The organism is Pseudomonas sp. B16120 (assembly GCF_044218845.1).
Taxonomy (GTDB): domain Bacteria; phylum Pseudomonadota; class Gammaproteobacteria; order Pseudomonadales; family Pseudomonadaceae; genus Aquipseudomonas; species Aquipseudomonas paracarnis.
Genome location: NZ_CP162588.1, coordinates 565856 through 623526 on the forward strand (window position 1 = coordinate 565856; position 57671 = coordinate 623526).

Annotated in this window: 45 protein-coding genes and 3 pseudogenes (2 of these 48 running past the window's edge); 17 read left to right on the forward strand and 31 right to left on the reverse strand. The window is 62.0% G+C overall.

Annotated elements, in window-relative coordinates:
* The 7 genes and pseudogenes from AB4P90_RS02975 to hemE all read left to right on the forward strand — a co-directional run.
* Nucleotides 1-867 (forward strand): annotated as a pseudogene (locus AB4P90_RS02975) (type IV pilus secretin PilQ) (its annotated part extends 390 nt beyond the left edge of the window); the annotation flags it as partial.
* Nucleotides 868-871: 4 nt separating this feature from the next.
* On the forward strand, nucleotides 872-1390 hold the full coding sequence (aroK, locus tag AB4P90_RS02980) for a shikimate kinase AroK (RefSeq protein WP_003187914.1): 519 nt from the start codon (nucleotides 872-874) through the stop codon (nucleotides 1388-1390).
* Between the two features lie 126 nt (nucleotides 1391-1516).
* Entirely contained in the window at nucleotides 1517-2617 is a 1101-nt protein-coding gene (gene aroB / locus AB4P90_RS02985; RefSeq protein ID WP_014716582.1) for a 3-dehydroquinate synthase, read from the forward strand.
* Between the two features lie 9 nt (nucleotides 2618-2626).
* Nucleotides 2627-4201 (forward strand): SPOR domain-containing protein, encoded by a 1575-nt coding sequence (locus AB4P90_RS02990; RefSeq protein ID WP_395605647.1) that lies wholly within the window; start codon nucleotides 2627-2629, stop codon nucleotides 4199-4201.
* Nucleotides 4202-4553: 352 nt separating this feature from the next.
* Entirely contained in the window at nucleotides 4554-8999 is a 4446-nt protein-coding gene (gene gltB / locus AB4P90_RS02995; RefSeq protein ID WP_020302366.1) for a glutamate synthase large subunit, read from the forward strand.
* Between the two features lie 32 nt (nucleotides 9000-9031).
* Complete coding sequence (locus AB4P90_RS03000; RefSeq protein WP_003187920.1) at nucleotides 9032-10450, forward strand: FAD-dependent oxidoreductase; 1419 nt, start codon at nucleotides 9032-9034, stop codon at nucleotides 10448-10450.
* 223 nt (nucleotides 10451-10673) lie between these two features.
* The gene (gene hemE, locus AB4P90_RS03005; protein WP_019818334.1) at nucleotides 10674-11741 is read left to right on the forward strand and encodes a uroporphyrinogen decarboxylase; all 1068 of its coding nucleotides are present in this window, start codon (nucleotides 10674-10676) and stop codon (nucleotides 11739-11741) included.
* Nucleotides 11742-11896: 155 nt separating this feature from the next.
* Here hemE and AB4P90_RS03010 read toward each other — a convergent pair whose 3' ends face one another.
* Nucleotides 11897-13111, reverse strand: a complete 1215-nt coding sequence (locus AB4P90_RS03010) for an MFS transporter (RefSeq protein ID WP_395606082.1) — start codon at nucleotides 13109-13111, stop codon at nucleotides 11897-11899.
* A gap of 184 nt (nucleotides 13112-13295) precedes the next feature.
* On the opposite strand from AB4P90_RS03010, the gene AB4P90_RS03015 reads away from it, so the two are divergent.
* Nucleotides 13296-14189: a LysR family transcriptional regulator gene (locus AB4P90_RS03015; protein ID WP_014716587.1), complete on the forward strand. Its 894-nt coding sequence runs from the start codon at nucleotides 13296-13298 to the stop codon at nucleotides 14187-14189.
* A 101-nt stretch (nucleotides 14190-14290) separates the two neighbouring features.
* On the opposite strand, the gene AB4P90_RS03020 is transcribed toward AB4P90_RS03015, so the two are convergent.
* From AB4P90_RS03020 to AB4P90_RS03115, 20 genes are all read right to left on the reverse strand, one after another.
* Nucleotides 14291-14710, reverse strand: coding sequence for a hypothetical protein (locus tag AB4P90_RS03020; RefSeq protein WP_020301670.1), 420 nt, complete (start codon nucleotides 14708-14710; stop codon nucleotides 14291-14293).
* Between the two features lie 26 nt (nucleotides 14711-14736).
* Nucleotides 14737-15963: a beta-ketoacyl-ACP synthase gene (locus tag AB4P90_RS03025; RefSeq protein ID WP_014716588.1), complete on the reverse strand. Its 1227-nt coding sequence runs from the start codon at nucleotides 15961-15963 to the stop codon at nucleotides 14737-14739.
* Nucleotides 15963-16691, reverse strand: coding sequence for a 3-oxoacyl-ACP reductase FabG (gene fabG / locus AB4P90_RS03030; RefSeq protein WP_014716589.1), 729 nt, complete (start codon nucleotides 16689-16691; stop codon nucleotides 15963-15965). The genes AB4P90_RS03025 and fabG overlap by 1 nt, the downstream gene beginning before the upstream one ends.
* Nucleotides 16688-17149, reverse strand: a complete 462-nt coding sequence (locus tag AB4P90_RS03035) for a hotdog family protein (RefSeq protein ID WP_395605648.1) — start codon at nucleotides 17147-17149, stop codon at nucleotides 16688-16690. Before AB4P90_RS03035 ends, fabG begins: the two co-directional genes overlap by 4 nt.
* Nucleotides 17146-18312, reverse strand: a complete 1167-nt coding sequence (locus tag AB4P90_RS03040; RefSeq protein WP_395605649.1) for a beta-ketoacyl-[acyl-carrier-protein] synthase family protein — start codon at nucleotides 18310-18312, stop codon at nucleotides 17146-17148. The genes AB4P90_RS03035 and AB4P90_RS03040 overlap by 4 nt, the downstream gene beginning before the upstream one ends.
* Complete coding sequence (locus AB4P90_RS03045) at nucleotides 18309-18791, reverse strand: hypothetical protein (RefSeq protein WP_395605650.1); 483 nt, start codon at nucleotides 18789-18791, stop codon at nucleotides 18309-18311. The genes AB4P90_RS03040 and AB4P90_RS03045 overlap by 4 nt, the downstream gene beginning before the upstream one ends.
* Entirely contained in the window at nucleotides 18788-19537 is a 750-nt protein-coding gene (locus tag AB4P90_RS03050) for a class I SAM-dependent methyltransferase (RefSeq protein ID WP_014716593.1), read from the reverse strand. The genes AB4P90_RS03045 and AB4P90_RS03050 overlap by 4 nt, the downstream gene beginning before the upstream one ends.
* Nucleotides 19534-20781, reverse strand: coding sequence for an NAD(P)/FAD-dependent oxidoreductase (locus AB4P90_RS03055; protein ID WP_014716594.1), 1248 nt, complete (start codon nucleotides 20779-20781; stop codon nucleotides 19534-19536). Before AB4P90_RS03055 ends, AB4P90_RS03050 begins: the two co-directional genes overlap by 4 nt.
* 33 nt (nucleotides 20782-20814) lie before the next feature.
* Nucleotides 20815-23145, reverse strand: a complete 2331-nt coding sequence (locus tag AB4P90_RS03060; RefSeq protein ID WP_323556398.1) for an MMPL family transporter — start codon at nucleotides 23143-23145, stop codon at nucleotides 20815-20817.
* Nucleotides 23117-23800 (reverse strand): outer membrane lipoprotein carrier protein LolA, encoded by a 684-nt coding sequence (locus tag AB4P90_RS03065; protein ID WP_395605651.1) that lies wholly within the window; start codon nucleotides 23798-23800, stop codon nucleotides 23117-23119. Before AB4P90_RS03065 ends, AB4P90_RS03060 begins: the two co-directional genes overlap by 29 nt.
* The gene (locus AB4P90_RS03070) at nucleotides 23797-24222 is read right to left on the reverse strand and encodes an acyl-CoA thioesterase (RefSeq protein WP_395605652.1); all 426 of its coding nucleotides are present in this window, start codon (nucleotides 24220-24222) and stop codon (nucleotides 23797-23799) included. The genes AB4P90_RS03065 and AB4P90_RS03070 overlap by 4 nt, the downstream gene beginning before the upstream one ends.
* Nucleotides 24215-25756 (reverse strand): histidine ammonia-lyase, encoded by a 1542-nt coding sequence (hutH, locus tag AB4P90_RS03075; RefSeq protein WP_060767924.1) that lies wholly within the window; start codon nucleotides 25754-25756, stop codon nucleotides 24215-24217. Before hutH ends, AB4P90_RS03070 begins: the two co-directional genes overlap by 8 nt.
* Nucleotides 25740-26675 (reverse strand): glycosyl transferase, encoded by a 936-nt coding sequence (locus AB4P90_RS03080; protein ID WP_014716599.1) that lies wholly within the window; start codon nucleotides 26673-26675, stop codon nucleotides 25740-25742. Before AB4P90_RS03080 ends, hutH begins: the two co-directional genes overlap by 17 nt.
* On the reverse strand, nucleotides 26672-27406 hold the full coding sequence (locus AB4P90_RS03085) for a glycosyltransferase family 2 protein (RefSeq protein ID WP_019818323.1): 735 nt from the start codon (nucleotides 27404-27406) through the stop codon (nucleotides 26672-26674). Before AB4P90_RS03085 ends, AB4P90_RS03080 begins: the two co-directional genes overlap by 4 nt.
* Before the next feature lie 149 nt (nucleotides 27407-27555).
* Nucleotides 27556-29226, reverse strand: coding sequence for an AMP-binding protein (locus tag AB4P90_RS03090; RefSeq protein ID WP_395605653.1), 1671 nt, complete (start codon nucleotides 29224-29226; stop codon nucleotides 27556-27558).
* Nucleotides 29223-29768 (reverse strand): membrane protein, encoded by a 546-nt coding sequence (locus AB4P90_RS03095; RefSeq protein WP_014716602.1) that lies wholly within the window; start codon nucleotides 29766-29768, stop codon nucleotides 29223-29225. Before AB4P90_RS03095 ends, AB4P90_RS03090 begins: the two co-directional genes overlap by 4 nt.
* Nucleotides 29765-30019 (reverse strand): acyl carrier protein, encoded by a 255-nt coding sequence (locus tag AB4P90_RS03100; protein ID WP_003187949.1) that lies wholly within the window; start codon nucleotides 30017-30019, stop codon nucleotides 29765-29767. Before AB4P90_RS03100 ends, AB4P90_RS03095 begins: the two co-directional genes overlap by 4 nt.
* Nucleotides 30020-30028: 9 nt before the next feature.
* Complete coding sequence (locus AB4P90_RS03105; protein ID WP_034125597.1) at nucleotides 30029-30298, reverse strand: phosphopantetheine-binding protein; 270 nt, start codon at nucleotides 30296-30298, stop codon at nucleotides 30029-30031.
* The gene (locus AB4P90_RS03110) at nucleotides 30276-31088 is read right to left on the reverse strand and encodes a 1-acyl-sn-glycerol-3-phosphate acyltransferase (RefSeq protein ID WP_020301661.1); all 813 of its coding nucleotides are present in this window, start codon (nucleotides 31086-31088) and stop codon (nucleotides 30276-30278) included. Before AB4P90_RS03110 ends, AB4P90_RS03105 begins: the two co-directional genes overlap by 23 nt.
* Nucleotides 31064-31783, reverse strand: coding sequence for a beta-ketoacyl synthase chain length factor (locus AB4P90_RS03115; protein WP_014716605.1), 720 nt, complete (start codon nucleotides 31781-31783; stop codon nucleotides 31064-31066). Before AB4P90_RS03115 ends, AB4P90_RS03110 begins: the two co-directional genes overlap by 25 nt.
* A gap of 316 nt (nucleotides 31784-32099) precedes the next feature.
* Here AB4P90_RS03115 and AB4P90_RS03120 point away from each other — a divergent pair, with 316 nt between their 5' ends.
* Together AB4P90_RS03120 and AB4P90_RS03125 are read left to right on the forward strand one after the other, a co-directional pair.
* Nucleotides 32100-32870, forward strand: a complete 771-nt coding sequence (locus AB4P90_RS03120; protein ID WP_020301660.1) for a ParA family protein — start codon at nucleotides 32100-32102, stop codon at nucleotides 32868-32870.
* 485 nt (nucleotides 32871-33355) lie between these two features.
* Nucleotides 33356-33573, forward strand: a pseudogene (locus tag AB4P90_RS03125) (DUF6124 family protein).
* A gap of 131 nt (nucleotides 33574-33704) precedes the next feature.
* Here AB4P90_RS03125 and trxC read toward each other — a convergent pair.
* Nucleotides 33705-34139 (reverse strand): thioredoxin TrxC, encoded by a 435-nt coding sequence (gene trxC / locus AB4P90_RS03130; protein WP_102666017.1) that lies wholly within the window; start codon nucleotides 34137-34139, stop codon nucleotides 33705-33707.
* Nucleotides 34140-34220: 81 nt separating this feature from the next.
* On the opposite strand from trxC, the gene AB4P90_RS03135 reads away from it, so the two are divergent.
* Entirely contained in the window at nucleotides 34221-34445 is a 225-nt protein-coding gene (locus AB4P90_RS03135; protein ID WP_032904074.1) for a hypothetical protein, read from the forward strand.
* 41 nt (nucleotides 34446-34486) lie between these two features.
* Here AB4P90_RS03135 and selO read toward each other — a convergent pair whose 3' ends face one another.
* The 5 genes and pseudogenes from selO to AB4P90_RS03160 all read right to left on the reverse strand — a co-directional run.
* The gene (gene selO / locus AB4P90_RS03140; protein ID WP_020301658.1) at nucleotides 34487-35950 is read right to left on the reverse strand and encodes a protein adenylyltransferase SelO; all 1464 of its coding nucleotides are present in this window, start codon (nucleotides 35948-35950) and stop codon (nucleotides 34487-34489) included.
* A 48-nt stretch (nucleotides 35951-35998) separates the two neighbouring features.
* The gene (gene mscK, locus AB4P90_RS03145; protein ID WP_014716611.1) at nucleotides 35999-39382 is read right to left on the reverse strand and encodes a mechanosensitive channel MscK; all 3384 of its coding nucleotides are present in this window, start codon (nucleotides 39380-39382) and stop codon (nucleotides 35999-36001) included.
* A gap of 49 nt (nucleotides 39383-39431) precedes the next feature.
* Nucleotides 39432-41174 carry a potassium/proton antiporter gene (locus AB4P90_RS03150; RefSeq protein WP_014716612.1) on the reverse strand — a complete coding sequence of 581 codons (1743 nt, stop codon included), beginning with the start codon at nucleotides 41172-41174 and terminating at the stop codon, nucleotides 39432-39434.
* 241 nt (nucleotides 41175-41415) lie between these two features.
* Nucleotides 41416-42288, reverse strand: coding sequence for a methyl-accepting chemotaxis protein (locus AB4P90_RS03155; RefSeq protein ID WP_370694794.1), 873 nt, complete (start codon nucleotides 42286-42288; stop codon nucleotides 41416-41418).
* Nucleotides 42289-42318: 30 nt separating this feature from the next.
* Nucleotides 42319-43041: pseudogene (locus AB4P90_RS03160) on the reverse strand (MCP four helix bundle domain-containing protein); the annotation flags it as partial.
* 277 nt (nucleotides 43042-43318) lie between these two features.
* Between AB4P90_RS03160 and AB4P90_RS03165 the strand changes: the two are divergent.
* Together AB4P90_RS03165 and AB4P90_RS03170 are read left to right on the forward strand one after the other, a co-directional pair.
* On the forward strand, nucleotides 43319-43549 hold the full coding sequence (locus tag AB4P90_RS03165) for a hypothetical protein (protein ID WP_003187970.1): 231 nt from the start codon (nucleotides 43319-43321) through the stop codon (nucleotides 43547-43549).
* Nucleotides 43546-43839 carry a cell division protein ZapA gene (locus AB4P90_RS03170; RefSeq protein WP_003187971.1) on the forward strand — a complete coding sequence of 98 codons (294 nt, stop codon included), beginning with the start codon at nucleotides 43546-43548 and terminating at the stop codon, nucleotides 43837-43839. Before AB4P90_RS03165 ends, AB4P90_RS03170 begins: the two co-directional genes overlap by 4 nt.
* 3 nt (nucleotides 43840-43842) lie before the next feature.
* Here the strand turns inward: AB4P90_RS03170 and AB4P90_RS03175 are convergent, their stop codons facing one another.
* A complete protein-coding gene (locus AB4P90_RS03175; RefSeq protein WP_038448593.1) occupies nucleotides 43843-45645 on the reverse strand; it encodes an acyl-CoA dehydrogenase in 1803 nt (600 codons plus the stop codon).
* Between the two features lie 241 nt (nucleotides 45646-45886).
* Nucleotides 45887-49840 carry a trifunctional transcriptional regulator/proline dehydrogenase/L-glutamate gamma-semialdehyde dehydrogenase gene (gene putA / locus AB4P90_RS03180; RefSeq protein WP_395605654.1) on the reverse strand — a complete coding sequence of 1318 codons (3954 nt, stop codon included), beginning with the start codon at nucleotides 49838-49840 and terminating at the stop codon, nucleotides 45887-45889.
* Between the two features lie 461 nt (nucleotides 49841-50301).
* Here putA and putP point away from each other — a divergent pair, with 461 nt between their 5' ends.
* The 4 genes from putP to AB4P90_RS03200 all read left to right on the forward strand — a co-directional run bounded on the left by putP (nucleotide 50302) and on the right by AB4P90_RS03200 (nucleotide 55683).
* Nucleotides 50302-51786, forward strand: coding sequence for a sodium/proline symporter PutP (putP, locus tag AB4P90_RS03185; protein ID WP_014716616.1), 1485 nt, complete (start codon nucleotides 50302-50304; stop codon nucleotides 51784-51786).
* 216 nt (nucleotides 51787-52002) lie between these two features.
* Entirely contained in the window at nucleotides 52003-54024 is a 2022-nt protein-coding gene (gene tssI / locus AB4P90_RS03190) for a type VI secretion system tip protein TssI/VgrG (protein WP_395605655.1), read from the forward strand.
* Nucleotides 54024-54749: a DUF4123 domain-containing protein gene (locus tag AB4P90_RS03195; protein WP_395605656.1), complete on the forward strand. Its 726-nt coding sequence runs from the start codon at nucleotides 54024-54026 to the stop codon at nucleotides 54747-54749. The genes tssI and AB4P90_RS03195 overlap by 1 nt, the downstream gene beginning before the upstream one ends.
* Before the next feature lie 97 nt (nucleotides 54750-54846).
* Entirely contained in the window at nucleotides 54847-55683 is an 837-nt protein-coding gene (locus tag AB4P90_RS03200) for a 23S rRNA (adenine(2030)-N(6))-methyltransferase RlmJ (RefSeq protein ID WP_014716619.1), read from the forward strand.
* Between the two features lie 137 nt (nucleotides 55684-55820).
* Here AB4P90_RS03200 and msrA read toward each other — a convergent pair whose 3' ends face one another.
* Together msrA and AB4P90_RS03210 are read right to left on the reverse strand one after the other, a co-directional pair.
* Entirely contained in the window at nucleotides 55821-56468 is a 648-nt protein-coding gene (gene msrA / locus AB4P90_RS03205) for a peptide-methionine (S)-S-oxide reductase MsrA (RefSeq protein ID WP_014716620.1), read from the reverse strand.
* Nucleotides 56469-56540: 72 nt separating this feature from the next.
* On the reverse strand, nucleotides 56541-57671 hold the final stretch of the coding sequence (locus AB4P90_RS03210) for a bifunctional diguanylate cyclase/phosphodiesterase (protein ID WP_020301653.1). It continues 1563 nt past the right edge of the window; only the last 1131 of its 2694 coding nucleotides appear in the window; the start codon falls outside the window, past its right edge; the stop codon is at nucleotides 56541-56543.

The following is a 57671-nucleotide window of genomic DNA, read 5'->3' on the forward strand; positions in this document are numbered from 1 at the left end:
GAGCGCGGTTCGGTGGCGGTGGATGACCGCACCAACAACATCATCGCCTACCAGACTGGCGAGCGGCTCCAAGAGCTGCGGCGCATCGTGGCGCAGCTGGATATCCCGGTACGCCAGGTCATGATCGAGGCGCGAATTGTGGAGGCCAATGTCGACTACGACAAAAGCCTGGGTGTGCGCTGGGGTGGGCGGCTCACCCGCGGCAACGGCGGCGTTGGCGGTATTGCCAAGCCGCCGGCGGAGGGTGCCGAGCCGCCGCAAAACCCACCCAGTTCACCCTTTGTCGACTTGGGGTCGCTGGCCGGAACCTCGGGCCTGGGAATCGCCTATATCACCGACAACCTGTTGCTGGACCTTGAGCTGACCGCCATGGAAAAAACCGGCAACGGTGAGATCGTCTCGCAGCCCAAGGTCGTCACCTCCGACAAAGAGACTGCACGCATCCTCAAGGGCACCGAGATTCCTTACCAGGAATCCACCTCCCAGGGCGCCACCTCGGTGTCGTTCAAAGAGGCTTCGCTGTCGCTTGAAGTCACGCCGCAAATCACCCCCGACGACCATGTGATCATGGCGGTCAAGGTCACCAAGGATGAGCCTGACTACCTGAATCGCCTCAATGACGTGCCGCCGATCAAGAAAAACGAGGTCAACGCCAAGGTTCTGGTCAGGGATGGCGAGACCATCGTCATTGGCGGGGTTTTCTCCAACACCCAGAGCAAAGTGGTAGATAAAGTGCCATTTTTGGGCGATGTGCCGTATCTTGGCCGCCTTTTCCGGCGCGATGTGCTGGCGGAGAAAAAATCCGAGCTGCTGGTATTCCTGACTCCGCGTATCATGAATAACCAGGCGATTGCTGTGAGTCGTTGATTCTGTGCGAAATTTGATTCTTGTAGGGCCGATGGGGGCTGGAAAAAGCACCATCGGCCGTTTGCTGGCCAAAGAGCTGCGCCTGCCGTTCAAAGATTCCGACAAGGAAATTGAATTGCGCACGGGTGCCAATATCCCATGGATCTTCGATAAAGAAGGCGAGCTGGGCTTTCGTGACCGCGAGCAGGCGATGATTGCCGAGCTGTGCGGCTGCGATGGCGTGGTATTGGCGACCGGCGGTGGCGCTGTCATGCGCGATGAAAACCGTCGGGCGCTGCATGCCGGTGGTCGAGTGGTGTATTTGCACGCGTCGGTCGAGCAGCAGGTGGGCCGTACCGCCCGTGATCGCAATCGCCCGTTGTTGCGCACTGCCGACCCGGCCAAAACCCTGCGTGACCTGCTGGCGCTGCGCGATCCGCTGTACCGGGAAATCGCCGATCTAGTGGTGGAAACCGATGAGCGGCCACCTCGGATGGTCGTGCTCGACATCCTCGAGCGCTTGCAACGGTTGCCACCCCGTTAAAGCCTGGCCCGAAATGCGCTATTCTCGGCGGCGCGCCTTCACCCTGTAAGGTATGGCGTAGAGCCACTAGGCGGTGTCGAGATATCGACAGTGCCGGTCGTCAATACATCTTCAACGCGGGGACACATGCAGACACTTAAGGTCGATCTAGGCGAGCGCAGCTACCCGATCCACATTGGCGCAGGTCTGTTGGACCAGCCCGAACTGCTTGCGCCGCATATTGCCGGCCGACAGGTGGCGATCATCTCCAACGAAACGGTCGCGCCGCTGTATCTTGAGCGTTTGAGCCGCAGCCTGGCGGCGTACTCGGTGATCTCCGTGGTGTTGCCTGACGGCGAGGCCCACAAAAACTGGGAAACCCTGCAACTGATCTTTGATGGCCTGCTGACCGCACGCCATGACCGTCGAACCACTGTGGTCGCCCTGGGCGGCGGTGTGATTGGCGACATGGCCGGTTTTGCCGCGGCCTGCTACCAGCGCGGCGTGGATTTTATCCAGGTGCCGACCACCTTGCTGTCCCAGGTCGATTCGTCGGTGGGCGGCAAGACCGGTATCAACCACCCGCTGGGCAAGAACATGGTCGGCGCGTTCTATCAGCCCCAAGCTGTGCTGATCGACACTGCTACCCTCAACACCCTGCCACCGCGTGAGCTGTCGGCCGGCCTGGCGGAAGTCATCAAGTACGGGCTGATCTGCGATGAGCCGTTCCTGACCTGGCTGGAAGAGCACATGGACGCCTTGCGCGGCCTCGACCAGGTGGCGCTTACCGAGGCGATTTCCCGCTCATGCGCGGCCAAGGCGCTGGTAGTCAATGCCGACGAGCGCGAGTCCGGTGTGCGGGCCACACTGAACCTGGGCCACACCTTCGGCCATGCGATCGAAACGCACATGGGCTATGGTGTGTGGTTGCATGGGGAAGCCGTAGCGGCTGGCACGGTGATGGCATTGGACATGTCGCAGCGCCTGGGCTGGATCAGCGCCCAAGAGCGTGATCGCGGTATCCGCCTGTTCCAGCGCGCCGGTTTGCCGGTTATTCCGCCCACGGATATGACCGAGGCGGATTTCCTTGAACATATGGCGATAGACAAGAAAGTGATCGACGGTCGACTTCGACTGGTACTGCTGCGCCACATCGGCGAAGCCGTGGTGACCGACGATTATCCAAAAGAGATTCTACAGGCCACGCTGGGAGCGGATTACCGCGCCCTGGCCCAGCTCAAAGGTTAATAAGACCCGATGACTAGTTTGCATGCCGACGAGGCGTTCCTCGGCCATTACCACTTGAGCCACGACCCCTTTGCTCCACGGGTGCCGGGTTTCAAATTCTTCCCCGCCCAGCGCAAGCCGGTACTGGGGCAGTTGCATCACCTCGCGCGCTACAGCCAGTTGCTGCTGGTGGTCACCGGCCCTCTGGGCAGCGGCAAGACCTTGCTGCGCCAGGCGCTGGTGGCCAGCACCAACAAGCAATCGGTGCAGAGCGTGGTGGTATCGGCCCGCGGTGCCGGTGATGCGGCCGGCGTATTGCGCCAGGTAGCGCAGACGTTGGACGTCTCCAATGCCGAGCCGAACGCGATTCTCAAGCAAGTGGTGCAGTTGGGCCTGACCGGCCAGGAAGTCTACCTGCTGGTAGATGACGCCGAGCAGCTCGACGAATCCGCCCTCGAAGCGCTGCTGGCGCTCGCGGCGGGCACGCCGGAAGGTCGCCCGCATGTGTTCCTGTTCGGTGAGTCGTCGCTGATCGCCGATCTGGAGCAGATCAGTGGTGAGCAGGAGCTGTTCCACGTCATCGAGTTGCAGCCGTACGAAGAGGAAGAAACCCGCGAATACCTGGCACAACGCCTTGAAGGCGCCGGGGCGGGTATCGAACTTTTCACCGCTGCGCAGATCTCTGATATTCACGAAAGCTCCGATGGCTGGCCTGGAAACATCAACCAGGTTGCCCGCGATGCGATGATCGAAGCCATGATTGCCAGCCGCTCTGCGGTCAAGCGTCCAAAGATGGGGTTCACTATGCCTAAGAAGCACGTATTGGCTATTTCCGCCGTTGTCGTGGTCGCTGTAGCCGCCGCCTGGTTGATCCCGGGTCGCAACAAGGCACCGACAACCACCGGCGCGCCAACTGAGCAGGCGCAGTTGCCATTGGGCAAGCCCACGCCGAACGTCGAATTTGCCAACTCCGGCCAACCGACCAACCTGCCGATGGTCGGCCAACCGGTGATGCGCGGCCCGCTGGCAGAAGAAGCCGGTGGCATCTCCGAAGGCGACGACGGGGTGCCGGTGGAAGGCTCCAGCGCCACGCCGCCGACTGTGACCACCACCGCGCCACCTGCGGGCGTACCGGCTGGCACGCCAGCCACTCCGGTAGCGCCAGTCACACCGGTAGCGCCAGCGGCCAAGCCAACGCCTGCGCCGACCGTTGCCACCGCCAAGCCGGCACCGGTAGCAAAACCAGCGCCGGCTCCAGCGCCAGCCGCCAAGCCTGCTGAAAAACCAGCCGCCACCGTGGCCAAGGCCGGTGCCGCCGGCAGCAGCTGGTACAGCAGCCAGCCTACCGGCAACTTTGTGGTACAGATCCTCGGCACCAGCTCCGAAGCTAACGCCCAGGCGTTCGTCAAAGAGCAGGGCGGCCAGTACCGTTATTTCAAGAAAGTGCTCAACGGCAAGCCTCTCTACGTGATCACCTACGGCAGCTTCCCAAGCCGCGCCGCAGCCGATTCTGCTATCAAAGCCTTGCCAGCGAAGGTTCAGGCTGGTAAACCTTGGCCTCGCACTGTTGCCAGCGTTCAACAAGAACTGGCAGCAACTCGCTGAAGATCCGGCGGCCTTACCCAGGCCGCCCTCCCGGCACCTCAAAAAAATCCGCAAGTGCGTGCAGTCTTCCGAGACCGCGCGCTTTGTGGTGTCTGCGTCACAGTGGCTTTTGAGTCGTAGCGGTCAGAATTAAAAAAGTTTTGACTAGCACAGCATATCGCTTTAAACCTTTCATAAATGCGACATAGATTTGCGACATTTCGTCGCTAAATTTGTGAGCGTCTGTGTCGGTGTGTACAATGACCTCCCTTTTGCCCCCGCTAAGCCGGCGTACGTACGGCGTGGAAGGTAACCGGTTGAATTGAAAAGAAATTTGCCTCGATATAAGAGGCAGCCTGGTGAGAAAGTGTCTATGAAAGCAGGTCTGTACCAACCCGATGAATTCAAGGATAACTGCGGTTTCGGCCTGATAGCCCACATGCAGGGCGAACCCAGTCATACCCTTTTGCAAACGGCCATCGAGGCCCTGACCTGCATGACCCACCGCGGTGGGATCAACGCCGACGGCAAGACCGGTGACGGCTGTGGCTTGCTGATTCAAAAGCCCGACCAGTTCCTGCGTGCTGTCGCCAAAGAGCAATTTGCGGTCGAACTGCCCAAGCAGTACGCCGTGGGCATGGTGTTTTTCAACCAGGACCCGGTAAAAGCCGAGGCCGCTCGCGAGAACATGAACCGCGAGATCGTTGCCGCCGGCCTGAAGATCGTCGGCTGGCGCAAAGTGCCCATCGACACCAGCGTACTCGGCCGTCTGGCCCTGGAGCGCCTGCCGCAGATCGAACAAGTGTTCATCGCCGGCGATGGCCTGAGCGACCAGGACATGGCGATCAAGCTGTTCACCTCCCGTCGTCGTTCGTCGGTGCTCAACGCCGCCGACACCGACCATTACATCTGCAGCTTTTCCCACAAGACCATCATTTATAAAGGCCTGATGATGCCGGCGGACCTCACCGCCTTCTATCCAGACCTGAGCGATGAGCGCCTGCAAACCGCAATCTGCGTGTTCCACCAGCGCTTCTCCACCAATACCCTGCCGAAGTGGCCGCTGGCCCAGCCATTCCGCTTCCTCGCCCACAACGGCGAGATCAATACCATCACTGGCAACCGCAACTGGGCCCAGGCCCGTCGCACCAAGTTCGCCAACGATTTGATGGACCTCGAAGAGCTCGGCCCGCTGGTCAATCGCGTGGGTTCCGACTCCTCCAGCATGGACAACATGCTCGAACTGATGGTCACCGGCGGCATCGACCTGTTCCGTGGCGTGCGCATGATCATTCCGCCAGCGTGGCAGAACGTCGAGACCATGGACCCGGACCTGCGTGCGTTCTACGAGTACAACTCGATGCACATGGAACCGTGGGACGGCCCGGCCGGCGTGGTCATGACCGACGGCCGCTATGCGGTGTGCCTGCTCGACCGTAACGGCCTGCGCCCGGCGCGTTGGGTGACCACCACCAACGGTTTCATCACCCTCGCCTCGGAAATCGGCGTGTGGGACTACAAGCCTGAAGACGTGATCGCCAAAGGCCGTGTGGGCCCTGGCCAGATCCTGGCCGTGGACACCGAGACCGGGCAGATCCTCGACACCGACGCCATCGACAACCGTTTGAAGTCGCGTCACCCGTACAAGCAATGGCTGCGCAAGAACGCCCTGCGCATCCAGGCGACCATGGAAGACAACGACCACGGTTCGGCTTTCTACGACATCGACCAGCTCAAGCAGTACATGAAGATGTATCAGGTCACGTTCGAAGAGCGCGACCAGGTGCTGCGCCCACTCGGTGAGCAAGGCTACGAAGCCGTAGGCTCCATGGGTGACGACACGCCAATGGCCGTGCTGTCCCAGCGCGTGCGCACGCCGTACGACTATTTCCGCCAGCAGTTCGCCCAGGTGACCAACCCACCGATCGACCCGCTGCGCGAAGCCATCGTGATGTCCCTGGAAGTGTGCCTCGGTGCCGAGCGCAACATCTTCCAGGAATCGCCTGAGCATGCGTCCCGCGTGATCCTCAGCTCGCCGGTCATTTCTCCGGCCAAATGGCGCTCGCTGATGACCCTGGAGCGTCCAGGCTTCGACCGCCAGATCATCGACCTGAACTACGACGAGAGCCTGGGCCTTGAAGCGGCTGTACGTAACGTTGCTGACCAGGCTGAAGAAGCCGTGCGCGCCGGCCGTACCCAGATCGTACTGACCGACCGCCACATCGCGCCGGGCAAGTTGCCGATCCACGCGTCCCTGGCGACCGGCGCGGTGCACCATCGCCTGACCGAAAAAGGCCTGCGCTGCGACTCCAATATCCTCGTGGAAACCGCCACCGCCCGCGACCCGCACCACTTTGCGGTGCTGATCGGTTTCGGCGCCTCGGCGGTGTACCCGTTCCTCGCGTACGAAGTGCTGGGTGACCTGATCCGTACCGGTGAAGTGCTGGGCGACCTCTATGAAGTGTTCAAGAACTACCGCAAGGGCATCACCAAGGGCCTGCTGAAGATCCTGTCGAAGATGGGCATCTCTACGGTCACCTCGTACCGTGGCGCTCAGTTGTTCGAAGCCATCGGCCTGTCCGAAGAAGTCTGCGAGCTGAGCTTCCGTGGCGTACCGAGCCGCATCAAGGGTGCGCGTTTCGTCGACATCGAAGCCGAGCAAAAAGCCCTGGCCTTGGAGGCCTGGAGCGCGCGCAAGCCGATCCAGCAAGGTGGCCTGCTCAAGTTCGTGCACGGTGGCGAATACCATGCCTATAACCCCGACGTGGTCAACACTCTGCAAGCCGCTGTGCAGCAGGGCGACTACGCCAAGTTCAAGGAATACACGAGCCTGGTGGATAACCGCCCGGTGTCGATGATCCGCGACTTGTTCAAGGTGAAGACCCTGGACACGCCGATGGACATCAGCCAAGTCGAGCCGCTGGAATCGATCCTCAAGCGCTTCGACTCCGCCGGTATTTCCCTGGGTGCCTTGTCGCCGGAAGCTCACGAAGCCCTGGCCGAAGCCATGAACCGCCTGGGTGCGCGTTCCAACTCCGGCGAAGGCGGGGAAGACCCGGCGCGCTACGGCACGCTCAAAAGCTCGAAAATCAAGCAGGTGGCCACCGGCCGTTTCGGTGTGACCCCGGAGTACCTGGTCAATGCCGAGGTGCTGCAGATCAAGGTTGCCCAGGGCGCCAAGCCGGGTGAGGGTGGGCAACTGCCAGGCGGCAAAGTCAACGGCCTGATCGCCAAGCTGCGTTACGCCGTACCGGGCGTGACCCTGATTTCGCCACCGCCGCACCATGACATCTACTCGATTGAAGACTTGTCGCAGTTGATCTTCGACCTCAAACAAGTCAACCCTCAGGCCCTGGTCTCGGTGAAACTGGTGGCAGAAGCCGGCGTCGGCACCATTGCCGCTGGCGTGGCCAAGGCCTATGCCGACCTGATCACCATCTCCGGCTACGACGGCGGCACTGGCGCGTCGCCGCTGACCTCGATCAAGTACGCCGGTGCACCGTGGGAACTCGGCCTGGCCGAAACCCACCAGACCCTGCGCGGCAACGATCTGCGCGGGAAGGTGCGAGTACAGACCGACGGCGGCCTGAAAACCGGCCTCGACGTGATCAAGGCCGCGATCCTCGGCGCCGAAAGCTTCGGCTTCGGCACCGCGCCAATGATCGCCCTGGGCTGCAAATACCTGCGCATCTGCCACCTGAACAACTGCGCTACCGGCGTAGCGACTCAGAACGAAAAACTGCGCAAGGATCACTACATCGGCACCGTCGACATGGTGGTGAATTTCTTCACCTACGTCGCCGAAGAAACCCGTGAGTGGCTGGCCAAGCTGGGCGTACGTTCGCTGGAAGAGCTGATCGGTCGCACCGACCTGTTGGATATCCTCGAAGGCCAGACCGCCAAGCAACAACATCTGGACCTCACCCCGCTGTTGGGCAGCGATCACATCCCGGCAGACAAGCCACAATTCTGCCAGGTGGACCGCAACCCACCGTTCGACAAAGGCCTGCTGGCCGAGAAAATGGTCGAAATGGCCGGCTCCTCGATCAACGACGCCAGCGGTGGCGAATTCGCGCTGGATATCTGCAACTGCGACCGTTCCATCGGTGCTCGCATTTCCGGTGAAATCGCGCGCAAGCACGGCAACCAGGGCATGGCGAAAGCGCCGATCACCTTCCGCTTCAAGGGCACTGCGGGCCAAAGCTTCGGCGTGTGGAACGCCGGCGGCCTGCACATGTACCTGGAAGGCGACGCCAACGACTACGTGGGCAAGGGCATGACCGGCGGCAAGCTGGTCATCGTCCCGCCGGCTGGCAGCGTGTACAAGACCCAGGACAGCGCCATCATCGGCAACACCTGCTTGTACGGCGCCACCGGTGGCAAGCTGTTTGCCGCAGGTACCGCCGGTGAGCGTTTCGCCGTGCGTAACTCCGGTGCCCACACCGTGGTGGAAGGTACTGGCGATCACTGCTGCGAGTACATGACCGGAGGCTTTGTCGCGGTACTGGGCAAGACCGGTTACAACTTCGGTTCGGGCATGACCGGCGGTTTCGCCTACGTGCTCGACCAGGACAACACCTTCGTCGACAAGGTCAACCACGAGTTGGTCGAGATCCAGCGCATCAGCGGCGAAGCCATGGAGTCCTACCGGAACCACTTGCAGCACGTGCTGGACGAGTACGTCGAGGAAACCGGCAGCGAATGGGGTCGTAACCTCGCCGAAAACCTCGATGATTACCTGCGTCGTTTCTGGCTGGTCAAGCCCAAGGCTGCCAACCTGAAATCGTTGCTTTCCAGCATCCGTGCCAACCCGCAGTGATATGCGCCTGAACAGTTTGATGAGGTTTTAACATGGCTGAACGTCTGAATAACGACTTCCAGTTCATCGATGTCGGGCGCAAAGATCCGAAGAAGAAACTGTTGCGTCAACGCAAGAAAGAGTTCGTGGAAATCTACGAACCCTTCAAACCCCAGCACTCGGCCGACCAGGCCCATCGCTGCCTGGGTTGCGGTAACCCGTATTGCGAATGGAAGTGCCCGGTGCACAACTTCATTCCCAACTGGCTCAAGCTGGTGGCCGAGGGCAACATCCTCGCCGCTGCCGAGCTGTCTCACCAGACCAATACCCTGCCGGAAGTCTGCGGCCGGGTGTGTCCGCAAGACCGGCTGTGTGAAGGGGCCTGCACCCTCAACGACGGCTTCGGCGCGGTGACCATCGGTTCGGTGGAGAAATACATCACCGACACCGCGTTCGCCATGGGCTGGCGCCCGGACATGTCCAAGGTCAAGCCAACCGGCAAGCGCGTCGCGATCATCGGTGCGGGCCCTGCTGGCCTAGGGTGTGCCGACGTGTTGGTGCGTGGCGGCGTGACCCCGGTGGTGTTCGACAAGAACCCGGAAATCGGTGGCTTGCTGACCTTCGGCATTCCCGAGTTCAAGCTGGAAAAAACCGTACTGAGCCACCGTCGTGAAGTGTTCACCGGCATGGGTATCGAGTTCCGTCTCAATACCGAAATCGGCAAAGACATCACCATGGAGCAACTGCTCGCCGAATACGATGCGGTGTTCATGGGCATGGGCACCTACACCTACATGAAGGGCGGCTTTGCCGGTGAGGACTTGCCAGGCGTGTATGACGCGCTCGACTTCCTGATCGCCAACGTCAACCGCAACCTGGGCTTTGAAAAGTCGCCGGAAGATTTCGTCGATATGAAGGGCAAGAAGGTCGTGGTGCTGGGCGGTGGCGACACCGCGATGGACTGCAACCGCACCTCGATCCGCCAGGGTGCCAAGTCGGTGACCTGCGCGTATCGCCGTGACGAAGCCAACATGCCCGGCTCGCGCAAAGAGGTGAAGAACGCCAAGGAAGAAGGCGTGAAATTCCTCTACAACCGCCAGCCGATCGCCATCGTCGGTGAAGACCGCGTCGAAGGTGTGAAGGTGGTCGAGACCCGTCTCGGCGAGCCGGATGCCCGTGGCCGTCGCAGCCCCGAGCCGATCCCGGGTTCCGAAGAAATCATCCCGGCTGACGCCGTGGTCATCGCCTTCGGTTTCCGCCCAAGCCCGGCACCGTGGTTCGAGCAGTTCGAGATCCAGACTGACAGCCAGGGCCGCGTCGTCGCCCCGGAGCAAGGCCAGTACAAGCACCAGACCAGCAACCCGAAGATCTTCGCCGGTGGCGACATGGTGCGCGGGTCGGACCTGGTGGTCACCGCGATCTTCGAAGGCCGTAACGCCGCCGAAGGCATCCTGGACTACCTGCAAGTCTGATGATCGTTCCCACGCTCCGCGTGGGAATGCCGCCAGGGACGCTCCGCGTCCCGAACAGCATGACGCGGAGCGTCACAGGAGGCGTTATCACGCGGAGCGTGGGAACGATCCTGCGGCGGCATTGCCGCGACAAATTGACCCGATAGACAAAAGGCACGGCGCATTCCGTGCCTTTTGCGTCGCGCTCTGAGAAAATGCCCGCACTTTTTTTGCGGATGCCGACATGACTGCCCTCAAGAACGACCGTTTCCTTCGTGCCCTGCTCAAGCAACCCGTAGACGTCACGCCCGTGTGGATGATGCGTCAAGCCGGTCGCTACCTGCCGGAATACCGCGCCAGTCGCGCCAATGCGGGCGATTTCATGAGCCTGTGCATGAATCCTGCGTTCGCCTGCGAAGTCACGATGCAGCCGCTGGACCGCTACCCACAACTGGATGCGGCCATCCTCTTCTCCGATATCCTCACCATCCCCGACGCCATGGGCCAAGGCCTGTACTTCGAAACTGGCGAAGGCCCGCGTTTCAAGAAAGTCGTTAGCACCCTGGCCGATATCGAAGCCCTGCCGATCCCTGATCCACACAAAGACCTGGGCTACGTGATGGACGCCGTGAGCACCATCCGCCGCGAGCTTAACGGCCGTGTGCCGCTGATCGGCTTTTCTGGCAGCCCATGGACCCTGGCCACCTACATGGTCGAAGGCGGCTCGTCGAAAGACTTCCGCAAGACCAAGGCCATGCTCTACGACAACCCGCAAGCCATGCACCTGTTGCTGGACAAGCTGGCGCAGTCGGTCACCTCCTACCTCAACGGCCAGATCATGGCGGGCGCCCAAGCGGTACAGATTTTCGACACCTGGGGCGGCAACCTGTCGGCGGCGGCGTACCAGGAGTTCTCCCTGGCCTACATGCGCAAGATCGTCAGCGGCCTGATCCGCGAACACGAAGGCCGTAAAGTGCCGGTGATCATGTTCACCAAGGGCGGCGGCCTGTGGCTGGAAAGCATCGCCGATGCCGGGGCCGATGCCCTGGGCCTGGACTGGACCTGCGATATCGGCGAAGCCCGCCGTCGCGTGGGCAACCAGGTCGCGCTGCAAGGCAACATGGACCCCACCGTGCTGTACGCCAAGCCAGAAGCGATCCGTACCGAAGTAGGTCGCATCCTGGCCAGCTACGGCAAAGGCACCGGCCATGTGTTCAACCTCGGCCATGGCATCACCCCGGAAGTGAACCCGGAGCATGCGGGTGCGTTCTTGCGCGCAGTGCACGAACTGTCGGCGCAGTATCACGAATGACGAAAAAGCCCGGCTTGAAGCCGGGCTTTTTCATGGGTAAACACAAAACAAATGTGGGAGCGGGCTTGCTCGCGAATGCGCAGTGTCAGTCGACAAATTCGTCACTAGACCACCGCATTCGCGAGCAAGCCCGCTCCCACATAAAGCCAATCGCGTCAGGTCTGCATATTTCCCAGTGGCGGCAACTTCGCCAGCTTCAACGCCACCAGCAACGCGCCAATCAGCAGCGCGACGATAAACCCGCCAATCCCATTCCACCCGGCAAAGTGCCAGAAAAACCCTCCCGCCGTCCCGGCAATACTCGATCCCACGTAATAGCAGAACAGATACAGCGACGACGCTTGCCCCTTGGCTTTCACCGCACGGCGCCCGATCCAGCTGCTGGCGACCGAGTGGGCGCCGAAGAAGCCGAAGGTGAAGATCAGCATGCCCGGCACCACCAACCACAGCGGGGTGAACAGTGTCAGCGCCATGCCGGCGAGCATCAGCACGATGGTGCCCCACAGCACTCGGCGGCGGCCGAGACGGTCGGCCAGGGAGCCGATCTTGGCCGAGCTGTAGATGCCCGACAGGTACACCACTGACAACAGGCCAACCACCGCCTGGCTCAGCTCATAGGGTGAGGCCAGCAGGCGATAGCCGATGTAGTTGAACATCGTCACGAAGGCGCCCATCAGCAGGAAGGCTTCAAGGAACAGCCACGGCAGGCCGGCGTCCTTGAAGTGCATGACGAAGCCGTCCACCAGGTTGCGCGGCTTGAGGCTGCTGGCGCGGAAGTTGCGCGACTCGGGGAGGATCCTCCAGAACACTGTGGCGGCGATCAATGCCAGGGCACCGATGATCAGCATTGCGGTGTGCCAGCTGACGAAGTCGATCAACACGCCGATGATCAGGCGCCCGCTCATGCCGCCAATCGCGTTGCCACCGATGTACAAACCCATGGCCAGGCCAATGTGTTGTGGGTGGATCTCTTCGCTCAGGTAGGTCATGGCCACGGCGGCCAGGCCGCTCAAGGACAGGCCCACCAGTGCGCGCATCAACAGGATGCCCTCCCAGCTCGGCATCAGGCCGCTGGCGATGGTGGCCAGCGCCGCACAGAACAACGCGGCAACCATCACCGGCTTGCGCCCCAGCCTGTCGGATATCGGCCCGGTGATCAGCAGGCCGCAGGCGAGCATCGCGGTGGCGACGGATAGAATCAGGCTGCTCTGCGCGGCATTGATGGAAAACTCGTGGGACAGCGTCGGCATCATCGGCTGCACGCAATACAACAGCGCAAAGGTGGCGAACCCGCCGGAGAACAGCGCCAGCACGGTGCGCATGAACATCGGCGTGCCTTTTTCGATGTACGCGTCGTTGAGCTGCGCCACTACGTCATCAAGGGCTGAGGGCGAGGTGTGTTGGGCAAGTGGGGCAACAGCAGGATTCACGGGGGACCTCGGGGAGGAAAGTCTGCCAGGACTGACAATACGAAAAAGAATATAGCTGGCTAATGATTCTTTCCAATATATTGTTCGACCTGTTTGATAGCTTTTACGACCTAATGAGGCTTGCATAGAATTTCGCCATTTGCGCTACTTCATCGCCGTTGCCGAAGAGCTGCACTTCGGCCGCGCCGCGCAGGTGCTGGGCATCTCGCAGCCGCCCCTGAGCCAGCAGATACAGGCGCTGGAACACGAGCTGGGCGCACGCTTGTTCGAGCGTACCAATCGTCGGGTCGAGCTGAGCGAGGCCGGGCGCTTGTTCTTGCAAGAGGCACGGCTGGTGCTGGCCCAGGTCGACAAGGCGGCAGATGTGGCGCGGCGTGCGCAGTTGGGGGAACTGGGTGAATTGAAGATCGGTTTCACCTCGTCTGCGCCGTTCAACGCCAGCATTCCCCAGGCGATCTTTGCCTTCCGCCAGGCATTCCCGGCGGTGCATCTGAACCTGCAAGAAATGAGCAGCACCCAAGTGGCCGAGTCGCTGGTGGACGAGTCGATTCAGGTTGGGTTGATGCGGCCTTTGCCCTTGCCCGACTCACTGAACGTGATCGAGTTGATGCGCGAGCCATTAGTCGCGGTACTGAGCGCCGGCCACCCATTGGCCCACGGCAGCGAGCGCGGCTTGCATCTGGAGCAATTGGCCGAGGAGCCTTTTGTGTTCTTCCCGCGCAGTTACGGCAGCGGCTTGTACGCGCAGTTGCTCAACCTGGCCCGCGACGCCGGGTTCAGCCCGCACTTTGCCCAGGAAGCAGGGGAAGCAATGACCATCATCGGCTTGGTGGCAGCGGGGTTGGGAGTATCGGTGCTGCCGGCGTCTTACCAGCGCATCCGCATTGATGGCGTGGTCTATCGCACCTTGCTCGACCCGCAGGCGGTGACGGCGGTGTGGCTGGTGCAGCGCAAGGGCGCGCAAACGCCAATGGCGAAGGGGTTTGTGGAGTTGTTGACGCGTAAGGCCGCTCAATAACCTGTGGCGAGGGAGCTTGCTCCCGCTGGGTCGCGTAGCGGCCCTAAAAAATGGGCCTGCTGCGCAGTCCAGCGGGAGCAAGCTCCCTCGCCACAAGGGGGTCAGTTTTGGGGCGAAGTATTTGCTTCATTCACGCTGTAAGTACGCAACCCCGCCAGAATATCCCGATCCAGCATGCTCACCCAACGGTTGTAGTTGCGATGGATCTTACCGTCCTTGTAGCCCAGGTCGCGGCTGTCGCGGTAGGTGATGGCGTAGCTGTTGCGGGTGTAGCGGATGTCGATGGCGGCGTAGAACTGGCCGCGCACGGTGATCTCGGCCTGCACCAGTTGTGGGCTCAGGCGTTGTACCGTCCACTCGCGTTTTTGCAGGGCGGCGACGATCACTTGCTTCATTTTTTCTTCGCTGACCTGGCTTGTGGCCGGTAACTCATGCTGGGTGTTGAGCACGGGTTTGCTGGTGCAGCCAGCCGTGGTCAGCAGGGCCAGGGTGATCAGGGCAGCGCGTAGCAGGGAAGACATTCCGTTTTCTCCAATCGATTAAAAAGTCAGGCCCAGCGGCGGAAGATCAACGAGGTGTTGACCCCGCCGAAGGCAAAGTTGTTGTTCATCACGTAGTCGTTGTGCATCTGGCGAAAGCCACCTTGCAGGTAGTCCAGCTCGCCGCATTGCGGGTCGACCGCGTCCAGGTTGAAGGTGTGCACGTACTGGTCGCGGTTCATCATCTCGATGCTGAACCACGATTCCAACGCCCCGCACGCACCCAGGGTGTGTCCCAGGAAACTCTTCTGCGAACTGATCGGCATGCGGCTGCCAAACAGGCTGCTGGTGGCCAGGGTTTCGGCGATGTCGCCCTGATCGGTAGCCGTGCCATGGCCGTTCACGTAGCCGATGGCGGACGGTTCAAGACCTGCGTCTTCCAGGGCCAGCTCCATGGCGCGGCGCATGGTTTTCTGTTCCGGGCGGGTGGTGTGCTGGCCGTCGGCGTTGCTGCCGAAGCCGACCAGCTCCGCATGAATATGCGCGCCTCGCGCGAGTGCGTGTTCCAACTCTTCGAGCACCAACATGCCGCCACCTTCACCGATCACCAGGCCGTCGCGGCCGCTGTCGTAGGGACGAGGGCTGGTTTGCGGCGCATCGTTTTTCAGGCTGGTGGCGTACAGCGCATCGAACACCATGGCTTCGGTGGGGCACAGTTCTTCTGCGCCGCCCGCAAGCATCAACGGCAGGCGCCCGAACTTGATTGCCTCATAGGCGTAGCCGATGCCCTGGCTGCCGCTGGTGCAGGCGCTGGAGGTAGGAATCAGCCGGCCCGTGAGGCCAAAGAAGATGCTGATATTTGCCGCCGTGGTGTGCGGCATCATGCGCACATAGGAGTTGGCATTGAGCCCCTCGGCCACCGAGTTGAGCAGCATATTGCCGAACGCCTTGATCTCATCGGTGCTGCCGGTGGACGAGCCACAGGCCACGCCCATGCGCCCGTCCTTGATCGACTCGTCACCCAGCAAGCCGGCGTCCCGCAACGCCTGCTCCGCCGCCCACACCGCCAGGCGCGAGACGCGGCCCATGCTGCGCAGTTGTTTGCGCGTCCAGTGAGCGGGCACGACGAAATCGTCGATAGGGCCGGCCAGGCGGGTGTTCAGTTCGGTGAAACGGTCCCACTCATCCATGCGCCGAATGCCGCTGCGGTTGGCGCGAAAGTTCGCGGCGATGGTGTCCCAGTCGCTGCCCAGGGAGGTCACGCCGGCCATGCCGGTGACGACAACGCGCTTCATCAGCACAGGCCCCCGTTCACGGCCAGCACCTGGCGCGTGATGTAGCCGGCTTCGGCCGACATCAGGAAGTTCACGGCGCCGGCGACTTCTTCCGGCGTGCCCATGCGTTGGGCCGGGATCATTTTCATCAGTTCTTCTACCGGCACGTTTTCATCCAGCATCGCAGTGTCGATCAGGCCCGGCGCCACGCAGTTGACGGTGATCTTGCGCTTGCCCAATTCGATGGCCAGCGCCTTGGCTGCGCCGATCAAGCCGGCTTTGGAAGCGCTGTAGTTGACCTGGCCGCGGTTGCCGATCAATCCGGACACCGAGGTAATGCACACGATACGCCCGGCGGCGCGGCGCCGAATCATCGGCATCATCACCGGGTGCAGCACGTTGTAGAAGCCATCCAGGTTGGTGCGCATCACCACATCCCAATCGTCTTCCGACAGCGCAGGAAAGGCGCCGTCGCGGGTCAGGCCAGCATTGAGCACCACGCCGTAGTAGGCGCCATGCTGCTCCACATCGGCCTCAAGGATCTCTTTGCACGCAGCGCGATCGGCCACGTCGAACTGCAGCACGCGTGCCTCGCGCCCCAGGGCTTGGACCTCGAGCTGTACCGCGTCGGCTTCGGCACGGCCGCTGCGGCAATGCAGCACGATGTCATGGCCGGCCTGGGCCAGGCGCAGGGCAATGGCGCGGCCTATGCCACGGCTGGAGCCGGTGACCAGTACGGATTCAGTCATGGCGTTTCGTCCTTCGATTCATCTAAATAGTTGGCCGCCTGGGGCGGTCGAAATACGTTCAAGCGCGCGCTGGCCTGGATACCGTCGCCGGCGAGGTGGCATTCGAACACGCCCATGCCGTTGTCGTCTTCCAGGGAGCGCAGGCCGTGGATATTCAGCTCGGCACCGGCCGGGAAGTGCTCCACGTTGCACTCGAACTTACGTGTGCCCAACAGGAAACCCAGCTCCACGGCCTTACCTTGCTGGCGCGCATGGCAACCGGCATAGGCGGCGACGCTTTGCGCCATCAGCTCGATGCCGACCCAGGCGGGCAGGCTGCCGTCAGCACGGTTGAACAGGCCGCCGGGCTTGATGGTGACGCGGGTGTGGATCTGCTCTTCATCGAACGACAGCACCTGGTCGATCAGGATCATGTCGCCCGCATGGGGCAGCAGTTCGGCAAGTGGCCAATCGATCATGGGGCCTCTGCGATTATCAGGCTGACATTGTTACCGCCGAAGGCAAACGAGTTGCTCATCAGGCAGGGTTTTTTCAAGCTGTCGCCGCTGCGCGCCCATTGCAACGCGGGCAGCGCCGGGTCGGGGTGGCCGTCCCATACGTGGGGTGGCAGCAGGCGATGGGTCAGGCTCAGCCAGCAGAACGCGGCTTCCAGTGCCCCGGCAGCGCCGAGGGTGTGGCCGGTCATGGGCTTGGTCGATGAGCAGGCGACGCCGCCTGGAAACAGGCTGGCGACCGCCAGGCTTTCCATGGCGTCGTTGTGTTGGGTTGCGGTGCCGTGCAGGTTCAGGTAACCGATCTGCTCGGGCGAAAGCTTTGCACTGGCCAGGGCCTTGCGCATGGCCAGCAACGCGCCCTTGCCGCTGGGCTCGGGCGCAGAGATATGGTGCGCGTCGCAACTGGCGCCGCTGCCCAGCAAGGCGATGGGGGCCGGCTCGCGGCTCATCAGGAACAGCACCGCCGCTTCACCGATATTGATGCCGTTGCGGTTCACCGAGAACGGATTACAGCGCTCGGCAGACACGGCTTCCAGCGCGGTAAACCCGTTCAGTGTCAGCTTGCACAGGCTGTCCACGCCGCCGCAGATCACCGCATCGCACACCCCCAGGTCCAACAGGCGCTGGGCGCTCATCAATGCTCGGGCGCTGGAGGTGCAGGCGGTGGAAATCACATAGGCCGGGCCGCTCACGTTCAACCAGTCAGCGAGGAAGTTGGCCGGGGCGCTGAGTTCCTGTTGCTGGTAATCGTAGTCGGCGGGGAACTGCGTGTTTTGCAGGTAATGGGCAATGCCACGGCTGGCTTCGTCAATGCCCGAGGTGCTGGTGCCGAGCACAACCCCGACCCGGCCAGGGCCGTAGGTTTGGATGGCCTGACGAATCTGATCTTCGATCTGCAGCGCCGCTTCCAGCAGCAACTGGTTATTGCGACTGCTTTGCTGGGCCAGTTCCGGGGGCAGGCTCGCCAGTTCGCCGTATACGGCGGCCACCGGCACGACGCGTTCCGGCACCCAACCGCTTTCGGCACGCATGCCCGAACAGTCGCCGGCAAACAGCTTGCGGCTGACTTGCGCCTGGCCACGGCCAAGGGCGCAGATCACGCCAAGGGCGTTGAGGTAGGCGGTCATCGGCTCACACCCAGCGGGCTGATGCGGTAACTCAGCGGCGGGTCGGCCATGTTCACGCTGAACACCTCCGAAGACTGGTAGACGATCTGCCAGTGGCCCGGCAGCGTGCGCGTCAGGTCCATGGCCTGGGCAGTGGGATACAACGCCGGTACGTCACCGGACGCGGTCAGGGCAAACAGCAGCGCGGCAAATAGCGTGCGCGCCTGGGGGTTGGGCGGCAGCAAGCCGTCTGCCTGCCACTGCCCATCAAGCAGTTTTTGCCGGGCCAGGGGAATGCCCAGCGGGTCCATCATCGACCAGCGAATCGCGCGGCCTTCGCGCTGGATCACCAGCAGCCAGTCCTGGCTCTGGCTGTCCGCCAGGCGCTGCACATGCAATTGCATCGGCAAGGCCAGGGCCGGCATTTTTTCCGGCAGCGGCGCCTGGCTGGCGCAGGCACCGAGCAGCAGCAGGCAACTTATCAACAGCAGGCGCATCATGGGGCCGCGTTCTCCACAGGTTTACGGGCCACGCAGTTGACCAGGGTTTCCTCGCGCTGGCCCACGGGCGGTGCCTTGCGCAGGCCCCAGCGTTCCAGCAGGCCGAAGTCACTGGAACGGCTCCACCACAAGTAAGGGTACGAAATGTTCTGTGCAGCGAACTCAAAGCCCTGCTCGCGCAGCATCTCCAGGTATTCTTCGGCGCTCTTTTGCACATGCATCGGGTGGCGGAACAGCCAGCGAATCACCCAGGTGTCGATGTAAGCTTCGGTGGATTCGGCAAACAGCAGATAGCCGCCCGGCTTGAGCACCCGATAGAACTCCTTGAGTGCGCGATGTTGTTCCACCAGATGATGGAAGGTCTGGTGGCAGAACAGGATATCGACGCTGGCATCCGCTAGGTTGAGGGTTGCGCAGTCGCTGCCGATCAACTCCACATCCAGGCCCAGCCGCGCGGCTTCTTCGCGGCTCAGTGCCAGGCTGTGAGGGTCCGCATCCAGGCCGATCAGGCGCGAAGGCGCAAATACCTGATGCAGCAACTGGAAGGATTTGCCTTGGCCGCAACCGGCATCCAGCAACACCGGCGCCACCGGCAGCGGCTCGCTGAACAGGCTGCGAAGGTCATTGATCGCCACGCGCAACACGTGATGCTGCCAGGTATGGCTGCGCAGGAACCAGAAACCGAACTTGGTTTCTTCGACGTAGTTTTGACTCAGGTAGTTTTTTTCGACGCCCGGGCTGCTCATACCGCTTCACTCGCACAAATATCCGACAACATCCGCAAGCGCCGTTTCGGCTCGCTGACAAACGGGTTGCGTTCATCCCAGGCGTAACCGGCCAGGATAGAGCTGATCATGCGGCGAATCTCCGGTGAACTGCCAGGATGGAAAATCACGTCCTGGAACGTGCCCGCATACCAACCCTCGACGTAGCAACGGAAGGTATCGACACCGCGCTTGAGCGGTTCGGCGAACTCGGTTTGCCAGTCCACCGTTTCGCCGCTCAATTGGCGGTGCAGCACCCCTGCGGCCATGCTCGCCGAACGCATGGCAATGGTCACGCCGGAAGAGAACACCGGGTCGAGGAATTCGGCCGCATTGCCCAGTAGCGCAAAGCCTGGGCCGTGCAGGGTTTTGACGTTGGCCGAGTAGCCGCCGATGGTGCGCGCCGGAGTGTCCCAGACGGCATTTTGCAGCACGCCGGACAGGCTTGGGGTTTGCTCGATAAAGCCGCGCAGGCAGGCGTCGAGGTCGCTGTCGGCACCCTCGAAATGCTCCTTGGCCGCGACCACGCCCACCGAGCAACGGCCGTTACTGAACGGGATGGTCCAGAACCAGATGTCGCGCTGGGTCGGGTGAGTGGTCACCAGGATTTTGCTGCGGTCAAAGCCTGGGTGTTCGATACGGTCTTCGACGTGGGTGAATACGGCCTGGCGCAGCGGGAAATTCGACGGTGCTTCCAGGTCCAGCAGGCGTGGCAACACGCGGCCATAGCCGCTGGCATCGAGCACGAACCTGGCCTTGAGGTGGTACTCGCTGCCATTCTGGCGGCGCACATGCAAATACCGGCTCTCGGCAGAAAAATCCACGCCGACAATGGTTTGGCCATAGCGGATTTCTACGCCTTGCAGTGCCGCCTGGTCGGCCAGCAATTTGTCGAACTCGCCGCGCTGCACCTGGAAGGTGGTGGGCTTGCCGTTGCTGAAGGTGTCGCTGAAATCAAAGGCACTGTAGCGCTCGCCCCAGGCGAAGGCCGCGCCGGTTTTTACCTGGAAGCCTGCAGCTTGCACAGCGTCGAGCATGCCGGCTTCTTCGATAAAGTCGATGCAGTGCGACAGCAGGCTTTCGCCAATCGAGAAACGCGGGAAATGCTCGCGCTCGATGATCAATACATCATGCCCTTTGCGCTTTAACAGCGCGGCCGCGATGGCACCGGAAGGCCCGGCACCGATCACCACCACCTGGCGACGTTCCATTTCAACTGTGGGCACGAGGGCTCCTTGCCGCATAGGCGCTAATCACATTCATAAGGCGTGTTTCTGCCGGCCGGCCCAGGGTGCCAGCATAAAGCTGAACGCCAGGCCCAGGCTGACCGACAAGCCGAAATTACTCACGGCCGGTGTACTGGAGACCGCCAGCAGGCCGAACGACAACCAAGTCGTCAGCGCTGCCAGCAGTGTTCCCAACAGGCTGACGGCAGGGCCGCCGATCTGCTCGCGCATCAAAATCGCATAGTCGACGCTGATGGCCGTGACCAGCAGCAGGCCAAACAGGCTGAACAAAGTCAGCGGCTGGCCCAGCCAACCGAGGCTGGCCAGGCTGCACAACGCGGCCAGCAGCGGCAGGGCGACGATACGCAAGGCGCCGCCAACGCCGAAGGGCGCAATCAGCAATAGCACGATCAGCACGCAAGACAGCAACTTCAATTCGGCAGCGCTGATCTGCGTGTCGGCAAATACGCGGTTCAAGTCGCCCAGGCGGTCGACCAGTTGCACGCCGGGCAAGTCCAGCGCCTGTACCCGCAGCAGCGCCGGGTTGTTCAAGCCTTGCAGGCTGACCATGGCTGCCACGCCGCCGTCGACCGGGCCGAGCCACAGGGTGCGCCAGGGCTCGGCCAGCGGGCCTTGCAGTGCGGCGTCGATGTCTGCGGTGGGCAGCGCCTGCAATTGCGCCACTTCGGCTTGCAGGGCACTGAGGGGCACGCCGAGGTCCAGTAGCGGTTGCCAGTGTGGCGCCAGGTTGTTCAGCGCCTCGCGCAACTGTTGTTGTTCGGCGGGGAGGTTGACCAGTTGATTGAGCGCCAGGTAGCCCTGAAGCTTGTCCATCTGTACCAACTGGTCCAAGCGTTTGCCCAGGGCGGCCTGGCGTTCCAGCAACTGTTGCTGATTGTCCGCCCGCACCAGGAAAAACTGGCTGGTGGGCTGGAACCCGGTGATGCGCGCCACGGCCTGGGCTTCCTGCAGCAACTGCGGCGGTGCACCGATCCATTGGCGGATATCGTTTTTAGTGTTCAGTTGCCACAGGCCCGCCGCGCAGAACAGCAGCACCCACACCAGCAGTACCGAACTGGGCACGCGTTTGAGCAAGGCCGTGCGCAGCTGCCATAGGCTTTGGGCGACACGCAGCGGCCATTGCGCCGGGCGCAGTTCCACGCCCTTGAGCAGCGCGGGCAAAAGGCACACGGCACACAAATAGGCACCGACCAAACCGGCAGCCGAAAACACCGCAATCTGTGTCAGCGCCGGGAACGGCGTCCAGGCCAGCGCCAGGTAGCCGATAGCGCTGGTGGCCAGGCTCAGGCTCAGCCCTGGCAGGGTCAGGCGCAACGCCGGCCAACTGCGCCAGGGTTGCAGGCTCCAGCTTTTGGACAGGTAGTGCAGTGGGTAATCCACCGCCACGCCGATCAGGCTGGAACCCAGCACCAGGGTCATCACATGCATATGCCCAAACAGCGCCACACATGCCACCGCGCCAAACAGCATGCCCACCAGTACCGGCACGAACGCCAGCAACACCCGCCAGCGTCGGAACGCCAGCAGCAGCAACAACAGGATGCCCAGGGTGGCGCCGCCGCCGACCCAGGTCATTTCCCGCGTGGCCTGCTGCTGCCCGTTGGCCGCATAGAGTAAACCGCTGGCGGCGAGCAGTTGCGCGCCGTGTGCGCTGGCTTGCTCGCGGCTGGCCTTCAGCAAGTCCGCCACTTGCAGCGGCAGCTTCATGTCGAAGGCGTTGCCGGTAGTGCGGGCTCGCAGTAGCACCCAACTCTTGCCGTCGGCATCGGCGATCAAGGCGCCGCTGCCGATGTCCATTTGCACCGCACCGTGTTGCGGCTGGCTGTTCTGGATGCGCCCGGTGAGGCCGAGCCAATCGTCCTGGCTTGGCACCAGGCTGAAACCGGTGAAGGGGTCGAACAGCGATTGCACGCGTTGCTGGATGAACGCCTCAGGCTGCTGGATCAGTTGTTCGCGGTCCTTGGACGAGAGCATCGACAAACGCCCACGCAGCAGTTGTTCGCGCAACGCTGGCAAGTCGGCTTGCAGGTTCCACTGCACCTTTTCAAACAGGCCGCTGGCCTGCCAACGCTCACCCAGTTGCTGCGCCACGGCCACCGCTTGCTGGCGGTCGGCATGCCCCACCAGTACCAGCATTTCGCGGTTGAGCGGCTCTTGCATGCGCTGTTCGGCTTGCAGCTCCAACGCGTCCGGCGTGCTGCCGGGCACCAGTTCCATCAGGTTGGCCGACAACGGCGCGCCATCACGCCACTGCCAGCCTGCCAGGGCCAGCACGGCCACCAGCAAGGTCAGGAACAGGCGCGGCAGCAGGCGCTCACTGGGCAAAGTCGTGTTGCTCCGCATTGCTCAACGGCTGGTCGGCGGTACTGTCCTGCATGCGCAACAGCGTGCTGTCGCCTTGGGTTTCCAGCAGTTCAATGGTGCGCACCAGTGCGCCGCCGTCGATATTGATCTGGGTGAAGACTTGCTTGAGCAGCAGTGAGCGTGGGGTCAGCGTGAGCTTCCATTGTTGGGCCTCGCCTTGCAGTTGCAGGTCGAAGTCGCGCTGCAGGCCACTGCTGTCGCCCTGCAGTACTGCCAGGAACAAACGATTCTGTTCGGCGCCGGCACTCTTGTTTGGCAGTAGTTGCCAGCCATTGGCATCGCGGCGGGCAATGCCCTGGGCTGTAATGCGGTAGTCCTGTTGCAGCGGGGTTTTCAACAGCCACAGCAGGCCGTGATCCTTGGCGAGCACGAAGGTGCCTTTGCTCACCAATGGCTGGGGCAGGGCGCGCAGGTGTTTTTCCTGGGTGAAGTTGCCGTGGATCACGGAGGGTTTGGCAAGCTGATCGCTCAACTGCTGGAGGTCGAAGGCGTGGGCGCTGAAGCTCAGCAACAACGCGATCAATGTGGGCGCGGGCTTGCCCGCGAAGAACCTGAGGGCGCTGCGCAGCGTCAGGCGACCTGCGTTATCGTTAACGTCCATCGCGGGCAAGCCCGCTCCCACAGGGGATCTCATTTCAGGGCTCTCTCTACGGCGTCGGTGAAGACTTTGGGCGAGGCCAGCTGCATTTCGCGACTGGCGATTTCCACCGCCACTTGCACGGTGCTGGCGCGGGTCAAGCGTTCGCCGCTGGCCAGGTCGGTAATCAGGTAGTTCACCTTCAAACGGTTCTCCCATTCCACCAGGCTGGCGCCCACATTGATGGTCTGGCCGAAGGTCGCGCCGCGTACATAGCGTAGCTGCATGTCGATCACCGGCCACGCATAGCCGGCTTCGAGCATTGCCGTGTAGTTATGGCCGATCTTGTCCAGTAACGCACAGCGCGCCACTTCCAGATACTTCACGTAATGCCCGTGCCACACCACGTTCATGGTGTCGATGTCGAAAAAAGGCACAAGGATTTCAGTGTCGCTGTGCAACACGCCGGGGCTACGCATGCAGCCTCCAGTGTTGCGCGGCGATGCGTTGCAGGCACAGGCGCAGTTCGCCTTCCAAGGCGCGGTCTTCGATGACCGGCGCAAAATCCTGGGCCAGTTCGGCGTGCATCGCGGCCAGTGCCGGTGGCAGTGGGCGGGCATCCTCGGCCTGGGCGCGCAGCCACACGCCCTGGTTCGCGGCGAGCAGGGTCGCGGCGGCCACCTGTTCGGTCAACTCCAGCACGCGGATCGCATCGCGGGCAGCGATGGTGCCCATGCTCACCTTGTCCTGGTTGTGGCACTCGGTAGAGCGTGAGAACACGCTGGCCGGCATGGTGTTTTTCAGCGCTTCGGCGGTCCAGGCGCTGGTGCCGATCTGCACGGCCTTGAAGCCATGGTTGATCATTGCACGATCAGCCGGGGCGCCCGACAGGTTGCTCGGCAGGCCATGGTTGTAGCGCACATCCACCAACAGTGCGAGCTGGCGGTCGAGCAGGTCGGCAACGTTGGCCACCAGGGTCTTGAGGCTGTCCATGGCGAAGGCGATATGCCCGCCGTAGAAGTGCCCGCCATGCAGTACGCGTTCTTCTTCAGCGTCGATGATCGGGTTGTCGTTGGCGCTGTTGAGCTCGATTTCGATGAACGAGCGCAGCCAGCTCAAGCTATCGGCCAGCACGCCGAGTACGTGGGGTGCGCAGCGCAGCGAATAGCGATCCTGCAAGCGATGCAGCGGTGCGGTCGGTGCATCGATCGCCAGGTCGTGGCGCAGCCACGCAGCCACTTGCATCTGCCCTGGGTGCGGCTTGGCGGCGAAGAGGCGCTCGTCGAAGTGTTCCGGGTTGCCTTGCAGCGCCACCACATTGAGCGCGGTGATGCGCGTCGCCAGGTGCAGCAGGTAGTCGGCGCGGGCGAAGGCCAGGCAGGCCAGGCCGGTCATCACCGCGGTGCCGTTCATCAGTGCCAGGGCTTCCTTGGGGCGCAGGACCAACGGCTCCCAGCCCAGCTCGCGGTGAACGTCGGCCGCCGGACGGCGTTCACCACGGAATAGCACCTCGCGCTCGCCGGACAAGGTCGCGGCCACGTAGGACAGCGGCGTCAGATCACCACTGGCACCCACCGAGCCTTCTTCCGGGATCAGTGGCAGCACATCGTGTTCGAGGAAGGCGTGCAAGCGCTCCAGCAGCTCCACGCGTACGCCCGATACGCCATGGCACAGCGACTGCAAACGCGCCGCCAGCACGGCACGGGTGGCTTGGGCGTCGAGCAACTTGCCCAGGCCGCAACCGTGAAAGGTGTACAGATGACGCGGCAAGGCTTCGACGTGCTCCAGCGGCACCGCCACTACGCAGGAGTCGCCGTAGCCGGTGGTCACGCCGTAGATCACGCCTTCCTTGTCCAGCAGCGAGTCGAGGAACTGCGCGCCCTTGGCGATGCGTTGGCGGTACGCGGCATCGTCCTGCAGGCGAGTGGGTACCTGGCGGTTGGCCAGGGCCAGCACGTCTTCGATGCGCAGGGGGCGTTCACCAAAGGTGATGGGCTCAAGAGGCGTCGTCATCGGTCTTCCAGAAAGGGTAAAAGTTGAACCATTGTTGGGGCGCTTGCAGGCAGAACTGGCCCAAGCGTGCGGCGTAGCGGGCGGTCCACAGGGCGATGACCTGCTCGCGGGTACTGCGCTTCCACTCGATCAAATCGGCAAAGGGCTCGATAGTCAGGCGATAGCGGCCCTGGTGCTTAAGACACATCAGCAGATTGACCGGGCACTTGAGCAAGCCCGCCAGCAGCCATGGGCCTTGGGGAAATGCCGCCGTATGGCCGAGGAAGTCCACGCGCACCGTACGCCCGCCGTGCAGCGGGATGCGGTCGCCGGCAATCGCCAGCCACTCGCCATCGTCCAGGCGCTGGCTGAGCAGCAGCATGGTGGCCGGGTCCAGTTCGCTCACCTGAATCAGGCGCAAATGGGTCGCGCCGGCCTCGCCCAGCAGGCGGTTGAAACGCTCGGCGTGCTTGGTGTGCACCAGCACATTCATGGTGACCTGCTCACCAATCTCCGCGAGGGCGCGGCACACTTCCAGGTTACCCAGGTGCGCACCCACCAGCATCTGCCCGCGCTCGCCACGCAGTTGGCTGCGCAACTGCGCCGGGTCGTTGATCTCGATTTGCTCCAGGCGCAGCTTGCCGTTCCACACGTCCAGCTTGTCCAGCAGCGAATCGGCGAAGGCCATGAACTGGGCAAAGACGGTGCGGTGGCTCGGCAGCAAGTCATCGCGCCCGCTCCATTGCGCCAGCCGCTGCTGGTATTGCCACGCGCTGTGGCGTGCGGTGCGGCCGAACAGGAAGAAGTAAAAGACGATGCTGTAGAGCAACGGGCTCAATAGGCGACGGCCGAGGACTTTGACCGCGACCGCGGTGAATTTCATCAGCCAGAAGCTGCCGCGTTCCTCGCGGTCGGCCCAATGTTTGGTGCTGTCGTTCATGCTTGCCACCGTCGCCACAGGATCATCGGCGCGCGCACGAGCATGCCGAAGAACAACCGCGTGTGCATGGCGCTGATGCGCAGGTTGTCACGCAACAAGCGAAAGTGCGACAGGCCGTCGGCGGGGTAGTGCACCTGGGTGGGCAGCCAGCGCATAGGCTGGTTGCGCCAGGCCAGGCGTACCAGGATGTCCGAGTCGAAATCCATGTGCGTGCCGATGTAGGCCGAGTCCATCAGCGCCAGGGTCGGCGCCAGCGGGTACACGCGAAAGCCGCACATCGAGTCGCGAATCTCAAGCGACAGGGTGTTGATCCACACCCAAACGTGGGTCAGGTAACGTGCGTACAGGCGGCCCTTGGGCACGCTGTCGTCGTATTCGGGGTAGCCGCAGATGACGGCGTCGGGGTGCTGGCGTGAGGTGTGGATAAAGGTCTCGACTTCGCGCAGGTCGTGCTGACCATCGGCGTCCACTTGCAGGGCGTGGGTGTAGCCCAGGCGCGCTGCCTCGCGGAAACCGGCCATCACGGCGCCGCCCTTGCCCTGGTTGCTGGGCAGGGTCAGCAGGGTGACGTTGTCCAGCGTCGCCAGGTGCGCCAGCACGGCTGCGCAGGCGGCGCTGCTGCCATCGTCCACCAAGAGGCAGGGCAGGCCGCTTTTCAGCACACTGTGGACCACGGCCGGCACGGCGGCTTCGTGGTTGTACACCGGGATTAAAGCGCAGGGGTTATGCATGATGGGGGGCAACCGATACACCGCGCCGCCTGCATCGCAGGCAAGCCAGCTCCCACATTGGATTTGCTGTGCACACAAGATTGTTGGCCGACACTGATCCAGTGTGGGAGCGGGCTTGCCCGCGATTGAGCACGAAGTGCTCACCCGGCTTATGCATGCGCGGCCTCCAGCACGATCCGCCCGCTTGAGCACGCCGCAACCCCATTGCGATAGGCGAAGTACAGTTTGCTACGCTCCCGATCAAAGCGCAGGTGCAGTTCGATGTGATCGCCCGGGCGTACCAGTTGTTGGAACTTGAGCACTTCCATACCGGCGAAGGTGCTCGGCAAGTCGAGCAGTTGCTGGCCCAGGTTGAAGGCCCATTCCACTTGCACCACGCCGGGCAATACCGGCGTGACCGGGAAGTGCCCGCTGAAATAGGCCAGGTCCGGTGGGATGCTCAGTTGCAAGGTCCATTCACCTTCGGTTTCGACTTGCGCCAACACCTCTGGGCCCTTGGGGCGAGGCGCCAGCAACAAGGCTTCGACATCGGCCTGAGGCAGCTTGCCCTGGCTGTTCAGCGGCAGTTGGCGCAGCAAGCGCCAGCGGCGCGGCAAGGCCAGGGCCTCGCAATGTTGGCTCAAGTGCTGGCGCAAGGTTTGGGTGAGCGTGCGGCGGCCCTGGTTGCGCAGGGCATGCAAGCCATCGCTGCTGAGCACCACCAGCGCGCCGAGGGAGGCGCGGTTTTCCTGCACCACGCCCAAGCGGGTTTCGGCGACCCACGGGTGGGTCATCAACGCCTGTTCGAGCATCGGCAGGGAGATGCGTTTCTCTTCCAGCTTGACGATACGGTCCAGGCGGCCCAGCAACTCAAAACGGCCATCGGCATGGATGCGTGCAGCGTCGGCAGTCTGTTCGATGTGCCCTTCGGGCAGGTATTTTGATGCGATACGCAGAGCGCCGTCGGCATCCTGGCTCAGTTGTACATCGGCAAACGGCTGCCAGGGTTGCGCACCCTGGCGCCAGGCGATGCCGCCGGTTTCCGAGCTGCCGAGGATTTCCGTCGGCCATTGCTGTAAACGGTCGTAGAGGCGGCCGGCAGCTTCAATCGGCAATGCACCGCCGGAGGAAAACACTCGCGCAACCTGGCTCAGTGCCGGCCAGTCGAGGTTGTCGCCCATGCGCTTGAGCAACGCCGGGCTGGCCACCCAGGCAAATTGCCGGTGCTCTCGGCTGGAGCGCTGCATGTCTTCGGGGAACGCCAGTTGTTTGCGCACAAAGGTGCGACCTGCGCACAGCGGCCACAGCACGCGAAACAGCAAGCCGTAGATATGCTGGGTGGCGACACTGCCGATGATGCAGGCGTCCTTGAGGTCTTTGCCCCACAGGGCCTCCAGCGCCTCTACTTCATTGGCCAACTGGCGCAGGGACTTGTCGATGCGCTTGGGCTCGCCGCTGGAGCCGGAGGTGCACAGGCTCAGTTGGCAAGTGTCCAAGTCGAGGGCGGCGGCGCTCAAGGGCACTTGATACAGCGCGTCCAGGTCGCTGGCTTCGACCAGCCAGGCATCCACGGCAGTGGCCCAGCGTTGGCGCGTCTGGGGTTGCAGGTCGGCGGGCAGCAGCACGCTCGCGCCTGCGCGCCAGGCGCCCAGCAGCGCAATCGCCAGCAGCCCGGCGTCTTCCAGGTGCACGGCCAGGCGCCGGATACCCCGGGCTTGCAGGCCCGCCGCCAGGCTCAGCGACTGCTCCCACAGTTGCGCGTGATTCATGAGGGGCTCGGTGGTCACCCCGCGATCTTGCAGTGGCTCAAGCAGCAAATGCTCAAGTTTCAACCCTTTCATACGCGGCCTCGAACCCTTTGTCGTACCAGCCATTCCACGGCAAACAACAGCCCCATCAGCCCGTAGGCGATCAGGCCGTTGTACAACGTCCACCAGCTCAGCGGTGCCCACAGGGTGAGCGCGGCGGCGAGCAGGCCATTACAGAGAAAAAACACACTCCACACCAGGGTGACCCGGCGGGTATACACCACCGCGTGGGGCGGCAGGTGCGGGTCGGTCATGCGTGCCAGGCGCTCGACCATCGGCGGGCCGTATTTCAGGCTCAGGCCGAACAGCGCCAGCATGAACCCGCTGACCAGGCTCGGGTACCAGCGCAGCCACTGCGGGTTATCGAACCATGCCAGTGCCAGGCAAAACACGATCACCACCACCGCCATCCAACGGCTGCCCGGGCGCCGCGCAGCGGTGAGCGCGCGCAACAGCCACAGGCTGCCCAGCAGCAAGCCGAACTGCCAGGGTGCAAAATGCTCGGTGCCGTAATACACGGCGAAGGGGTACAGCAGCCCCGCCAATAACAGGCCAAGGCCGATCAGCCGGCTCATGCGGCGGGCTGGACCAGACGGTACACCGCCTCTACCACGTCGTTCACCGTGCGTACCGCCTTGAACTCTTCGGCGGCGATTTTCTTGCCGGTCTGGCGCTTGATGTGGTCGATCAGGTCCACGGCGTCGATGCTGTCGATTTCCAGGTCCTGGTACAGGTTGGCGTCGAGGGTGACGCGTTCCGGGGGCAGTTCAAACAGTTCCACCAAGGCGTCGCGCAGGGTGTTGAAGATATCGTCACGAGTTTGCATGGTACGGTCTCAAGCTGCCTGTCGGGCCGTGACGAATGCCGCAAGGCTGGCCACGTTGGTGAAGTGATTGCGGGTGTCCTTGGCGTCGGCATCGATTTTGATGCCGTATTTTTTCTGAATCGCCAGGCCCAATTCCAGGGCGTCGACCGAATCCAGGCCCAGGCCTTCGCCAAACAGGGTCTGGTCGCTGCCAATATCGTCGGGGCTGATGTCTTCCAGGCCCAGGGCCTCGATGATCAGCGTCTTTATGTCGTGCTCAAGGCGGTGTTGGTCGCTCATCTTCGGCGAGCTCCTTAATGAAATAGTGATGCAGGTGATCGTTGAGCTTGCGTGAAGCCTGGGGCGCGGGCCCGACTGCGGCAAACGCTTGTGGCTCTATATCGGCGCCCACGCGCAAACTGAAGTGAAATCGACGGTGGGGGATGCGATACCAGGGTTCGGCCTTGGTCAGGGTGGTGGGGCTGACCTTGATCACCACTGGCGTGATGATTGTCGCACCACGCAGCGCAATGGCCGCACCGCCGCGATGAAAGGCCGGCGCCGCGCCCGGCGTGGTGCGGGTGCCTTCGGGAAAGATGATCAGCGTCTGGCCGGCGCGCAGGGCGTCGGCTGCGGCATCGAGCATGTCGGCACTGCCGTCATTGCTGATATAGCCGGCATCGCGCACCGGGCTGCGGGTGAACGGGTTCTGGAACAGGCTCTGCTTGACCACGCAGTTGGTCTGGCGCATCAGGCCGATCAGGAACACCACGTCGATCAGCGACGGGTGGTTGGCGACGATCATCTGGCCAGGGCGGCCAAGCTTTTCGGCACCCTCGACGCGGTACGTGAGAATGCCCAGGCCCTTCATCAGGCGAATGAAAAACCAGAACAGGCAACTGATGGTGTGGCGTGCGCGCCGTTGATGCTGGCTGGCGTCGCCCGGCAGGCAACTGAGCAACGGAAAGACCAGCAAACGCAGGCACAGCCCGCCGATGCCAAACAGGCAAAAGCTGAGGGCCGTGGCGAACAGGCGCCAATAATAGGCCTGCCGTGGCTTGTGGGTCAGGGCTTGCGTTGCCAGTTCCATACTCGGTTCTTCCAGGCATGTTGGCAGGCGCCCTGTTCGGTCAGCAGGGTGCGCAGCAGGTTCAGGGCGTGGGGCCACTGGGTTTGAGTGAGTTGGACAGTGCCGGTGGTGAGTTCCAGTTGCCACTCGTCGCCCGGCGTGAGCAACAGGCCGAGGGCGTAGGGGAAGGGCACATCCCTAATCCAGCTGGCGTAGGCGTGGGGCGGTTGTTCTTCGGTGATCACCAGCAATACGGCGGCGGCGCCTTCGTTGAGCAATGCGGCGGCTTCGAGCAGGCCGTGTTCGAGGCCATCGCCGGCGGCGGCGAGGGCGGTCATCTCGCTGGTTTCATTGCGCAGGATCGACCACAGGCCAATCACCGCGTTATGCACCGACAGGCTGAACTGAGTGGGCGACAGCGGCTGCTCGTTGGCCAGGTCACTGAGGATGTCCAGGGTGCGCGGGGTTTCGCCGTGGCGGGAAATAAACACCAGTGGCAGGTCTTCAAGGCCCTCGGCCAGCGGCCAGCCGACGCTGAACGCCATGCGCGCCAGCCGGCTCAGACGGCGGCGCTGCATGGCTGGCAAAAATGACACATCGGGGGACGCTTCGCTGACAGGCGGCAACACCGGGTCCCGGCACCAGGCGTACCAGTCGTCCGCACTCGCAAGGCCGGGAGCCCAGGCGCGCCATTGGGCGATGTTGAAGTTGATCACTGAGAAGTTATCCCGCCCCTGCGGGCTTCCATGTGCGGCCAATGGCCCCGGATTCCGGGACAGGGAGCAATGGCCGTATGGCGCGCATTATCCCGGTGCCGTGGGGTTCTAGCAAATAGTGGTGAAAGTTTGTTCACTATTGATCACAAATAAGTTGGAAGAATTTGCAGATTATCGGCGATCAAAGGCCGGACTCGATCGTTACGCGGTTTCCATTCATTTGTGAGCCAGACAGTGCGCAAGGATGAACGAGGTAGCTAACCGGCGCTTTTGCGCTCTACACTCGGGGGATTCATTGATACACGGAGGTTTTTCCATGCGGCGCGTGGTGTTCAATCAAAAAGGCGGTGTGGGCAAGTCCAGCATCGCCTGCAACCTGGCGGCGGTCAGCGCCAGCGAAGGTTATCGAACCCTGTTGGTGGACCTCGATGCACAGGCCAACTCAACCCAGTACCTCACCGGGCTGACGGGTGACGACATCCCCATGGGGATCGCGGATTTTTTCAAGCAGACGCTGTCTTCCGGGCCGTTTTCGAAGAAGAACAAGGTAGATATCTACGAAACGCCGTTCGACAACCTGCACGTGATCACCGCCACCGCCGAACTGGCAGACCTGCAGCCCAAGCTCGAAGCCAAGCACAAAATCAACAAGCTGCGAAAGCTGCTGGATGAGCTGAGCGAGGATTACGACCGGATTTACCTGGATACGCCTCCGGCCTTGAACTTCTATGCGGTTTCGGCGCTGATTGCCGCTGATCGCGTGCTGATCCCCTTCGATTGCGACAGCTTCTCGCGCCAGGCGTTGTATGGCCTGCTAGCAGAGATCGAAGAATTGAAGGACGACCATAACGAAGGCCTGGAAGTGGAAGGCATCGTGGTCAACCAGTTCCAGGCCCGGGCGAGCCTGCCGCAGCAGATTCTCGATGAGTTGATTGCCGAAGGGCTGCCGGTACTGCCGGTGTACCTGGCCAGCTCCGTGCGTATGCGCGAGTCGCACCAGGAGAGCAAGCCGCTGATTCATCTGGACCCACGGCATAAGCTGACGCAGCAGTTTGTGGAGTTGCATAACTTACTTGAGAACGCCTGACCCCACAGGCAACACCGAACACTGTGGGAGCCGGGCTTGCCCGCGATGAGGGCGGCACATTGAGTCAATGTGTCGCCTGGAACACCGTTATCGCAGGCAAGCCAGCTCCCACAGTTTGGATTGCATGTCGGCAGGTGAGTTGGATTTGTCCCACAAGGTATGTAGGAAGGGGCTGGCAATTGGGCTTGTGCCTTGTAACCTTGTCTACAGCTACGCCAGAATCCGCCGGCTTGTGCGTCTGGATGGGCGTCTCTAAGGTTTGCCGGTCGCTGAATGTTCAGTGATCGGGTTTAGTAGCCCGACCGACCAAAGCATGTGCACCTGCTCCAAAAGCATGGCGTTTATCGCCTATCTGATGGTGGCTGTGCGCAGGGCACCTTCGGGTGCGCCGGTCTTTGCTTTGTTCCCCGGTCTACTAACCTGCGTACAGCTGCCACCCTTCGTTTAGTAGCGAAACGGTAGTGGCCCTATCAGGGAACAAATGCATGTCTATCCGTCTTTTCAATGTTTCACCCAACCTCCCCACCGAACCCTCGTACTCAACAGCTACGAAACCTTCTCCTCAGTGCGCACCTTGCTGCTCAACCTGTCCAACGACCTCACCGGCGAACACCGCGACGTAGCGCTGGCCATCCACCAGTTAAGCGAACTGGGCGTCATGCTGGTCAGCCAGATGATGGACCACGAAGCCCCGCTGACCTAACGCATGAAATGCATCTAATGTGGGAGCTGGCTTGCCTGCGATGGCATCACCTCGGTGTACCAGGCAGACCGAGTCGCCTGCATCGCAGGCAAGCCAGCTCCCACATTGACCGAGTTGATGGAGGGGGATGTTTACACCCCCTGGCTACGCAACCAACTCATCAACTGCGGCAACGGAAACGCCCCACTCTGGCGCGCCACTTCGCGGCCGTTCTTGAACAGGATCAAGCTGGGAATCGAGCGAATCCCCAGCTGAGCCGACAGCTGCTGGTTAGCCTCACTGTCCAGCTTCGCCAGCCGGCACTTGCCTTCCAACTGCCCGGCGGCCTGTTCGAATATCGGAGCAAACGACTTGCACGGCCCGCACCAGTCGGCCCACACATCGACCAGCAGCGGCAGGTCGCCCTTGATCTGGCTGGCATAGTCACCCTGTTTCAAATCAAAGGGTTTGTTCAGCAACACCGACTGCTTGCAACGCCCGCACTTGGGCGCATCACCCAGGCGTTCGCCGGGGATGCGGTTGAGGCCGTTGCAATGAGGGCAGGGGATTACAAGAGATTCGGACATCGGGGGCTCCTTGGGGGCGGCTATTGGCTTCAATCTGGTGTCGGCGACGCGGTTTATCAACACGCGAAAAAAGGACAAAGCATGAACCACGCTCTAAAACTGGCCATTGAACATTGGCCTTACGTTGCAACGCTGCTGCGCAAACCCCAAACCGAGGATGATTATGGCGTCCTGGTCGAGGCGATTGATGAGCTGCTCGATATCACAGGAGAAGATGAAGACCATCCAATGAGTGGGCTACTTGACATCATTTCTGACTGGGTGGAGGCCTATGATCTGGAGCATCAGCGTATGCCTCAGATCTGATGAGCCTACTCACCGCAGAATAATCCGACCGTCTTTAGGACTTACGACGAACAACTAATCTCCAAATGCTTGCCCCAATCCGGCGGTCGTTGCGCGTACTGCTCCATCCCCGCTTGTTCCTCAAACGGTCTGGTCAGCACGTCATGCAGCCGCCGCACTTCGCTGTAGTCGCCTGATTCGGCGGCGGCGATGGCGTTTTGGGCCAGGTAGTTGCGCAGGATATATAGCGGGTTGACCGCGTGCATGCGCTCACGGCGCTGTTCCTGGGTGTAATCCCCGTCCCGCGCCACGCGGGCCTTGTACTGCTCGGCCCAGGCGTCGAACCCGGCCAGGTCGACAAAGTCATCACGTAGCCGCGCCACGGCCAGAGCAGCGGGTTCATCGCCCAGGTGGCGCAAGAACAGCGTGTAGTCCACGCCGCTGTTCTGCATCAGCTTGAGCAAGCGCTCCACCAACTGCTGGTCGGCGTCTTCGGCGGTGGTCAGGCCCAGGCGGCGGCGCATCAAGTCCAGGTAGTGCGCCTGGTACAGCGGCAGGTACAGGCCGAGGGCTTCTTTCAGTGCGTCAACGCTGATAAACGGCGTGAGCGCCTGGGCCAAGGCGCTGAGGTTCCATTGCCCGATCGGCACCTGGTTGCTGAAGGAGTAGCGGCCTTCATGATCGGAATGGTTGCAGATGAAGTGCGCGTCAAAATCATCGAGAAACGCGAAGGGCCCGAAGTCGAAGGTAATGCCCAGGATCGACATGTTGTCGGTGTTCATCACGCCGTGGCAAAAACCATAAGCCTGCCACTTGGCGATCATTTCGGCGTTGCGCTCGACGATCTCGCGGAACATCGCCAGGTAAGGCTCGGGTTGCTCGCGGCATTCGGGGTAGTGCAGGTTCAGCACGTGCTCGGCCAGTTCGGCCTGTTGCTCAGGCTTCTTGGTGTAATAGAAATATTCGAAGTGCCCGAAGCGAATATGGCTGTGGGCCAGGCGTAAAACCATCGCCCCGCGTTCCTGTTTCTCCCGCCATACCGGCGTGCTGGAGCCGATCACGCACAGGGCGCGGCTGGTGGGGATGCCCAGCGCATGCAGGGCTTCGGAGGCGAGGAATTCACGAATCGAAGAGCGCAACACCGCCCGCCCGTCGCCCATGCGCGAGTAAGGCGTCATCCCGGCGCCCTTGAGGTGCAAATCCCAATGCTCGCCGGCCTCGTTATAGACCTCGCCCAGCAGCAACCCGCGGCCATCGCCCAGTTGCGGCGTGTAGCCGCCGAATTGATGCCCGGAATACACCATCGCCCGTGGCTCGGCTTCGGCCCACAGTTTGTGGCCGCCAAACAGTTCGGCAAACACGGAGGTTTCGGCCACGGCCGGGTCGAGGTCGAGCAGCGCCATGGCGGCCTTGCTCGCTACCACCAGGCGCGGTTCGTCCAGGGGTTCTGGCAGAACGTGGGTTGAGAACGCATCGCCCAGGCGTGCGAAGCGATTGTCGAAGGTCAGTTCGTCGAGGGCTTTCACCGGCCATCTCCAGCAGAATGTCCGAGCATTCTGCTGGGGATAGGGCATTTAGTCGAGTTTGCTGGGTGGCGGCTCCGGCGCATCCACCACTTTGCCCGCAGGTGGCTCTGGGGCGTCGGGCTGGTCGACGGGCTGCACAATGGTCTTGCGCTCATCCTCGGCCGGCACCAGTTTGTATTCCTGGCCGTGGAGGTTTTTCAGGTAGATCTCCATCTGCCGGAACGAGATGTTGATGTGCTGTTTCTTGAACTCACGGTTGATAAAGCGGTTGACCTCGTCGAGCACCGGGTTGCGGTCGCCCAGGTCGCGCACGTGCATGCGCAGCTCGTGGTCCAGTGTGCTTTCGCCGAAGTTGAGGAAGTACACATGGGGTTCCGGTTCTTTCAGGACCCGAGGGTTTTCCCGAGCGGCTTTCAGTAACAGTTCCTTCACCAAGTCGAGGTCGGAGCCGTAGTCCACGCCGAGTTTGAGGGTCACCCGAGTGATGGTGTCGGTCAGCGACCAGTTGATCAACTGCCCGGTAATGAAGGTCTTGTTGGGGACAATGATGTCTTTATTGTCGAAGTCGGTAATGGTGGTGGCACGAATACGGATCTTGCTCACCGTACCCGACAGGTTGCCGATGGTAATGGTGTCGCCGATGCGCACCGGGCGTTCGAACAAAATCATGATGCCGGAGATGAAGTTGGCGAAGATCTCCTGCATGCCGAAACCCAGGCCCACCGACAGCGCGGCCACCAGCCATTGCAGCTTGTCCCAGCTCACACCGAGGGTGGAAAGGGTGGTGACAAAGCCCACGCCGGCAATGATGTAGGACAGCAAGGTGGTGGTGGCGTAGGCACTGCCTTGGGCCAGGTCGAGCTTGGACAGCACCAGCACTTCCAGCAGGCCGGGCAGGTTGCGCGCCAGGGCGAAGGTGATACCGATGATAATCGACGCCCCCAGCAGGTCGCCGATGCTGATGGGCACCATGCTGATATTCGCACCGGTACCGCTGGTGTATTCGTACAGCGTGACGTTGTCCAGGTAGGAAAATACCGAGATCAGGTCCGACCACACCCAATACAACGCCGCGATAAAGCCGCCGAGCAGGGCCAGGCGGATCAGGCGCATGGACTGTTCGTTGACCTGCTCGATGTCCAGGGTCGGCTCTTCGATCACCGCTTCGCCGTCACCGGCCTCCTTGGCTGCCTGGCGTTTGGCCAGGGCGCGGGCGTAGGCCAGGCGCCGTGCGGCAACACCCAGGCCGCGCACGAAGGTGGCTTCGATCACCAGCCAGAACATCAGCAGGTACAGGGTGTTGATCAGCCGGTCACTGAGTTTCAGCGCGGTGTAGTAATAGCCAAAGCACACGGCAATAAACAGCGCGATGGGCAGGGCGGTGAACACCACCCCGATCGCTTTGCGAAACAATGAGGCCTTTTCGTGGGTTGGGCTGTTCAGCAGCAGGCGGCCCAGCAGCCAGGCCATCAGCCCGTAACAGGTCAGTACCACGGCGATACCCAACACGTCGTCAGCCAGCGCGGCCGGTTGATGTTCGGCAATTGCGACCACGGCCACCAACGCCAGTACCACCAGCCCGAGCTTGCGTATCCAGCCTTGCAGGAATTCGACCTGCGGCCTCTCCCAGCGAAAGTGCAGCTCCGCCACGCCGCCCGGCGCGAGGATGCGGTAGGCGGTGTAGAACACCAGCCAGGCTTGGGCGATCTGCAGCAAGGCCGCGCCCAGGTTGGCGTTTTGCCCGCGGGCGTCGATCTGCAACGCGTAGCCGCACAGCGCCAGGCCCAGGGCCACGGGCATCGCCAGCAGGATGTTGATCAGGATGGCCTGCGGCGTATGCCATTGGCTGTCGCGCTTGAAGTGGCCGATGTCCTGGTGAACCTTTTTCAGGCGCACATACAGCGCATTGCGCCGCCACAGCAGCGCGCCGATCAGCAACAGCAACGGCAGGAACAGCAGCGGGCGTTGGGTCAGGCCGTCATACAGCTCGCTGACGCTGGACGCCCAGGGCAGGGTGGTGACCTGCTTGCTCAGGTGCGCCGGTACGGTTTCCAGCCATTCGGTGTCCAGCGGCTTGTTGCTGGGGATCCAGAACATTTGCTCGTCGAGCGTGGCGCGCAGGGTGCTGGCGGTGCTGAGCAGTTGTTTCTGGTTCAGTTGCAGGGTGATGGATTCGTTGAGCAGTGCGCTCAGTTCGCGGCTCAGGCGTTCCAGCAGGTCGCTGCGGGTGATCGCCACTTCCAGCAGGGTGCGGCGCAGTTGCGGGGTGACTTCATCTGGCGGCTGGTTGGCCAGCAGGTTGTCCACATAGGCGCTGGGGGAGGTGATCAGCTCTCGCTGTTGGTTGACCTCGAACTGGTACAGGCGAATGTTGGCGATGTCGTCGGCCAGGTCTTTGTCCACGGTCAGACGCGGCAGGGCCTGCTTTTGTTTATAGAGAATCTTGGACAGCAGCAGGCTGCCCTTGAGCACGTTGATCTGCTCGTCCAGGGCCGAATCGCTTTGGGTCACGGTGTCCAGTTGCTGCTTGGTCTGCAGGTTTTTCTGGGTCAGGTCGTTGAGGCGGTCGGTGCTTTTGAGCAGGTAGTCGGACAGCTTCAGGTTGTCTGCGCTTTCCTTGGCCAGGATGCTGCTGCCCCCGGCTTTCTGCGCTTCGATGGACTGTTGGGTCACCGTCTGCTGGGACTGGGCCAGGCGTTTCTGGTTGATCAGGGTTTGCAGGTCCTGGATTTCTTGCTCCAGGCGTGCGGTTTTTTCCTGGATCAGGTCGTGCTGGCTGTTGCCCAAGTCTTGCAGTTGGCTGTTGCCGGCCAATTCCTGGCGGCGCAGGGGAATCAAGGCATTCAGGGCCGCCAGTTCGGCGTTGAGCTGGTTGCGCTGGTCGCTGCTGAGGGGCTTGCCGTTGTCTTTGCCAAGCTTGAGCGTCGCGTTGATTTGCTGGATGCGCGTCTGGCTGCTGCTGATTTCGGTCTGGGCGCGCTCGGGGCGGGTCTGGGCGGCGATGGTCAGGCTGTTGGCGTCGGCCAGTTCTTTTTGCAGGTCGCCTTGCTGGGTGCTGCGTTGCACCAATAACTGCTCAAGCTGCGGCACCGGCAGGCTGGCGTAGCGTTGGGCCACCGGAATGATTTTGGTGGCCTTGAGGCGCGCCAGCTCACGCTGGTTCTCATTGGTCTGGCGCGGGGCCTCTTCCAGCTGGCGCTTGAGGTCGGCCAGGCGCTGCTCGTAGTCCTGCTGATTGCCCAGGTAGGTCAGGGTCTGTTGCAGGGTCGCCTGCAGCGCCTTCATGTCGGCGTCAGGCAGCTTGCGGTCGGGCAGTTTATCCAGGCTTTGCTGGACGGCTTCGGCGCTGGGCGGGTCGGCGGCGTATACGCTGCCAACACAAAGGGTCAGGCCCAGCAGGGCAGTGGCGAGAAAAGTACGCAGGGTTGGCATAGAGACCGGTCTTGCAAAGTGAAGAATCGGGGCGTCGTTGTCCCGCAGTTTAGAGGAAGAGTCCGGGGCCCGGGCGACTTCCTTCGGGGAATCTGACGCCGACTTTGCCAATCTTGTTCCCGTCCATGACCGCGACGGTCCAGATGGTGTTGTTCCACTCCACCTGGTCGCCGACTACCGGTGCACCGCCCACCTTCTGGGTGATGAAACGGCTCAGCGGCATGTCCGGGTCGATACCCTCAAGCTTGAGCCCGTACAAGGCGGAAACCGCGCCCAGCTGGGCGTCGCCTTCGAGGACGAAGTCGCCGAAGAAGCGCAAATCGAGGCCCCGTTGCGGTGCCTGGCTGAACAGTTTGCCCAGAGCCGGCAGGTTGTGTTCGTGGCCGATCACACAGAGCAAATCGTCGACTTCCAGCACCGTACTACCCGACGGATGGAGCAGTTGTTGGCCACGAAACAGCGCGGCGATGCGCGTGCCTTCGGGCATTTTCAGCTCGCGCAGGGCCGCGCCGATGCACCATTTTTCTGCGCCCAGGCGGTAGACGAACAGCTCCCACTCGCTGGTGACGTGCACTTCCAGGGCCGCGCGGGAGATCGGCGCCGGGTCCGGCGGTACGGTGACTTTGAGCAACTTGGCCACCCACGGCAGGCTGGTGCCCTGCACCAACAGCGAGACCAGCACGATAAAGAACGCCAGGTTGAAGTACAGCTGTGCATGGGGCAGACCGGCCATCAGCGGGAACACCGCGAGGATGATCGGTACCGCGCCGCGCAGGCCGACCCAGGCGATAAAGGCCTTTTCGCGCCCGTGGAACGCTTTGAATGGCAGCAGGCCAACCATCACCGACAGCGGCCGGGCAAACAGGATCATCCACAGCGCCAGGCCCAGGGCGGGCAGGGCGATGGGCAGCAAATCGTGAGGCGTGACCAGCAGGCCCAGCACCAAGAACATCCCGATCTGCGCCAGCCAAGCCATGCCGTCGAGCATATGCAAAATGCCATGGCGGCTGCGCACCGGGCGGTTGCCGATCACCAGCCCGCACAGGTACACGGCGAGGAAGCCGCTGCCGTGCAGGGCGTTGGTCAGGGCAAACACGAACAGGCCGCCGGCGATCACCAGGATCGGGTACAGGCCGTTGGCCAGGTTGATGCGGTTGACCAGTTGCAACATCAGCCAGCCGCCACCCAGGCCTACCAGGCCACCGATGCCGAATTCGCGGATCAGGTGCGTGAGCAGGCTCCAGTGCAGGCCGGTCTGGCCGCTGGCGAGCATGTCGATCAGGGTGACGGTGAGGAACACCGCCATCGGATCGTTACTGCCCGATTCGATTTCCAGGCTGGCGCTGACCCGCTCGTTGAGGCCCTTGCCGCCCAGCAGTGAGAACACCGCCGCGGCGTCCGTGGAGCCGACAATGGCACCAATCAGCAGGCCCTGGATGATATTGAGGTCGAACAGCCAGGCCGCGGCCATGCCGGTGAGGCCGGTGGTAATCAACACCCCCACCGTGGCCAGGGACAATGCCGGCCACAGCGCCACGCGGAAACTCGCCACCCGGGTGCGCAAACCGCCGTCGAGCAGGATCACGGCGAGGGCGAGGTTGCCCACCAGGTAGGCGGTCGGGTAGTTATCGAAAATGATGCCACCGCCATCGACCCCGGCGGTCATGCCCACGGCCAGGATAATCACCAGGATGGGGATCCCCAGGCGTGACGAAAGCGAACTCACCAGAATGCTCGCAGTCACCAGCAACGCGCCGATCAAGAACAGGCTGTTGATGGTCGTCGCATTCAAAGGCAGTACTCCAGGGCAGGGGAAGACAGGACGCAAACTGACCATGCAGTCTGCGTGCCAGGGATTCTAACCTGTTGAATTGCTGCGCTGTCAAAAAGCTTTTGTGGCTGCGCATCGATCAAATGTGGGAGCTGGCTTGCCTGCGATTGCGGTGTGCCAGGCGCCAGGGGCGTTAGCTGATAGATTGCTATCGCAGGCAAGCCAGCTCCCACAAGGTATGCGGTGTGAGCAAAGGCTTATTTCAGAGGCGGAACCTTCCGACCATCCCATTCAGGTCCACCGCCAACCGCGACAACTCGCCGCTCGCCGCACTGGTCTGGCTGGCGCCGGTGGCCGATTGCACCGACAGGTCACGGATATTCACCAGGTTGCGGTCCACTTCCCGCGCCACCTGGGCCTGTTCTTCCGCCGCGCTGGCGATCACCAGGTTGCGCTCGTTGATCTCCACAATCGCCGTGTTGATGGTGTCCAGCGACAGGCCCGCGCCTCGGGCAATGTTGAGTGTCGATTCGGCCCGCTCGGTGCTGTTACGCATCGAATCCACTGCATGTTCGGTACCCGTCTGGATACTGCCGATCATGCGTTCGATCTCGCTGGTGGACTGCTGGGTGCGATGGGCAAGGGCCCGTACTTCATCGGCCACCACGGCGAAACCACGTCCGGCTTCGCCGGCGCGCGCAGCTTCAATCGCTGCGTTCAGGGCCAGCAGGTTGGTCTGGTCAGCCAGGCCACGGATCACGTCCAGCACTTTGCCGATATCCCGCGATTCATTGGCCAGATCGCCAATCAGGGACGCTGTGGCCTGCACATCGGTACTCATGCGTTCGATGGCGCTAACGGTTTCCTGCACCAGGTCGCGGCCGTCGCCGGCAGAGGTGGTGGCGTTGCGCGAGGCTTCGGAGGTGCTCACCGCGTTGCGTGCGACTTCTTCCACCGCGCTGGTCATCTCGTTGACGGCAGTGGCGGCCTGTTCGATTTCGTTGTTCTGCTGGGTCAGGCCACGGGCGCTTTCGTCGGTGACCGCATTCAGCTCTTCAGCGGCAGACGCCAGCTGGGTAGCGGAGCCGGCGATACGTTGCAGGGTGTCGCGCAGTTTGTGTTGCATCTTGGCCATGGCCGCGAGCAGGCGTCCGGCTTCGTCGTTGCCGTCCACGGTGATCGGGCGCGTCAGGTTGCCTTCGGCCACTTCTTCGGCGGCTTCTAGCGCCTGGGCGATGGGCAGGGTGATGCTGCGTGTCAGCAGCCAGGCGAACAGCAAGGTCAGCGCCGTGGCAACCACCAGCAGGCCTACCACCAGGTCAAAGGCCATGTCGTATTGGTCTTTGGCGCGCTGGTTGGTGGCGTTGGCGTCGTCGTTATTGATATCCAGCAAGCGGGTCAAGACCGCATTGACCTGCTCGGAGTTGTCCAGCAACTCGGTGTTGAGCAGGCTGCGCAGCTCGTTGACCTGATTGGCGCGAGACAGGCTCTTCATGCGCTCTTCAATCTGGCGGTACTGACCCAGCAAGCGCACGTACTCGTTGTAAGCGCTGCGCTCTTCGGTGCTGGTGATCAGTTTTTCGTAGATGTCCTGGGCTGTGCGAATCTGCTGATTGCGCAGTTCGAAGGCTTCCAGGGTCTTTTGCTGTACATCTGGCTCGCGGTTGGTCAGCAAGCGGTACGACAGCACGCGCAGGCGCAGGGTCAGTTGGGTGAATTCATCCAGGGCGCGAATGCTGGGCACGCTGGCCGAGGTGATGTCTTCGGTGGCTGCACGAATTTTGCTCATCTGGTTCAGGGCGAACACACCGAGCAACAACATCAAGGCGCCAATAAACGCGAAGCCAAGGAAGGCCCTCGGGGCGATATTCATATTACGAAGAGACATGCTGGAGTCCTGGGGGAGGCGCTATCCATGCGGCCATGAGACGAGGTGTGCCCGCCTTATCGGCCCTGCGACTAAAGTCTTAAGGGGGCGCGCGCTTTTGTCGCATCGGACCAGGGGTTGGGTGAGTTCAGGAACCAGATCGGGTAAATGCAGTCACTAAGGCTCGAAAGTGCGGCCCGGCCTTGCAACATCGGGCTGCGCGGCCGGGGATAACCCTGGCATCCGAGGTGAATTTTCTTTATCGTCACCGCCCTTTTTAAACGCCCGAGAAATCAAAATGTTAGAAGCATCCCTCAGCCAATTGGAACAACTGGTCAGCGACCTCGTACAGCAGAATCAAGAACTGCTGGGCAGCAACGAATCCCTCAAGGCCGAGCTGGCCCGCGCCAAGGACGAAAACGACAGCCTGCAACTGAACCTGATGGAACAGGAAGAAAAGCACGGCGCCACCGCCGCCCGCATCCAGGCGCTGGTTGAGCGTGTAAGTGCAGGGCCTGTCAGCGCATGAGTGAGGGCATAAAGGTCGTTTCGATTCTCGGAGAGGATTACTCGATCAAGGCACCGGCCGGCGAAGATCAGACCCTGATGCATGCCGTGACCATGCTCAAGGCCTCCCTGGCGGTTACCAAGAAAAAGTACCCGACCCTGATCGGCGACAAGCTATTGGTACTGGCCGCGCTGAACCTGTGCGCCGAGCAGATTGAAATGCAACAGGCGCACCAGCAGGAACTCGACCGTTACCAAGAGCAAGTCAGCGCCACGGTCGATGTGATTTCCAAGGTGATCGGTCAGCCCTGAGGGCTAGAACCACTCGTCTTGCATGCCCAGGCACGTATCGTCGCGTGCTTCCAGAATCGCCAGTTCATGATGGCAGCTCGGTACTTCCCAAGTCAGGAAGTACCGGGCGGCCTGGAGCTTGCCCTTATAAAAAGCCGCGTCAGCCGCTTCCCCTTTGGCCAGCCCTTCTTCGGCGCGGATCGCCTGTTCCAGCCAGCGCCAGCCAATCACCGTGTGCCCGAACACTTTCAAGTACAGCGCCGAGTTCGCCAGGCTGCTGTTGACCTTGCCTTGGGCGAGATCGGTCAGCAGGCCAATCGTGACGCTTTGCAGCCGGTTTACCAGTTGCTCCAGAGGCTCTCGCAGTGCCGTAAGTGAAGGGTGCTTTTGCGCCCGGGCTCCGGTTTCGGCGATCAGGCGAATCAATTGCTTCAAGCCGGCACCACCGTTCTGCGCCAATTTGCGCCCGAGCAGGTCCAGGGACTGGATGCCGTGGGTGCCTTCATGGATGGGGTTCAGGCGGTTGTCGCGGTAGTACTGCTCCACCGGGTATTCGCGGGTGTAGCCGTGGCCGCCGAGAATCTGGATCGCCAGCTCGTTGGCCTTGAGGCAGAACTCCGACGGCCAGGATTTGACGATGGGCGTGAGCAGGTCGAGCAGTTCGTGGGCTTGCTTGCGCTCGGTGTCGGTTTGCAGGGTGGTGGTGTCGTCGAATAGCCGCGCCGCGTAGAGTCCGAGGTCAAAGGCGCCTTCCACATAGGCTTTCTGGGTCAGTAGCATGCGCTTGATGTCGGCGTGCTGGATGATCGCCACCGGTGCGGTGCTCGGGTCTTTACTATCAGGCAGGCGCCCCTGGGGCCGTTCGCGGGCGTAGTCCAGGGAGTAGAGGTAGCCGGCGTAACCGAGCATCACCGCGCCCATGCCCACGCCGATGCGTGCCTCGTTCATCATCTGGAACATGCAGCTCAGCCCCTGGTGCGGCTTGCCCACCAGATAGCCGACACAGTTGCCGTTATCGCCAAAGTTAAGCGCCGTGGACGTGGTGCCGCGCCAGCCCATCTTGTGGAACAGCCCTGCCAGCAGCACATCGTTGCGAGCGCCCAGGCTGCCGTCCTCGTTGACCAGGAACTTGGGCACGATAAACAGCGAAATGCCCTTCACGCCTGCGGGAGCGTCCGGCAATTTTGCCAGCACCATATGCACGATGTTTTCCGACAGCGAATGGTCGCCACCGGAGATAAAGATCTTGTTGCCCTTGAGCCGATAACTGCCGTCAGCCGCGGGTTCTGCACGGGTACGAATGTCCGACAGGGAAGAACCGGCATGGGGCTCGGTCAGGGCCATGGTGCCGAAGAAGCGCCCGTCGATCATTGGCTGCAGGAAGCGTTGTTTCTGCTCCTCGGTGCCGAAGCTTTCGATCAGGTTGGCGGCGCCCATGGTCAGGAACGGGTAGGACGTCGAGGCGGCGTTGGCCGATTGGAAGTGCGCGAAACAGGCCTGGGACAACAGGGTCGGCAGTTGCATGCCACCTGCTTCAAAGCTACGTGCTGCGTTGAGGAAGCCGGCCTCCAGGAAGGCGTCTACGGCGGGTTTGACTTCCGGGATCAGGATCGCTTGGCCGTTCTCATAACGCGGTTCGTTTTCGTCGTTCTTGCGGTTGTGGGGGGCGAAGTACTTTTCGGCGATGCTGCGCGCCGTGCTGATTGCAGCGTCGAAAGTTTCGCGGTTGTGCTCGGCAAACCGCTCGCGCTGGGTCAGGCCCTCGGCATCGAGGACTTCATACAGCTCGAAAGCCAGATTGCGGGAACTGAGCAGCGTCTCGGACATGGCGGCGTACCTTTGAAGGAATTGGCCTGAGTCTAAGTGCGCGAATGTAGGGTGGCTAGCAAGATTGATCTAAGTGATAGAGGGGCAGAACGCTGGCGAGGCATCGAGATCGTTCCCACGCTCTGCGTGGGAACGCCTCTTTTGACGCTCCGCGTCACGCTTCTGGACGCAGAGCGTCCTTGAGCTGCATTCCCACGCGGAGCGTGGGAACGATCAGCCGCGATCAGCCGCGTTGTGTCAGTTAGCCGATGGTCATCAGGCTGGCGTTACCACCCGCCGCGGCGGTGTTTACGCTCAACGCACGCTCGATCACCAGACGCTCCAGCGCAATCGCCGTTTCGCCTTGCGACAGCCCATGCACCCCAACAATCGCCCCACCGCGCTGCGCCACTTGCTGGCACACCGCACGCAGTTGGTCGGAATCACCGTGATGCAGCACGGCGTCAAACACCACGTCGTCCTTGGTCCAGTCAGCCACGCGCTTGATCTTCGCCTGAATCTCTTTAGGCAGACGTGGGAACAAGGCCTTGGTCAGCTCGGTTTCCGGCCATACCGCCGAACCACCGACGGCCAATACCCCCGCCAGTTGGGTCAGCAGGTCGCCTTCCACTTCGGCCAGGCACAGTACGTGCTCGCGCGGCAGGATGGCGTAGCTGTTGCGCTCGCCGGTCGGGCCGGCCAGTTGGCGGGTGATACCGCTTTGCGACTGGGCGGCGAATTGCGTGCACAGGGCGCTCAGTTCACTGAACTTATTGCCGTCGGCCCAGGTTTTCAGGGCGGTCAGCGATTGGCTCATGGCATCACGCAGGCGCACATCCGGCGCGGCCAACTTGTCGCCCCGTACGAAGGATTGCTCGATTGCATCGGTAGGACGAGTCGACAACAAGCGGTACAGGTACAGCGGGCCACCGGCTTTCGGGCCAGTGCCCGACAGGCCTTCGCCGCCGAACGGCTGCACGCCGACCACGGCGCCAACAATGTTGCGGTTGACGTAGACGTTACCGGCATTGACGTTGTCGATCACCTTGGCGATGGTCTCGTCGATGCGCGTGTGCACGCCCAGGGTCAGGCCGTAGCCGGAAGCGTTGATCTGGCCGATGAGCTGGTCGATCTCTTTGCGCTTGTAGCGCACTACGTGCAGCACCGGGCCGAAGATCTCGCGTTGCAGTTCGTCGAAGCTTTCCAGCTCGATCAGGGTCGGCATCACGAAGGTGCCGCGCTTGATCTCTTCACCGTCGGCAATCGCCACCTGGTAAACGTTGCGGCCTTTGTCACGCATGGCCTGGATGTGTTTCTCGATACCGGCCTTGGCTTCGGCGTCGATCACCGGGCCGATGTCGACCGACAGGCGTTCCGGGTTACCCAGGCGGCATTCAGCCATGGCGCCCTTGAGCATTTCGACCACACGGTCTGCCGAATCTTCCTGCAGGCACAGTACGCGCAGTGCCGAGCAACGTTGACCGGCGCTGTCGAAGGCCGACGACACGACGTCGATCACCACTTGTTCGGTCAGCGCCGAGGAATCGACGATCATCGCGTTCTGTCCACCGGTTTCGGCGATCAGTGGAATCGGGCGACCCTGGGCATCCAGGCGACCGGCGACATTGCGTTGCAGCAGGCGCGCCACTTCGGTGGAACCGGTGAACATCACGCCTTTGACGCGATCATCACCCACCAGACGGGCACCGACGCTTTCGCCCTGGCCTGGCAGCAATTGCAGCACACCTTCGGGAATACCGGCTTCAAGCAGAATACGTACGGCCTGGGCAGCCACCAGCGGCGTCTGCTCGGCAGGCTTGGCCAGCACCGGGTTACCGGCAGCCAGCGCTGCAGCTACCTGGCCGCTGAAGATGGCGAGGGGGAAGTTCCACGGGCTGATGCACACCACCGGGCCCAATGGGCGGTGGGCGTCATTGGTAAAGTCGTTGCGCGCCTGCACCGCGTAGTAACGCAGGAAGTCCACGGCTTCACGCACTTCGGCGATGGCGTTGGCGAAGGTCTTGCCGGCTTCACGGGCCAGCAGGCCCATCAGCGGCTGGATCTCGCCTTCCATCAGGTCGGCGGCGCGTTCCAGGATGGCAGCACGTTCGGCGGGCGGGGTGGCCTGCCAGATCGGCGCGGCGCTGATGGCGCACTGGATGGCGTTGTCGACGTCTTCGACGGTGGCTTCCTGTACCTGGCCGACCACGTCACGCAGGTCGGATGGGTTCAGAACCGGTTGTGCCGCTTCATTGCTGGCGGCGCAACCGAGCATCGGTGCGGCTTTCCAGTTGTTGTGAGCAGTGGCGAGCAGGGCGCAGGACAACGAGGCCAGGCGATGTTCGTTGGCCAGGTCGATACCGGCCGAGTTGGCGCGGTCGCTGCCGTACAGGTCACGCGGCAAAGGGATGCGCGGGTGCGGCAGGCCGAAACCGCCCTCCTGGGTTGCCATTTGCTCGATGCTGGCCACCGGGTCGGCTACCAGTTCCTGGATCGAGATGGACTGGTCAGCGATGCGGTTGACGAACGAGGTGTTGGCGCCGTTTTCCAGCAGGCGGCGTACCAGGTAGGCCAGCAGCGTTTCGTGGGTACCGACCGGCGCGTACACACGGCACGGACGGTTCAACTTACCTTCGGAAACCTTGCCTACAACCTGTTCGTACAGCGGTTCACCCATGCCGTGCAGGCACTGGAACTCGTACTGGCCGGGGTAATAGTTCTGACCGGCGATGTGGTAGATAGCCGACAGGGTGTGGGCGTTGTGCGTGGCGAACTGCGGGTAGATGACTTCCGGCACCGACAGCAGTTTGCGCGCGCAGGCAATGTAGGAAACGTCGGTGTACACCTTACGGGTGTACACCGGGTAGCCTTCCAGGCCTTCGACCTGGGCGCGCTTGATTTCGCTGTCCCAGTACGCGCCTTTTACCAGGCGGATCATCAGGCGATGGCGGCTGCGGCGGGCCAGGTCGATGACGTAGTCGATCACATACGGGCAACGCTTCTGGTACGCCTGGATCACAAAGCCGATGCCGTTCCAGCCAGTCAATTGCGGCTCGAAGCACAGGCGTTCGAGCAGGTCCAGGGACAGCTCCAGGCGGTCGGCTTCTTCGGCGTCGATGTTCAGGCCGATGTCGTACTGCTTGGCCAGCAAGGTCAGCGACAGCAGGCGCGGGTACAACTCGTCCATCACCCGCTCGTACTGCGCACGGCTGTAGCGCGGGTGCAGGGCGGAGAGCTTGATGGAGATGCCCGGGCCTTCATAGATCCCACGGCCATGGGAGGCTTTGCCGATGGAATGAATGGCTTGTTCGTACGAGGCCAGGTACTTCTGGGCGTCGTGTTCGGTGAGGGCGGCTTCACCGAGCATGTCGTAGGAATAGCGGAAGCCCTTGGCTTCGAACTTGCTCGCATTGGCCAGGGCTTCGGCGATGGTTTCGCCGGTGACGAACTGCTCGCCCATCAGGCGCATGGCCATGTCGACGCCCTTGCGGATCATCGGCTCGCCGCTCTTGCCGATGATGCGGCTCAGGGACGAGGTCAGGCCCGCTTCGTTGTGGGTCGACACCAGCTTGCCAGTCAGCAGCAGGCCCCAGGTGGCGGCGTTGACGAACAGCGAAGGGCTGTTGCCCAGGTGTGGCTGCCAGTTGCCGGTGCTGATCTTGTCGCGGATCAGCGCATCGCGGGTGCCTTTGTCCGGGATACGCAGCAGCGCTTCGGCCAGGCACATCAGCGCCACGCCTTCCTGGGACGACAGGGAAAATTCTTGCAGCAGGCCCTGAACAATACCGGCACGGCCGCCGGCACTCTTCTGATTGCGCAGTTTTTCGGCAATGCTCGCGGCCAGCTTGTTGGTGGCTTCGGCCATCGGCGCCGGCAGGCGCGCCTGTTCGATCAGCATCGGCACCACTTCCGGCTCGGGGCGCCGGTAAGCGGCGGTGATTGCGGCACGCAATACCGATTGCGGCAGGATGCTCTCGGCGAACTCAAGGAAGCACTGGTGGGCGTGGTCGGCCTGGACCTCGCCGGCATCATCGGCCTCCTTGCTGCTCAAGCCATTGAGCTCGGACAGGGTTGCACCACCCTCGAGTTTCTCCAGGTAATTGAAAATCGCCTGCTTGATCAGCCAGTGCGGCGTACGATCAATGGAGGTCGCGGCGGCCTTCAGGCGTTCGCGGGTCGGGTCGTCGAGTTTGACCCCAAGGGTGGTCGTTGCCATTTTTTTATCCTCATGGGTGCCACTACCGAGTGGCATCTGCTGGCGGCAAGATTAGCTTTGCCCATCCCGAGGTGCAACCGGGTGCAACCCTTTTGTTGGTTAAATGTTCGACGCTTGATCGGAAAAAAATAAACAGGCGACCGAATCCGCTCCGCGCTGGTGCATTTGCTTCTGAGATCGGCTGTTCTTGCTCCGAAAAGGAGCAAAAAAAGCGCGTTTGTCCTAAAACATACTTGGGTGCAACTTAATCGGCAGAAACTGGTTGCACCTTATTTGCTTTGTTGAATAGCATTCGCGCACCAAGGTGCAACCAACCCTCAGGGTGGGTTCATCGGCTGGCGGCTTTCCTGGGGAAACGCCAGTCATAAATGCGCGGCATGCAGGTTCGTCTATCCGGTTATCCACGGGTGGCCGTCCCCATGACCGTCGCTACATAAAAACAAAGCCAGGGCGTCACTCCTATGAGCGTTAGCAATCCAACCCTGATCACGTTCGTGATCTACATCGCAGCAATGGTGCTGATCGGCCTGATGGCCTATCGCTCCACCAACAACCTTTCCGATTACATCCTGGGCGGTCGCAGCCTCGGTAGCGTGGTGACAGCCTTGTCCGCCGGTGCTTCCGACATGAGTGGCTGGCTGTTGATGGGCTTGCCGGGCGCGATCTACATGTCCGGTCTGTCGGAAAGCTGGATTGCCATCGGCCTGATCGTCGGTGCTTACCTCAACTGGTTGTTCGTGGCCGGCCGCCTGCGGGTGCAGACCGAACACAACGGCGACGCCCTGACCCTGCCGGATTACTTCTCCAGCCGCTTCGAAGATAAGAGCGGCCTGCTGCGGATCATCTCCGCCGTGGTGATCCTGGTGTTCTTCACCATCTACTGCGCCTCCGGCATCGTCGCCGGCGCCCGCCTGTTCGAAAGCACCTTCGGCATGTCCTACGAGACCGCGCTGTGGGCCGGTGCTGCAGCGACCATTGCCTACACCTTCATCGGTGGTTTCCTGGCAGTCAGTTGGACCGACACCGTACAAGCCACGCTGATGATCTTCGCGCTGATCCTTACGCCGATCATCGTGCTGCTGGCCACCGGCGGCGTAGACACCACCTTCCTGGCCATTGAAGCCAAGGACCCGACCAGCTTCGACATGCTGAAAAACACCACCTTCATCGGCGTTATTTCGCTGATGGGCTGGGGCCTGGGCTACTTCGGCCAGCCGCACATCCTTGCGCGTTTCATGGCGGCGGACTCGGTGAAATCGATCGCCAAGGCGCGTCGTATTTCCATGACCTGGATGATCCTGTGCCTGGGCGGCACCGTGGCAGTGGGCTTCTTCGGTATCGCTTACTTCTCGGCACACCCGGAAGTAGCAGGCCCGGTGACTGAAAACCCAGAGCGTGTGTTTATCGAACTGGCCAAAATCCTGTTCAACCCATGGGTTGCCGGTGTGTTGCTGTCGGCCATTCTGGCGGCTGTGATGAGCACCCTGAGCTGCCAATTGCTGGTGTGCTCCAGCGCCCTGACCGAAGACTTCTACAAGGCGTTCCTGCGCAAGGGCGCGTCCCAGCGTGAACTGGTATGGGTCGGTCGCCTGATGGTGCTGGTCGTGGCCTTGATCGCCATCGCCATGGCAGCCAACCCGGAAAACCGCGTACTGGGCCTGGTCAGCTACGCCTGGGCCGGTTTCGGTGCAGCCTTCGGCCCTGTGGTACTGATCTCGGTAATCTGGAAACACATGACCCGCAACGGCGCGCTGGCCGGCATCCTGGTCGGCGCAATCACCGTGATCGTGTGGAAGCACTTCGAATTGCTGGGCCTGTACGAAATCATCCCAGGCTTCATCTTCGCCAGCCTGGCGATCTACTTCGTGAGCAAGATGGGCGCACCGACGGTGGGTATGGTCGAGCGTTTTGACGCGGCGGAAAAAGATTACAACTTGAACAAGTAATTCGCTGGGCGTTTAACGCCTGCTGAGCGAACAAGAAAGGCCCACGTCCGAAGGACGCTGGGCCTTTTTTTGGTGGGCTGATTGGTGCAATAGCCGCCGATGCCCGTGGATTCCAGCGGTGCTCACGTAGGACCTTACTTATTTGCCGAGGCAGCGCTCGGCCAGGCGAACGGCTGGTGCAGAATCGGTCGCCCACCCTTCGCAGAGAAACACCGGATGTTCGCTCCTGCCAACCAACCTGCATTTACCCTGGCCCTGGATGGGGCGCCCAGTGACTTCAAGGTGTTCGCGTTCGACGGCACCGAGGCCATCAGCCAGCCTTACCGGTTTGAACTTGAGCTGGTCTGCGAGCAGCCGGATATCGATCTGGAGGGCTTGCTGCATCGCCAGGTGTACTTGGGCTTCGATGATCAGGGGCATGGCGTTCATGGCCTGGTGTATCGGGTAGCCCAGGGCGACTCGGGCCGGCGCTTGACGCGTTACCAACTCAGTCTTGCGCCGCATCTGGCGTACCTGGCGCACAGCAGCCATCAGCGTATTTTTCAGCATAAGACGGTGCCGCAGATTGTTGCTCAGGTGCTGGCCGGGCAGGGGATTCACAGTGATCGCTTTGAGTTCCGGTTGAGCGGTGATTACCCGGAGCGTGAATATTGCGTGCAGTTCGGCGAGAGCGACCTGGCGTTCATTCAGCGCCTGTGTGCCGAGCTGGGGATTCACTATCACTTCCAGCATTCCCCCGAAGGGCATCTGCTGGTGTTTGGCGATGACCAGACGGTGTTTGCCCAGATGGATCAGCCCACGCCTTACCGGCCAGGTTCGGGAATGGTGGCCGATACCCCTGGGATCAAGCGCTTCACCTTGCAATTGGCGACCCGGACCACGGCGTTGAACCTGCGTGATTACGACTTTCGCAAACCCCATGTCGAGCTGGAAAGCGCAGCCGTCGATGAGTCTTTGCCCAAGCTTGAAGCGCAGCACTACCCCGGCAATTTTTCCGACCGAGCCCATGGCCGATACCTCGCCCAGCGTGGCTTGGAGCGGCACCGCAGCGACTACCGCAGTGCCCATGGCCAGGGCGATGAGCCGGCATTGGCCAGTGGCCGGTTTTTGCAGTTGCGCGAGCACCCCCGCGAGGACTGGAATGATTTGTGGCTGGTGACGCAGGTGCGCCATGAAGGCAAACAACCCCAGGTGCTGGAGGAGGCGGTTACCGAGGAAGAGGGTGGGGAGCTGCGCCAGGGGTATCGCAACACATTTGTCGCCGCGCCATGGGAGGCGGTGTTTCGTCCGCCCTTGCCAGAGCAGCCGCGCCCGACGGTGTCGGGGTATCAAAGCGCGGTGGTTACCGGCCCGGTTGACAGTGAGGTCCACTGTGACGAGTACGGCCGGGTCAAGGTGCAACTGGCCTGGGATCGTGTCGGTGAGCACAACGACCATTCCAGTTGCTGGCTGCGGGTAGCCAGCGGCTGGGCCCATGACCGTTATGGCGTGGTGCTGATCCCCCGGGTCGGTATGGAGGTGCTGGTGGGGTTCGTCAATGGCGACATGGACATGCCGCTGGTGGTGGGGTGCCTGCCCAACGCCGCCACGCCAGTGCCCCTCGACCTGCCCGCAGACAAGACCCGCAGTCTCTGGCGTAGCCAGAGCAGCCCTGGCGGTGGTGGCTACAACGAACTGCGTATCGAGGACCGCAAGGGCGCTGAGGAAATCTACCTGCGCGCCCAGCGGGACTGGACCCAGCATGTGTTGCACGACCAGCAGGTACAGGTCGATAACCAGCGTCGCGTGCAGGTGGGCGGCGAGTCGCGCCATGAGCTGCGGGGCGAAGAGCAGCGCATCACCCACGGCAACCGTTTGACGCAGCTCAAGCAGGATGACCATCTGGTGGTTGGCGGTTCGCAGCACATGCGTGCCGGGCAGACCATTGCGTTGGGGGCCGGACAAAACATCATTATTGATGCGGGTGCCAGCGTGACGATCCAGGCGGGTGGGCAGTCGATCACGTTGTCAGCGGGCGGGATATTCAGCAGTGTGCCGATCCAGCTCGGCAGCGCGCCTGCTCCGACACCTGCACCGTTGATGCCTGGATTGAACGAGACTTTATTGACCGTGGTTCCCGCGCCGTTAAGCCGCGCACAAGTGGTCAGCCTGAAACGCAGCGCGCCGTTCTGCGAAGAATGCGAGCGCTGCAAGAACGGCCAGTGTGACATCGGCGCCCATGCACGGAGTGCGTCCTGATGCCCGCGCCCTTGACGCCCAATGCCTGGCTGGCGCACTACCCGTTGCAGCCAGATGAACAGCTGTACGCCGTGCTGGGCAATGCCAGCGACGCCAAGCCGCTCGCCACCTGGCAAGGCACGGCTGCGGGGAAGATGCCGCGACCGATCTGGGTGGGCACGGCCTACGCTGACTGGGATGAGGTCATGCCCTACGTTGGCGTCGTTGAGCCGAGCAGTGCTTTTCTCGAGTGGATAGCCACCACCCAAGCGGCGGATTGGGGCTGGCTGGCGGTCTCATCCAGCCCGCTGGAGGTGGTGATCGCGCATTTGAAGGGGTTGACCCAGGTGTACCTGCCGGAAAGCCAGCCGGTGTTTTTGCGCTTCTGGGACGGCGCGCACCTTTTGCCGATGTTGCAGTCATTAGGCGACGAGGCGGCGCGCGTGTTGCCGGTGTTCCAGCGCTACCTGGTCAACGGCCAACCGCTGTCGGTGGCGCCCAAATCAGTCACTGCGGCCCCAACCAGTCCGTGGTGGCAGGTACCGGCATCGTTGCTGATGCATATGGCCCAGCAGTCACCGCAGGTGCTGGTCGACAACCTGTTGCAATGGCTCCAGGAACAGCGCCCTGACCTCTACACCGCGTTTACGCCAGCGACCTTGCAGCACAAGGTCGCCTACTTCGTACGCAGGCCGCAAGTCAGCCATGGCGCATTGGCTGATTACCTTGCCTCGCAACTCAGTTGAGCCCCTGGCGATAGCGTGACATCCGTGCCGCCTGCCGTGCGGCCCTGCACCTTTGCGTCGGTAGGAGGTAAACTTCGCCCCCTGCGCAGGAGCAACCATGAATTATCGTCACGCCTTTCACGCCGGCAACCACGCCGATGTCTTCAAACACCTGACCTTGACCCGCCTCATCGCCCTGATGTCGCGCAAGGAACAGCCGTTCGCCTACCTCGACACTCACGCAGGCATTGGCTTGTACGACTTGCAGGGCGACCAGGCCAACCGCACCGGTGAGTACCTGGAAGGCATCGCCCGCCTGTGGGGCGCAAGCGACCTGCCTCCGCTCACCGCCGACTACATGCGCGTGCTGCACGAGATGAACCCGGATGGCCAGTTGCGCTACTACCCGGGCTCGCCGGAACTGGCGCGCCGCCTCACACGGCCCCAGGACCGTGTGCTGCTCAATGAGAAGCACCCGGAAGATGGCGTGCTGCTCAAGGACAACATGAAGGGTGATCGCCGCGTCAAAGTGCATCTGGGCGAGGGCTGGCATGTGCCACGGGCCTTGCTGCCGGTGCCGGAAAAGCGCGGGCTGATGCTGATCGACCCGCCGTTTGAAAAACTCGACGAAATGCAGCGTTGCGCGGCGTCCCTCAAGGAAGCCGTCAGCCGTATGCGCCAGACGGTCGCGGCGATCTGGTACCCGGTGAAAGACCAGCGCATGTTGCGCCGTTTCTACCAGGACCTGGCCGGTACCGGTGCGCCGAAGCTGCTGCGTGTGGAGTTGCTGGTGCATCCGCTGGACACGCCCAACACCCTCACCGGCTCGGGCCTGGCGATTGCCAACCCGCCGTGGGGCCTGGAAGAGGAATTGCGTGAGTTGCTGCCATGGTTGTCCAAGCAACTGGGCCAGACCCAGGGTGGCTGGCAGATGGATTGGCTGATCGCCGAATAACCGATCTCAATCCAAACGCAGGACCCAATGTGGGAGCGGGCTTGCTCGCGAAAGCGGAGTGTCAGTCACTGAATTTGCTGACTGATATACCGCTTTCGCGAGCAAGCCCGCTCCCACATTTTGGTTTGTGTAGCTTCCTAGATCGGGCAGGTCACGCCAGTGCCGCCGATCCCACAGTAACCCTGGGGATTCTTCGCCAGGTACTGCTGGTGATACGCCTCGGCGAAGTACACCGTCGGGGCCTCTTCGATTTCTGTGGTGATCTCACCCAGGCCGGCCTTGCTCAGCTCTTGCTGATAAGCCTCGGCACTGGCTTTGGCCGCCGCCAATTGCTCCGGCGTGGTGGCGTAGATCACCGAGCGGTACTGGCTGCCGATGTCGTTGCCCTGGCGCATGCCCTGGGTCGGGTTGTGCAGTTCCCAGAACATCTTCAACAGGTCTTCGTATTTCACCTTGGCCTGGTCATACACCACCAGCACCACTTCGCTATGGCCGGTCAGGCCCGAGCAGACTTCTTCGTAAGTCGGGTTAGGCGTGAAGCCGCCGGCGTAGCCGACCACGGTGCTGACCACGCCGTCGCGCTGCCAGAACTTGCGTTCTGCGCCCCAGAAGCAGCCCAGGCCGAAGATCGCAAAGCCGACGTCATCCAGGAACGGGCCCAGCAGTGGGTTGCCGTTGACGAAGTGCGTCTCGGGCAACTTCATCGGGGTTTCACGACCAGGCAACGCTTGTTCTTGAGTAGGCAGCACGTTTTTGTTCACCAGAATTTCCGAGCGCAAGACCATGATCAGTCCTCTCGTCAGGTTGAGTAACAGTAAATTGTCAGACAGCCAGTGTGCCCGAGTGTTACAGCGCTGTCAGGCGATTGGCCCGCGCGGGTAGCGTTTAAGCCTCTGCATCAGCTCGGCACCCGGGATCGGGCGGTCGAACAGGTAGCCCTGGCCCACGTCGCAACGGTGCCGGCGCAGGAACGCCAACTGCTCAGCGGTTTCGATGCCTTCGGCCACGACCTTGAGTTTGAGGTTGTGGGCCATGGCGATCACCGCCGAGGTGATTTCCATGTCGTCCTGGTTGTCCGGGATTTCATGGATAAAGCTGCGATCAATCTTAATGATGTCGATGGGGAATTTTTTCAAGTAGCTCAGCGACGAGTAACCGGTACCGAAGTCGTCCATCGCCAGGGTCAGGCCAAAGCTCTTGAGCTGGTCCAGTTGCAGGCGCGTATCTTCGGTGGCTTCCAGCAGCAAGCCTTCGGTCAGCTCCAGCTCCAGCAGGTTGGCCGGCAGCTGTTCCTCCTTGAGGATGGTGGCAATCGAGGCCACCAGGTCCGGGTCGGAGAATTGCTTGGGCGACAGGTTGATGGCCACCTGCAAGTTGCCCAGGCCTGCGGCCGTCAATTGGCGGCTCATGCGGCAGGCCTGGCGCGCGATCCATTTACCGATGGGGATGATCAGCCCGGTTTCTTCAGCCACGCTGATGAACTGGTCGGGGCGGATCATGCCTTTTTCCGGGTGGTTCCAGCGCAACAGTGCTTCCATGCCCAGCAGGCGACCGCTGCGCAGGCATAGCTTGGGCTGGTAGAACACGTCCAGCTCGTTCTGGGTCAGGGCACGGCGCAGATTGTTTTCCACGAACAGCTTGTAGCTGGCCTCGGCATTCAGGGCTTCGGTGAACACCTGCACCTGGTGTTTACCGTTGGCCTTGGCCTTGTGCAGGGCCAGGCCGGCGTTGCGCATCAAGGTCTGTGGGTCGCGACCATGCAGCGGCGCACAGGCCAGGCCCACGGAGCCGGTGACGCTGATCAATTGGTTGTCGACGAACATCGGCTTGTCGAGGGTGGTCAGCAACTGGCTGGCCACCTGCTGGCCGGTCTCAAGGTCGGCGTCGTCCAACAGCACCGCGAATTCGTTGCTGGCAAAACGCGCCAGGCTGCCGCCGCTGCTCAAGCTGTTGCGCAGGCGGCGCGCCAGGCTGATCAGCAACTTGTC

Bases quoted from the DNA above. Each gene is read 5' to 3' on its own strand.
- aroB (WP_014716582.1), top strand. From the start codon at position 1,517: ATGCAGACACTTAAGGTCGATCTAGGCGAGCGCAGCTACCCGATCCAC.
- AB4P90_RS02990 (WP_395605647.1), top strand. From the start codon at position 2,627: ATGACTAGTTTGCATGCCGACGAGGCGTTCCTCGGCCATTACCACTTG.
- gltB (WP_020302366.1), top strand. From the start codon at position 4,554: ATGAAAGCAGGTCTGTACCAACCCGATGAATTCAAGGATAACTGCGGT.
- AB4P90_RS03000 (WP_003187920.1), top strand. From the start codon at position 9,032: ATGGCTGAACGTCTGAATAACGACTTCCAGTTCATCGATGTCGGGCGC.
- hemE (WP_019818334.1), top strand. From the start codon at position 10,674: ATGACTGCCCTCAAGAACGACCGTTTCCTTCGTGCCCTGCTCAAGCAA.
- AB4P90_RS03020 (WP_020301670.1), bottom strand. From the start codon at position 14,710: ATGTCTTCCCTGCTACGCGCTGCCCTGATCACCCTGGCCCTGCTGACC.
- AB4P90_RS03025 (WP_014716588.1), bottom strand. From the start codon at position 15,963: ATGAAGCGCGTTGTCGTCACCGGCATGGCCGGCGTGACCTCCCTGGGC.
- fabG (WP_014716589.1), bottom strand. From the start codon at position 16,691: ATGACTGAATCCGTACTGGTCACCGGCTCCAGCCGTGGCATAGGCCGC.
- AB4P90_RS03035 (WP_395605648.1), bottom strand. From the start codon at position 17,149: ATGATCGATTGGCCACTTGCCGAACTGCTGCCCCATGCGGGCGACATG.
- AB4P90_RS03040 (WP_395605649.1), bottom strand. From the start codon at position 18,312: ATGACCGCCTACCTCAACGCCCTTGGCGTGATCTGCGCCCTTGGCCGT.
- AB4P90_RS03045 (WP_395605650.1), bottom strand. From the start codon at position 18,791: ATGATGCGCCTGCTGTTGATAAGTTGCCTGCTGCTGCTCGGTGCCTGC.
- AB4P90_RS03050 (WP_014716593.1), bottom strand. From the start codon at position 19,537: ATGAGCAGCCCGGGCGTCGAAAAAAACTACCTGAGTCAAAACTACGTC.
- AB4P90_RS03060 (WP_323556398.1), bottom strand. From the start codon at position 23,145: ATGCGGAGCAACACGACTTTGCCCAGTGAGCGCCTGCTGCCGCGCCTG.
- AB4P90_RS03065 (WP_395605651.1), bottom strand. From the start codon at position 23,800: ATGAGATCCCCTGTGGGAGCGGGCTTGCCCGCGATGGACGTTAACGAT.
- AB4P90_RS03070 (WP_395605652.1), bottom strand. From the start codon at position 24,222: ATGCGTAGCCCCGGCGTGTTGCACAGCGACACTGAAATCCTTGTGCCT.
- hutH (WP_060767924.1), bottom strand. From the start codon at position 25,756: ATGACGACGCCTCTTGAGCCCATCACCTTTGGTGAACGCCCCCTGCGC.
- AB4P90_RS03080 (WP_014716599.1), bottom strand. From the start codon at position 26,675: ATGAACGACAGCACCAAACATTGGGCCGACCGCGAGGAACGCGGCAGC.
- AB4P90_RS03085 (WP_019818323.1), bottom strand. From the start codon at position 27,406: ATGCATAACCCCTGCGCTTTAATCCCGGTGTACAACCACGAAGCCGCC.
- AB4P90_RS03090 (WP_395605653.1), bottom strand. From the start codon at position 29,226: ATGAAAGGGTTGAAACTTGAGCATTTGCTGCTTGAGCCACTGCAAGAT.
- AB4P90_RS03095 (WP_014716602.1), bottom strand. From the start codon at position 29,768: ATGAGCCGGCTGATCGGCCTTGGCCTGTTATTGGCGGGGCTGCTGTAC.
- AB4P90_RS03100 (WP_003187949.1), bottom strand. From the start codon at position 30,019: ATGCAAACTCGTGACGATATCTTCAACACCCTGCGCGACGCCTTGGTG.
- AB4P90_RS03105 (WP_034125597.1), bottom strand. From the start codon at position 30,298: ATGAGCGACCAACACCGCCTTGAGCACGACATAAAGACGCTGATCATC.
- AB4P90_RS03110 (WP_020301661.1), bottom strand. From the start codon at position 31,088: ATGGAACTGGCAACGCAAGCCCTGACCCACAAGCCACGGCAGGCCTAT.
- AB4P90_RS03120 (WP_020301660.1), top strand. From the start codon at position 32,100: ATGCGGCGCGTGGTGTTCAATCAAAAAGGCGGTGTGGGCAAGTCCAGC.
- trxC (WP_102666017.1), bottom strand. From the start codon at position 34,139: ATGTCCGAATCTCTTGTAATCCCCTGCCCTCATTGCAACGGCCTCAAC.
- AB4P90_RS03135 (WP_032904074.1), top strand. From the start codon at position 34,221: ATGAACCACGCTCTAAAACTGGCCATTGAACATTGGCCTTACGTTGCA.
- mscK (WP_014716611.1), bottom strand. From the start codon at position 39,382: ATGCCAACCCTGCGTACTTTTCTCGCCACTGCCCTGCTGGGCCTGACC.
- AB4P90_RS03155 (WP_370694794.1), bottom strand. From the start codon at position 42,288: ATGGCCAAGATGCAACACAAACTGCGCGACACCCTGCAACGTATCGCC.
- AB4P90_RS03165 (WP_003187970.1), top strand. From the start codon at position 43,319: ATGTTAGAAGCATCCCTCAGCCAATTGGAACAACTGGTCAGCGACCTC.
- AB4P90_RS03170 (WP_003187971.1), top strand. From the start codon at position 43,546: ATGAGTGAGGGCATAAAGGTCGTTTCGATTCTCGGAGAGGATTACTCG.
- AB4P90_RS03175 (WP_038448593.1), bottom strand. From the start codon at position 45,645: ATGTCCGAGACGCTGCTCAGTTCCCGCAATCTGGCTTTCGAGCTGTAT.
- putA (WP_395605654.1), bottom strand. From the start codon at position 49,840: ATGGCAACGACCACCCTTGGGGTCAAACTCGACGACCCGACCCGCGAA.
- putP (WP_014716616.1), top strand. From the start codon at position 50,302: ATGAGCGTTAGCAATCCAACCCTGATCACGTTCGTGATCTACATCGCA.
- tssI (WP_395605655.1), top strand. From the start codon at position 52,003: ATGTTCGCTCCTGCCAACCAACCTGCATTTACCCTGGCCCTGGATGGG.
- AB4P90_RS03195 (WP_395605656.1), top strand. From the start codon at position 54,024: ATGCCCGCGCCCTTGACGCCCAATGCCTGGCTGGCGCACTACCCGTTG.
- AB4P90_RS03200 (WP_014716619.1), top strand. From the start codon at position 54,847: ATGAATTATCGTCACGCCTTTCACGCCGGCAACCACGCCGATGTCTTC.
- msrA (WP_014716620.1), bottom strand. From the start codon at position 56,468: ATGGTCTTGCGCTCGGAAATTCTGGTGAACAAAAACGTGCTGCCTACT.